The 49,562-nt window shown below is 71.3% G+C and carries 42 protein-coding genes (1 of these 42 only partly in view); 25 read left to right on the top strand and 17 right to left on the bottom strand.

Translation table 11 applies throughout. The features are described 5' to 3' along the window. Nucleotides 1-389: 389 nt before the first annotated feature. Nucleotides 390-1,265 (bottom strand): DUF808 domain-containing protein, encoded by an 876-nt coding sequence (locus tag BIU95_RS11000; RefSeq protein WP_042537898.1) that lies wholly within the window; start codon nt 1,263-1,265, stop codon nt 390-392. A 94-nt stretch (nt 1,266-1,359) separates the two neighbouring features. Between BIU95_RS11000 and BIU95_RS10995 the strand changes: the two genes are divergently transcribed. Further along, complete coding sequence (locus BIU95_RS10995) at nt 1,360-1,629, top strand: hypothetical protein (protein WP_042537772.1); 270 nt, start codon at nt 1,360-1,362, stop codon at nt 1,627-1,629. Nucleotides 1,630-1,660: 31 nt separating this feature from the next. On the opposite strand, the gene BIU95_RS10990 is transcribed toward BIU95_RS10995, so the two are convergent. The 3 genes from BIU95_RS10990 to BIU95_RS10980 form a co-directional block, all read right to left on the bottom strand. Further along, complete coding sequence (locus BIU95_RS10990; protein ID WP_071251675.1) at nt 1,661-2,077, bottom strand: VOC family protein; 417 nt, start codon at nt 2,075-2,077, stop codon at nt 1,661-1,663. 348 nt (nt 2,078-2,425) lie between these two features. Next, nucleotides 2,426-3,013: a TetR/AcrR family transcriptional regulator gene (locus tag BIU95_RS10985; RefSeq protein WP_056072745.1), complete on the bottom strand. Its 588-nt coding sequence runs from the start codon at nt 3,011-3,013 to the stop codon at nt 2,426-2,428. Nucleotides 3,014-3,089: 76 nt separating this feature from the next. Next, nucleotides 3,090-5,279, bottom strand: coding sequence for an MDR family MFS transporter (locus BIU95_RS10980; RefSeq protein ID WP_071251674.1), 2,190 nt, complete (start codon nt 5,277-5,279; stop codon nt 3,090-3,092). Between the two features lie 96 nt (nt 5,280-5,375). On the opposite strand from BIU95_RS10980, the gene BIU95_RS18715 reads away from it, so the two are divergent. From BIU95_RS18715 to BIU95_RS10965, 3 genes are all read left to right on the top strand, one after another. Continuing rightward, nucleotides 5,376-5,840 carry a MarR family winged helix-turn-helix transcriptional regulator gene (locus BIU95_RS18715; RefSeq protein WP_042537769.1) on the top strand — a complete coding sequence of 155 codons (465 nt, stop codon included), beginning with the start codon at nt 5,376-5,378 and terminating at the stop codon, nt 5,838-5,840. Nucleotides 5,841-5,931: 91 nt separating this feature from the next. After that, nucleotides 5,932-7,740, top strand: coding sequence for a DEAD/DEAH box helicase (locus BIU95_RS10970; protein ID WP_017886812.1), 1,809 nt, complete (start codon nt 5,932-5,934; stop codon nt 7,738-7,740). Nucleotides 7,741-8,056: 316 nt separating this feature from the next. Then, a complete protein-coding gene (locus BIU95_RS10965) occupies nt 8,057-9,394 on the top strand; it encodes a fibronectin type III domain-containing protein (RefSeq protein ID WP_071251673.1) in 1,338 nt (445 codons plus the stop codon). Between the two features lie 70 nt (nt 9,395-9,464). Here the strand turns inward: BIU95_RS10965 and BIU95_RS10960 are convergent, their stop codons facing one another. Beyond that, entirely contained in the window at nt 9,465-10,388 is a 924-nt protein-coding gene (locus BIU95_RS10960) for an NAD-dependent epimerase/dehydratase family protein (RefSeq protein ID WP_071251685.1), read from the bottom strand. A 125-nt stretch (nt 10,389-10,513) separates the two neighbouring features. On the opposite strand from BIU95_RS10960, the gene BIU95_RS10955 reads away from it, so the two are divergent. The 4 genes from BIU95_RS10955 (at nt 10,514) to opgC (ending at nt 16,468) form a co-directional block, all read left to right on the top strand. Continuing rightward, nucleotides 10,514-11,299 carry a TetR/AcrR family transcriptional regulator gene (locus BIU95_RS10955; RefSeq protein WP_071251672.1) on the top strand — a complete coding sequence of 262 codons (786 nt, stop codon included), beginning with the start codon at nt 10,514-10,516 and terminating at the stop codon, nt 11,297-11,299. Between the two features lie 185 nt (nt 11,300-11,484). Beyond that, nucleotides 11,485-13,557 (top strand): glycosyltransferase, encoded by a 2,073-nt coding sequence (locus tag BIU95_RS10950; RefSeq protein ID WP_017886808.1) that lies wholly within the window; start codon nt 11,485-11,487, stop codon nt 13,555-13,557. Then, nucleotides 13,554-13,964: an ATP-binding protein gene (locus BIU95_RS10945; RefSeq protein WP_017886807.1), complete on the top strand. Its 411-nt coding sequence runs from the start codon at nt 13,554-13,556 to the stop codon at nt 13,962-13,964. Before BIU95_RS10950 ends, BIU95_RS10945 begins: the two co-directional genes overlap by 4 nt. Beyond that, entirely contained in the window at nt 13,961-16,468 is a 2,508-nt protein-coding gene (gene opgC, locus BIU95_RS10940) for an OpgC domain-containing protein (protein ID WP_139179751.1), read from the top strand. The genes BIU95_RS10945 and opgC overlap by 4 nt, the downstream gene beginning before the upstream one ends. Nucleotides 16,469-16,540: 72 nt before the next feature. On the opposite strand, the gene BIU95_RS10935 is transcribed toward opgC, so the two are convergent. The 5 genes from BIU95_RS10935 to BIU95_RS10915 form a co-directional block, all read right to left on the bottom strand. Further along, complete coding sequence (locus BIU95_RS10935) at nt 16,541-17,635, bottom strand: Gfo/Idh/MocA family protein (protein ID WP_071251671.1); 1,095 nt, start codon at nt 17,633-17,635, stop codon at nt 16,541-16,543. Between the two features lie 5 nt (nt 17,636-17,640). Further along, nucleotides 17,641-18,504: a ThuA domain-containing protein gene (locus BIU95_RS10930; protein ID WP_017886804.1), complete on the bottom strand. Its 864-nt coding sequence runs from the start codon at nt 18,502-18,504 to the stop codon at nt 17,641-17,643. Between the two features lie 49 nt (nt 18,505-18,553). Further along, complete coding sequence (locus BIU95_RS10925) at nt 18,554-19,306, bottom strand: carbohydrate ABC transporter permease (protein ID WP_228499620.1); 753 nt, start codon at nt 19,304-19,306, stop codon at nt 18,554-18,556. Between the two features lie 131 nt (nt 19,307-19,437). Then, entirely contained in the window at nt 19,438-20,298 is an 861-nt protein-coding gene (locus BIU95_RS10920; protein ID WP_017886802.1) for a carbohydrate ABC transporter permease, read from the bottom strand. Nucleotides 20,299-20,446: 148 nt separating this feature from the next. Beyond that, on the bottom strand, nt 20,447-21,679 hold the full coding sequence (locus BIU95_RS10915; protein WP_042537758.1) for a sugar ABC transporter substrate-binding protein: 1,233 nt from the start codon (nt 21,677-21,679) through the stop codon (nt 20,447-20,449). 153 nt (nt 21,680-21,832) lie between these two features. On the opposite strand from BIU95_RS10915, the gene BIU95_RS10910 reads away from it, so the two are divergent. The 4 genes from BIU95_RS10910 (at nt 21,833) to BIU95_RS10895 (ending at nt 26,149) form a co-directional block, all read left to right on the top strand. Then, complete coding sequence (locus BIU95_RS10910; RefSeq protein WP_175470758.1) at nt 21,833-22,849, top strand: LacI family DNA-binding transcriptional regulator; 1,017 nt, start codon at nt 21,833-21,835, stop codon at nt 22,847-22,849. Nucleotides 22,850-23,016: 167 nt separating this feature from the next. Then, entirely contained in the window at nt 23,017-24,336 is a 1,320-nt protein-coding gene (locus BIU95_RS10905; protein WP_017886799.1) for an ABC transporter substrate-binding protein, read from the top strand. Continuing rightward, nucleotides 24,333-25,301: a carbohydrate ABC transporter permease gene (locus BIU95_RS10900; protein ID WP_175470757.1), complete on the top strand. Its 969-nt coding sequence runs from the start codon at nt 24,333-24,335 to the stop codon at nt 25,299-25,301. Before BIU95_RS10905 ends, BIU95_RS10900 begins: the two co-directional genes overlap by 4 nt. Continuing rightward, complete coding sequence (locus tag BIU95_RS10895) at nt 25,301-26,149, top strand: carbohydrate ABC transporter permease (protein WP_027464448.1); 849 nt, start codon at nt 25,301-25,303, stop codon at nt 26,147-26,149. Before BIU95_RS10900 ends, BIU95_RS10895 begins: the two co-directional genes overlap by 1 nt. 95 nt (nt 26,150-26,244) lie before the next feature. On the opposite strand, the gene BIU95_RS10890 is transcribed toward BIU95_RS10895, so the two are convergent. Further along, nucleotides 26,245-26,691 (bottom strand): MarR family winged helix-turn-helix transcriptional regulator, encoded by a 447-nt coding sequence (locus BIU95_RS10890; RefSeq protein ID WP_017886796.1) that lies wholly within the window; start codon nt 26,689-26,691, stop codon nt 26,245-26,247. Nucleotides 26,692-26,812: 121 nt separating this feature from the next. Here BIU95_RS10890 and BIU95_RS10885 point away from each other — a divergent pair, with 121 nt between their 5' ends. After that, entirely contained in the window at nt 26,813-27,796 is a 984-nt protein-coding gene (locus BIU95_RS10885) for a helix-turn-helix domain-containing protein (RefSeq protein WP_071251670.1), read from the top strand. A gap of 13 nt (nt 27,797-27,809) precedes the next feature. Here the strand turns inward: BIU95_RS10885 and BIU95_RS10880 are convergent, their stop codons facing one another. Beyond that, a complete protein-coding gene (locus BIU95_RS10880; RefSeq protein WP_031259519.1) occupies nt 27,810-28,853 on the bottom strand; it encodes a LacI family DNA-binding transcriptional regulator in 1,044 nt (347 codons plus the stop codon). A gap of 147 nt (nt 28,854-29,000) precedes the next feature. Between BIU95_RS10880 and BIU95_RS10875 the strand changes: the two genes are divergently transcribed. From BIU95_RS10875 to BIU95_RS10860, 4 genes are all read left to right on the top strand, one after another. Further along, the gene (locus BIU95_RS10875) at nt 29,001-30,296 is read left to right on the top strand and encodes an ABC transporter substrate-binding protein (protein WP_017886793.1); all 1,296 of its coding nucleotides are present in this window, start codon (nt 29,001-29,003) and stop codon (nt 30,294-30,296) included. A 2-nt stretch (nt 30,297-30,298) separates the two neighbouring features. Next, nucleotides 30,299-31,321, top strand: a complete 1,023-nt coding sequence (locus BIU95_RS10870; protein WP_017886792.1) for a carbohydrate ABC transporter permease — start codon at nt 30,299-30,301, stop codon at nt 31,319-31,321. Then, entirely contained in the window at nt 31,321-32,202 is an 882-nt protein-coding gene (locus tag BIU95_RS10865) for a carbohydrate ABC transporter permease (RefSeq protein WP_017886791.1), read from the top strand. The genes BIU95_RS10870 and BIU95_RS10865 overlap by 1 nt, the downstream gene beginning before the upstream one ends. Before the next feature lie 137 nt (nt 32,203-32,339). Further along, a complete protein-coding gene (locus BIU95_RS10860) occupies nt 32,340-34,715 on the top strand; it encodes a glycoside hydrolase family 3 N-terminal domain-containing protein (RefSeq protein WP_071251682.1) in 2,376 nt (791 codons plus the stop codon). A gap of 97 nt (nt 34,716-34,812) precedes the next feature. On the opposite strand, the gene BIU95_RS10855 is transcribed toward BIU95_RS10860, so the two are convergent. Both BIU95_RS10855 and BIU95_RS10850 read right to left on the bottom strand, forming a co-directional pair. Continuing rightward, a complete protein-coding gene (locus tag BIU95_RS10855) occupies nt 34,813-35,838 on the bottom strand; it encodes a glycosyl hydrolase family 18 protein (protein WP_071251681.1) in 1,026 nt (341 codons plus the stop codon). Further along, entirely contained in the window at nt 35,835-36,590 is a 756-nt protein-coding gene (locus BIU95_RS10850) for an AraC family transcriptional regulator (protein ID WP_071251669.1), read from the bottom strand. Before BIU95_RS10850 ends, BIU95_RS10855 begins: the two co-directional genes overlap by 4 nt. A gap of 197 nt (nt 36,591-36,787) precedes the next feature. Between BIU95_RS10850 and BIU95_RS18710 the strand changes: the two genes are divergently transcribed. After that, the gene (locus BIU95_RS18710) at nt 36,788-36,961 is read left to right on the top strand and encodes a hypothetical protein (RefSeq protein WP_175470755.1); all 174 of its coding nucleotides are present in this window, start codon (nt 36,788-36,790) and stop codon (nt 36,959-36,961) included. 27 nt (nt 36,962-36,988) lie between these two features. Here the strand turns inward: BIU95_RS18710 and BIU95_RS10845 are convergent, their stop codons facing one another. The 3 genes from BIU95_RS10845 to xylA form a co-directional block, all read right to left on the bottom strand. After that, complete coding sequence (locus BIU95_RS10845; RefSeq protein ID WP_071251668.1) at nt 36,989-37,978, bottom strand: acetylxylan esterase; 990 nt, start codon at nt 37,976-37,978, stop codon at nt 36,989-36,991. Between the two features lie 69 nt (nt 37,979-38,047). Beyond that, nucleotides 38,048-39,511 carry a xylulokinase gene (gene xylB, locus BIU95_RS10840; protein WP_071251667.1) on the bottom strand — a complete coding sequence of 488 codons (1,464 nt, stop codon included), beginning with the start codon at nt 39,509-39,511 and terminating at the stop codon, nt 38,048-38,050. A 61-nt stretch (nt 39,512-39,572) separates the two neighbouring features. After that, on the bottom strand, nt 39,573-40,766 hold the full coding sequence (xylA, locus tag BIU95_RS10835; RefSeq protein WP_031259514.1) for a xylose isomerase: 1,194 nt from the start codon (nt 40,764-40,766) through the stop codon (nt 39,573-39,575). Between the two features lie 97 nt (nt 40,767-40,863). Here xylA and BIU95_RS10830 point away from each other — a divergent pair, with 97 nt between their 5' ends. From BIU95_RS10830 to BIU95_RS10800, 7 genes are all read left to right on the top strand, one after another. After that, a complete protein-coding gene (locus tag BIU95_RS10830; protein WP_071251666.1) occupies nt 40,864-42,045 on the top strand; it encodes a Gfo/Idh/MocA family protein in 1,182 nt (393 codons plus the stop codon). Beyond that, the gene (locus tag BIU95_RS10825; RefSeq protein WP_071251665.1) at nt 42,042-42,749 is read left to right on the top strand and encodes a ThuA domain-containing protein; all 708 of its coding nucleotides are present in this window, start codon (nt 42,042-42,044) and stop codon (nt 42,747-42,749) included. The genes BIU95_RS10830 and BIU95_RS10825 overlap by 4 nt, the downstream gene beginning before the upstream one ends. Then, nucleotides 42,734-43,846, top strand: a complete 1,113-nt coding sequence (locus BIU95_RS10820; RefSeq protein WP_083389338.1) for a Gfo/Idh/MocA family protein — start codon at nt 42,734-42,736, stop codon at nt 43,844-43,846. The genes BIU95_RS10825 and BIU95_RS10820 overlap by 16 nt, the downstream gene beginning before the upstream one ends. Nucleotides 43,847-43,880: 34 nt before the next feature. Next, nucleotides 43,881-44,930 (top strand): sugar phosphate isomerase/epimerase, encoded by a 1,050-nt coding sequence (locus BIU95_RS10815; RefSeq protein ID WP_042537748.1) that lies wholly within the window; start codon nt 43,881-43,883, stop codon nt 44,928-44,930. A gap of 213 nt (nt 44,931-45,143) precedes the next feature. After that, nucleotides 45,144-46,433: an ROK family transcriptional regulator gene (locus BIU95_RS10810; RefSeq protein ID WP_071251664.1), complete on the top strand. Its 1,290-nt coding sequence runs from the start codon at nt 45,144-45,146 to the stop codon at nt 46,431-46,433. Then, entirely contained in the window at nt 46,430-47,461 is a 1,032-nt protein-coding gene (locus BIU95_RS10805; RefSeq protein WP_071251663.1) for an NAD(P)-dependent alcohol dehydrogenase, read from the top strand. The genes BIU95_RS10810 and BIU95_RS10805 overlap by 4 nt, the downstream gene beginning before the upstream one ends. A gap of 967 nt (nt 47,462-48,428) precedes the next feature. Next, nucleotides 48,429-49,562 carry the 5' portion of an MFS transporter gene (locus tag BIU95_RS10800; protein WP_071251662.1) on the top strand. The gene runs 246 nt beyond the window's last position, so only the first 1,134 of its 1,380 coding nucleotides appear in the window; the start codon lies at nt 48,429-48,431; its stop codon lies beyond the right edge, outside the window.

Genomic DNA, 49,562 nt, shown 5'->3' with positions numbered 1-49,562 from the left:
TGGATCGCGGGGGTCGCGGCCTGGGCGGAGGAGATGCCGAACGCGGCACCGCCCAGGACGAGGGCGCCGGTGGTGGCGAGGGTGATGGAGGTCTTGAGGCTCTTGCGCATCGTGATCAGTCCTTTGCTGTTGTCGCGCTCGGCGCGGCTGCTGTGTGCGCGCCGAACACACCCTGGTGCAGGGTGGAGAACCAGCGGTGTGCGGCTGGTGAGCGCTCCGGGTGGTTCCCGGTCGTTGCAGGTGATTCGGCACCCTCTGGCGAAGGGTTTGGACGGATCTGACGTCGTTACCGCTCTGTGACCTTTCGGCTGCTGCGGGTCAGGACGCCTTACCGGACGGGAGGCGCGGTGCCAGGCCGCCACGGGCCTCCCGTCCGTCGCGCAGTCGCGTCAGTGCTGCCCGCCGCGCAGGCGGCCGATGCCGAGCACGATGCCGACGACGACCATGCCGAGCACGAGGCCGGCCACGGCCGACACGGCCGTGTCGGCGATCCAGACGACGACGGGGCCGGCGGCATCGAGCGCGTGCTCGATCCCGTGCAGCAGGTCGTACGGTCCGTGCCAGATCGTCTCGGCCAGGTTCGCGATGACCAGGTGTCCGCCGACCCAGAGCATCGCGACGGTGCCGATGACGCTGATGACCCGGAAGACCATCGGCATCGCGCGGACGATCCTGGCACCGATCCGGCGGGTGCGGCGGACCGAGTTCTTCATCATCTGCAGGCCGATGTCGTCGACCTTGACGAGCAGCGCCACGGCGCCGTAGACGACCGCCGTCATGACCAGGCCGATCACGATCAGGGCGCCGAGCGTCGGCCAGAGCCCGAGGTCGGGGTCGAGGCCCGCCAGCGCGATGAGCATGATCTCGGTGCTCAGGATGAGGTCGGTGCGGATGGCGCCGAAGACGAGCTTCGGTTCGGTGACGGCCTCGTCGGACCCGCCCTCGTGGTGGACACCGAACCACTCGGTCACCTTCTCGGCACCTTCGAAGCACAGGTAGGTGCCGCCGAGCAGCAGCAGCCAGGGCAGCACCCCGGGGGCGAACGCCGTCAGCAGCAGGGCCAGCGGGATGATGATGACGAACTTGTTGAACAGGCTGCCGAGGGCGATGCGCCCGACGACCGGCAGTTCGCGGGCGGGCTCCAGGCCCTGCACGTACTGGGGTGTGACGGCGGCGTCGTCGATGACGACCCCCGCGGTCTTCGCGCTGGCCTTGAGGGCTGCGGAGAGGATGTCGTCCACCACGGCGAGCAATCCGACTGACAATGCGTTCTCCACTCGTCTGACCTGTGACGGTGCACAGCGTAGTGGCCGCGGAGCATCCTGAACGCCAGCCGCGGGGCGTCCGTAGGCTCGCGACATGGCTGACTTCACCGCATCCCAGGCCGCCGTCGTCCGGATCGAGCGTTCCGAGCAGGGCCGCTGGGACCTCTCCGTGATCAGCGACGCCGGTGTCGCGATGGGCCACGGCGTCTACTTGTTCGACGCAGCGCACGACGACGCCGAGGACGAGCGGGCCGCGGCACTCGACTTCGTGCGCGAGTACGGCTTCCGGTTCGAGCCGGACGCCGTGCAGGCCGACGGCCCCGACGCCTTCTGGGCGCCGCTGCTGCCGTCCGACCAGCAGTAGGCGCTGCTGCGCGCGGGAGTCAGCGCGGGACTCAGCGCGCCGAGTCCTCGAACCCGATCAGCCAGGCGACCCCGAAGGCGTCACGGACGGTGCCGTCCCAGTCGCCCCACGGTCGCTGCTGCAGTGGGTCGACGACCGTGCCGCCCTCGGCGAGCTGGTCGAACCACCGGCGCAGGACGTCCGGTTCCGCGGCGCCGAGCAGTGAGAAGAGCAGCCCCGTCGCCGAGAACGGGGTGTCGCCCTCGCCCTCGCTCGCGTCCGCGGCGAACAGCTGCAGCTCGCCGGTGAGCTGGCCGTGCGCGACGGCGTCGGCCGGGCCGTCCGTGCGGGAGCAGTCCGCGTAGGTCGCGATCTGCACCTGGCCACCGAACACCCGCTGCCAGTGCTCGAGGGCCTGCCTGGCGGTGCCGGCGAACTGGAAGTACGGCGCGGGTCCGGTCGTGTGCATGCCCGGCAAGGTACTCCGGAGTGCGGACTGGGCGTTCGTCAGCCGAGCAGTGCCAGTGCGCGACGGCTGGGAGACGCCGTCGTCACGCCGAGACGCCTCCGGAAACGGTGGCGTCTCGACGACTTCCCGGCGTCGGGCGGACACGACGGCGTGTCAGCCACCCGGCCACGATGCGGACGGGAGGCCCGTGGGGACGCCGCCACGGGCCTCCCGTCCGGCACCGGGGCACGCGCACGGCGCGACGTTCCTTCCCATTGCGCCTGCGCTGGAAAGCGGAAACGGGCGTACCTGGCGGGAAGTTCCTGCCAGGTACGCCCGATTCGACCAGGTACGCCCTGCGCCCCCGGCTCAGGACGCGAGCGCGGCCATCTCGCGCACGACCGCACGGAGCCGGTCGGCGAGCTCGTCGTTGCTCCGCACGGTCTCGCGGTGCGCGACCTCGCTGAGCGCCGACATCACCAGGGTCACGGCGGTGCGGGCGGTCTGCGCATCCGTGCGAGTGCCGACGACGCTGAGCAGGGACTGGCGCGACTCGGCCATCCACTGCATCACCATCGACGACATCTCCGGCCGGAGCACGAGCAGCTCCTTCATGCGCCTGCGGTCCTGCGAGAGCGGCACGGTCGCCGCGACCAGGGTGCACAGGTCGGCGACCAGGGCGCCGTCGGCCTCGGCGAACCAGGCCGCTGCGCGCTCCGGCACCTCGACCGAGTCGAGCCCGAGTGCCGCGTGCGCCTTCGACGAGAAGTAGTTGAAGAAGGTGCGGGGCGAGACGTCGGCGTCGGCGCAGATCTGCTCGACCGTCACGCCGTCGAGCCCGTGCGCGGACACGAGCGTCAGTGCCGCGTCGTGCAGCGCCTGCCGGGTCTGCTGCTTCTTCCGTTCACGCAGCGTGCACGGCTCCGTTGCCGCAGCCGCTGCCGGGGTGGTGATCACGTGGACTCCTGGTGGATCGATGTGGGTGGGAGGGGCGCCCGCCCGGAAAGGGGGCACGGGCGGACGCCCCGGTCGGTCACCGACGGTGCGTCGGCGCGGATCCGGTCGAACCCGAGCCGGTCGGCACGGACCCGGTCATCGGGCCCGTGAACGAGCCGGCCTCGGCGGCGGCGGCGCCCGCCTCGGCCTCGAGCTGCGCCTCGGCGGACATGTCGGCCTGCTCCTGCAGCGCGGAACGCTGGCGCAGCGGCGGCACCCGGAAGAACCAGGTCAGCACGAACGCGAGCAGGATGACGCCGAGACCGACCCAGTAGATCGTCACGGACGAGGCGTTGAAGCCCGCCATGAACGGCCGGGTCAGGCGGCTGTCGGCACCGGTCAGGAACGAGGTGTCGTTCGTGCTGGTGGCGCTGTCGCTCGTGGTGTTGCCGTCGTCGATCTTCTTCGCGAGCTCCGGGGTGAGCTCGTCGACCCAGTAGGAGCGCTGCGCAGCGTTCGACCAGTCGACGGACACCGTGCCGTCCTGCACGCTGGCGTGCGCCTGGTCGGCGACCTGCTCGAGGGCGGACTGCTCGGCGGCCGGCGTGGCCGCGGCGACCTGCTGGTCGATCACGGTCTGCGCTGCCGCTGCGGGCACGGCACCCGCGGCGACCTGCTGCTGCACGGCCGCGGTGACCTGCTCGGTGACCGCGGCGTCGGCGGCCTGCTTCGCCTTGGCCGAGGCGGCGTCGAGCTGTGACTGCACGGTCTTCGTCAGCGGGGTGACGACGGGCGTCCAGATCTTGTCCATGGCGCCCTGGTTCGCCTTCGCGCTGGCGACGGTCGGGTTGAGCGCGGCGTCGAGTGCCGGACCGAGGTCCTTCTGGTTCGCGGTCGCGGTCAGGATGTTCGCCGGCATCACCGAGAACAGGATGGACAGCAGCACGGCGGTGCCGAGCGTGCCGCCGATCTGGCGGAAGAACGTGGCGGACGACGTGGCGACGCCCATGTCACGGGCCTCCACCGAGCCCTGCGACGCCAGGGTCAGCGACTGCATGACCGATCCGAGGCCGAGACCGATGAGGAACATGCCGATCATCAGGAACCAGAGCGGCTTGTCGATCGACATGAACGTCAGGACGACGTAGCCGGCGGAGACGAGCGCGGTGCCGATGACCGGGAAGATCCGGTAGCGGCCGACGCGGGCGACGATCTGACCCGAGGTGATCGAGGCGATCATCAGCCCACCGACGAGCGGCAGGGTCGCGAAGCCGGACTCGGTCGGGGTGAGCCCCACGACGATCTGCAGGTAGAGCGGGATCGTGAGCATCGCACCGAACATCGCGAAGCCGACCAGGAACCCGATGACGGTCGCCATCGAGAACGTGCCCGAGCGGAACAGCTTGAGCGGGATGATCGCCGCGTCGCCCATCTTCGACTCGATGAGCAGCAGACCGATCAGCCCGACGACACCGACGACGTAGCAGGCGATGGCGGCGGGGGAGCCCCAGCCCCAGATGCGGCCCTGTTCGGCGACGAGCAGGAGCGGCACGAGGGTGACGATGACGGCGGTCGCGCCCCACCAGTCGACCTTCGGCTTCGCGTCGCCGGCGCCGTGCACCTTCGGCAGGTGCAGGAACACGATGACCATGAGCAGCGCCGCGACACCGATCGGCACGTTGATCAACAGGACCCAGCGCCAGCCGGTGATCCACAGGATCTCGGAGGAACCGGCGAGCAGACCACCGATGAGCGGGCCGATGACGGACGAGATGCCGAAGACGGCGAGGAAGTACCCCTGGTACTTGGCGCGCTCACGCGGGGCGAGGATGTCGCCCATGATCGCCAGCGGCAGCGACATCAGCGCACCGGCACCGATGCCCTGCACCGCGCGGAAGGCGGCGAGCATGAGCATCGAGGTGGACATCGACGACAGGACGGCGCCGAGGATGAAGACGACGATGCCGAAGATGTAGAGGGGACGGCGGCCGAAGATGTCGGAGAGCTTGCCGTAGATCGGCGTCGCGATCGTCGAGGTGATGAGGTACGCGGTGGTCACCCAGGCCTGCTGGTCGAGCCCGTGCAGGTCGTCGCCGATCGTGCGGATCGCCGTGCCGAACACCGTCTGGCCGAGCGAGGACAGGAACATGCCCGCCATCAGGCCGTAGATCACCAGGAGGATCTGACGGTGGGTCATCAGCGGCTGCTGGCCGGCGCTTCCGGAGGCCGCGGGGGCCTCGGCGGTGTGCCGACCGTGCTGCACCGAGACGGGTGCGGTGGCGGTCATCGAACTCCTTTTTCTGGCTGTGAAACTTTGCAGACCGCGCAACGATACATCTGTTGCTTCCGGCAAGCAACTAAATGTGCCCGCTACGCTGGGCGCGTGACCGACGACCGGCGTGCCGCAGAGCGACTCCTGCGATCCCAGCTCGACCGGCTGTGGGTCCGGCAGACCCTGCGCTCCTCGCTCATCGAGTCGCGCGGTGGGCTCGACCCGACCGCCCGCGTGATCCTGCGTGCCGTGGCCGGCCACGGCCCCGTCCGGGCGACCGCCATCGCCGACGCGACGGGGTTGTCCCGCCCGGTGATCAGCCGGCGGGTGGCCTCGCTGATCGAGGCCGAGCACCTGATCGGGTCACCCGATCCCGCGGACGGCCGCGCCACGCTCGTCACGCTCGCCCCCGCAGGACGGCGACTGCTCGACGAGCTGGACGCCGCCGGCGCCGAGGTCTTCGACGACCTGACGGGGGAGTTCGCCTCGGACGAGCTGCGCGCGCTCGCCGAGATGCTGACGCGGCTGAACGACCGTGCCGACACGGTCCTGGGGATCGGCACCACGCGCTCCTGACGTGACCGAGGGGACGGACAGGAGGCCCGTGGCGGCGCCGCCACGGGCCTCCCGTCCCTGCGGAGCGCGCATTCGAGATACCGTTGGTGGTATGAGCACGGACACCACCCCCACCACTGAGACCCTCGACGACGGGCCCGTGGTGACGTTCGCCGATCTCGGCCTGAGCGACGCTGTGCTCAAGGCCGTCAAGGACATCGGCTACGAGACCCCTTCCGCCATCCAGGAAGCCACCATCCCCACCCTCCTCGCCGGGCGCGACGTCGTCGGCCTGGCGCAGACCGGAACCGGCAAGACCGCCGCCTTCGCGCTGCCGATCCTGTCCCGCATGGAGTCCGGCAGCAAGAAGCCCCAGGCGCTCGTGCTGTCCCCGACGCGCGAGCTCGCCCTGCAGGTGTGCGAAGCGTTCGAGCAGTTCGCGTCCCACATGAAGAACGTCCACGTCCTGCCCGTCTACGGCGGCCAGGCCTACGGCGTGCAGCTCTCCGCCCTGCGCCGTGGCGTCGACGTCATCGTCGGCACCCCCGGCCGCATCATGGACCACCTGGCGAAGGGCACGCTCGACCTGTCCGAGCTGAAGTACCTGGTCCTCGACGAGGCCGACGAGATGCTCAAGATGGGCTTCGCCGAGGACGTCGAGACGATCCTCGCCGACACCCCGGACGACAAGCAGGTCGCGCTCTTCTCGGCGACGATGCCCGCGCAGATCCGCCGCATCTCGCAGCAGTACCTGACCGACCCGGCCGAGATCACCGTCAAGACCAAGACGAAGACCGCCGCGAACATCACGCAGCGCTACCTGATGGTCTCGTACCCGCAGAAGGTCGATGCGCTCACCCGCATCCTCGAGGTCGAGGACTTCGAGGGCATGATCATCTTCGTCCGCACCAAGAGCGAGACCGAGACCCTGGCCGAGAAGCTCCGTGCCCGCGGGTACGCCGCCGCCGCGATCAGCGGTGACGTCGCCCAGGCCCAGCGTGAGCGCACGGTCAACCAGCTGAAGTCGGGCAAGCTCGACATCCTGGTCGCCACCGACGTCGCCGCCCGTGGTCTCGACGTCGACCGCATCACGCACGTCGTGAACTTCGACATCCCCGTCGACATCGAGTCCTACGTGCACCGCATCGGTCGTACCGGTCGTGCCGGCCGCTCGGGTGACTCGATCAGCTTCGTCACCCCGCGTGAGCGTCGCCTGCTCGCCGCGATCGAGCGCCACACCAAGCAGCCGCTCACGCAGATGCAGCTGCCGACCATCGACGACGTCAACGAGACGCGCCTGACCCGCTTCGACGACGCGATCACCGCGGCGCTCGAGGACCAGGGCCGGATCGCCGCGTTCCGCGACGTCATCGCGCACTACGTCGAGCACCACGACGTCCCGTCGGACGACGTCGCTGCCGCCCTGGCGGTCGTGGCGCAGGGTGACTCGCCGCTGCTGCTCACCGCAGCCGACGACGCGCTCCGCTCGCAGATGGAGCGTGACGCCCGCCGCAGCGAGCGCGACGACCGTGGTGCCCGCGACGACCGCGGCGGCCGCAACGACCGTGGTGCCCGCGACGACCGTGGCGGCGACCGCGACCGTGGCGACCGCGCCCCGCGTCGTTCGCAGCCGATGTCCCCGTACCGCATCGAGGTCGGCCGTCGTCACCGCGTCGAGCCGCGCCAGATCGTCGGTGCGCTGGCCAACGAAGGCGGCCTGCGCCGCGACGACTTCGGTGCGATCCAGATCCGTCCGGACTTCTCGATCGTCGAGCTGCCGGCCGACATGGACCCCGGTGTGCTCGACCGCCTGACCGACACCCGGATCAGCGGCAAGCTCATCGAGATCCGTGCGGATCGCCGTGGTGGCGGACGCCGTGACGACCGCGACGAGCGTCCGGAGCGCAAGCCGCGCTACTGAGACGCGCCGCGTCCGAGACGCGACCCCTGTGGACGGGAGGCACAGTGCCAGCTGGCACCGTGCCTCCCGTCCGTCGTCGGTGCGCGTTCCGGGCCCGCGAGACGCCGTCGTGTCGCTTCCACGCCGCCGAGTCGGCGAGACGCCCCCGGATTCCGCGGCGTCTCGGGAACACGACGGCGTGTGCGGGGGTACCGGGCGGCATCTTGCGGTGCGGGGAACCGCACATCCCGCCCGCAACCGTTCCCCTGCGGTCGGCACGGTGCTGTGATACCCGGAGCCGTGACGCAGGGAGCCGCGGAGAAGGCAGGGGAACATCGTGTACCGAGCACTCATCACCGCGGTCGCCGCCGCGGCGCTCGTCTTCGGAGGTGTGGCGCCTGCGACGGCGCACACCTCCTGGTCGTCGGTGCCGGGAGCGCCGACCGCCGTCCGCGTCACCGGCGACGCGGACAGCGCCACGCTGACGTGGCGTGGCCCGAAGCACGGCGCGAAGGTGACGGGCTGGAAGGTCGCGGTCGCCGCCGTCGCGAACCGGCACGACCGTCAGGTCGACCGACTCCACCCGCGCGCCCGCTCCGACCGCTTCGACGAGCTCTCGCCCGCGACCACGTACCGGTTCTCGCTCCGTGCCCTCGGACACCGGGGGACCGGCCGCACGATCACGCTGCGCTGGACGGCACCACCCGCACCCGAGCCGGAGACGACGCAGTCGCTGTTCGGGCTCGACGGCAACGGTGACGTCGTGCGGTTCGCGGACTCCGGCAGCGGTGCGAAGACCGTCGTCGCGAGGGACGTCGAGGGCTTCGCCGCGAATGCCGACGGTGACGTGTTCACCCCGACGGCGGACGGCACTTCGATCCTGCTGCACCCGGCCGACGGCGGCGGGATCTCGATCATCGCGTCCGGCCTGCACCTGACCCCGGACCTGCGCTCCGATGCCGAGGGCAACCTGTACTGGGTGGACTCGGTGACCGGTGCGGTACAGAAGCTGTCCGTCGGCACCTCGACCCCGAAGGTCGTGCTCGACCTGGGTGGCAAAGCCGTCGGGAGTGATCAGCGTTTCTGGACGGTCACCCCGGACGGCAAGGTCGTCGTGCTCGGCGGAACGGTCAGCCAGCCGTACGTCAAGGGCACCGGCATCGCACCCCGCACGTTCACCGGGCCGAGCGGCATGATCGTCGGCTACCCCGCCGGTGTGCTCGCGGACTCGCAGGGCAACGTCTACGTCGACATCCGATCGACCGGTGCCGCCGGGTCGTGGATCTGGTACCAGCTCAAGCCCGGGGCGACCGAACTGACGAAGATCGAACCGCGGTACGCGTTCGACTACGCCGCCGCGAACGCCGATGGCTTCTCGCTCCTGCAGTCGGCGCAGTTCTGCCCCGCCCCGTCGGAGTACCGGCCGGGCGGGTGCACGATCGACCGCGGCATCCCGGACAAGCTCGTGGTGGGCAGCGGCGGGACGTCGACCGTGCCGGTGACCGGGCTGACCGCCGGGTCGCGTGGCGAGCACCTGGGTGCCGCCTCCGCCGACGGGGACGTGTTCGTCTCGATCGAGAGCGGCCCCTCGGTCGGGCTGTGGAAGGTCCCCGCCGCGGGTGGAGCTGCGCAGCAGCTCGACGTGGCGCAGTACTCGAGGCTGCTGGTGATCTGACCGGCGGTGCGAGGCGGAAGGGGGTGGGACGCAATGGAGCGTCCTACCCCCTTCCGTGTGTGGCTCGCGGTCAGGCCACGCCGGCGGCCGTGCGGCGGCACACCTCGTCCCACGGGGTCGGCTCGATGCCGAAGCGGGTGCGGCTCTCGGCGTCGTCGACCACGTACGGCGCGGTCCACTGGTAGGTCAGGTCGGCCAGCTCGCGCATCATCGGCGACACGAGCCCGCCGACCCGGAACAGGGCCGCGGGCATCCGGCGTACCGGCACCGCGGGCTTTCCCGTCGCCGCGAGGACGTCGGTGAGGGCCTGGCGCTGCGTTCGCGGTGCGTTGCTCGGCACCATCCACGTGCGGCCGTGGGCGCTCTCGTCCTCGGCGGCGGCCACGAGGGTCCGGGCGACGTCGAGCACGTCGGTGAAGGTGTGCGGCAGGTCTGTGCGGCCGACCATCCACACCGCCCGGCCCCGCAGTGCCGCCGGCAGCACGCGCGTGACGTGCCCGTTCGCGCCGATCCCGGGCCCCAGGTAGTCCGAGGCGCGGACCTCGACGGCGCGGATCCGGCCCGCGTCGTGCGCGGCGAGGGCGTCGGCCCACATCCGCGCCCGGAGCACGCCCTTGCGGTCCGTGGCGGCGTCCGGCAGTCCCTCGTGCATCGGCCCGTCGACCGGGCCGTACGGGTACAGGTTCCCGGTGATGGCGTACGTCGCACCGGTCCGTTCGGCCGCGGTGAGCAGCGCTGCGGCGAGCGGGGGCCAGGTGCGTTCCCACTGCGTGTAGTCGCCGGGGTTCGCGCAGTTGTACAGGACGGCCGCTCCCTCGGCGGCGCGGGTGAGCGCGTCGGCGTCGGAGGCGTCGAGCGCGAGGTGCTCGACCCCGGCGACGCCGGTGCTGCGCCCGGAGCGGGAGACGACGGTGACGCGGTCGCCCCGGGCGTTCACGAGTCCGGCGACGTGGCGGCCGACCGGGCCGGCGCCGATCACGATGTGGTGGGACATGGTCTCCTGCTTCCTGGTCGATGCGAGAGCAGTGCTCTCGGAAGCGAGCATGACCGCTCCTGCGCGGAAAAGCAAGAGCACTGCTCTCCTTTGTGTGCGCTGCTCTCTCGTGCCAGGATCGACGGATGGCACCCACCGCCCGAGCGCTCGCACGGCAGACGGTCACCGCCGACATCCTGGCCGCGGCACGCACCCGTCTGACCGACGAAGGTCCGGCGGCCCTGAGCCTGCGTGCCGTCGCCCGTGACGTCGGGATGGTCTCGTCGGCCGTGTACCGGTACTTCCCGAGCCGCGACGACCTGCTGACCGCCCTGCTCATCACCGACTACGGCGAGCTCGGTGCCGCGGTCGAGGCCGCCGGTGCGGCAGCCGGACCCGATGCCGGGGCGCGCTGGGTCGCGATGTGCCGGGCGATCCGTGACTGGTCGATCGCGCACCCGGGGGACTTCGCGTTGCTCTTCGGCTCGCCGGTACCGGGCTACGCCGCGCCGCGCGAGACGGTCGCACCCGCGACACGGACGACGCTCGCCCTGGTGCGCGTGGTCGCGGACGCCGTCGGCTCCGGTGCGCCCGGTGCGTCGGGTGCGTCGGGCGGATCGGGTACGTCGGGCTCGCCCGTCACGTCGACGCCGGGGACGGCCGGGAGGCCCGGATCACCCACCGCGCCCACGGCGGCTCCCGGGGTGGCCGGTCCCGCCGTCGCGGACGGGGTCGCCACCCTGCGCTCGTTCGGCATCTCCCTGCCCGACGAGGTCCTGGTCCGGACGCTGATGGCCTGGACGACGGTGTTCGGGACGATCTCGTTCGAGCTCTTCGGGCACTTCGTGGGGTCCGTGTCCGACGGTGCGGCGTACTTCGACCAGGTCATCGCACGCCTGGCCGACGACCTGGGGTTCACCGCCGTCTTCTGAGACGCCGTGTCCCCAGATCGGGTGAGCAACCTGACAGACTCCCCACCCGTGCGGTAGACAGGTCGTCACGCCCAGGTCGTGCCCGACGACCGAAGCGGACGACCGGCACGGTGGCCCCCGGGTCAGCTGCCGGACGGAACCACTCTCGGGCGTGCGCTGCGGCCGGGGCCCGCGGATCAGGAGGCATGCTTGCGACGCAGCACGTGCGACGGCACCACGGTCGGGGCGACCCGGTGACCGCGCTCGACGTCAGCCGACAGGACCGCCGCCGACTCACCACCGGAACGGCCCGCCGGCGCCTGGTCACCGTGCGGACCGTGGCGCTCCTGGCGTCCCTCGCCGGGGTGAACTACATCGTGTGGCGCTGGGCGGCCTCGGTGAACTGGCACTCGTGGTGGATCGCGGTGCCGCTGATCCTCGCCGAGACCTACAGCGTCATCGACTCGCTGCTCTTCGCGCTCGGGGCCTGGCGGCTCCGGGAGCGCGGCGAACCGCCGGCGAAGCCGTCCACCGACGTCACCGTCGACGTCTTCATCACGACCTACAACGAGCCGGTCGACCTGGTGGAGCGCACCGCCCGCGCGGCGAAGGCGATCACGCACCCGCACACCACCTGGATCCTCGACGACGGCAACCGCCCCGAGATGCGCGCGGCGGCCGAAGCGCTCGGCATCGGCGTCATCACGCGCGGCGCCGACTGGGTGGACCGGCCACGGCACGCGAAGGCCGGCAACCTCAACAACGCCCTGCTCGCGACCCAGGGCGAGTTCCTGCTCATCCTCGACGCCGACCAGGTGCCGGACCCGGCGATTCTCGACCGCACCCTCGGCTACTTCAAGGACCCGCAGATGGCGCTCGTGCAGACGCCGCAGTGGTTCGAGAACGTCCCCGCTGCCGACCCCCTCGGTAGCCAGGCGCCGCTCTTCTACGGCCCGATCCAGCAGTCGAAGGACGGCTGGAACGCCGCGTTCTTCTGCGGGTCGAACGCGATCCTGCGGCGTGAGGCACTCATGCAGCTCGGCATCTCGCGCTACGTGGCCGAGGTCGAGGCGTCCGTGCAGCGCACCCTCGCCACCTCGCGCAAGCTCCTCGCCCGTTCCCGCGAGACCGAGACCGACCCGCGCGTGCTCGATGCCCTCGACGACGCCGAGGGCGTGGTCGACCGCGCACGCGAGCAGGTCCGGTCCGGCGAACCCCTGGGCGACGTGACCTACGCGTTCCAGCGGGGGATCGACGCCATCGCGTTCCGGTTCGCCGCCGCCGACCTCGAATCGGTGCGGAACGACCTGCAGGAGCTCGCGGCGATGTCCACCGACGCGAACACCTTCGCCGGACTCGACGACGCCGCCCTCGACGTGCTCGGGCGGCGTGAGGCCTCGCCGGTCGCCGCCATCGAGTCGATCGCCGTGCTCGCCCGTGCCCTCGACGTCAACCGTGACGACGAGGCCCAGCCGATCATGCCGCTGGCGACGATCTCGGTGACCGAGGACATGGCCACCGCGATGCGCCTGCACGGCCTCGGCTGGAAGTCGGCGTACCACGACGAGATCCTGGCGACGGGCCTGGCCCCCGAGGACCTGCCGACGATGCTCGTGCAGCGACTGCGCTGGGCGCAGGGCACCATGCAGGTGTTCTTCCGTGAGAACCCCCTGGTGCAGAAGGGGCTGTCGTGGGGGCAGCGGCTCATGTACTTCTCGACGATGTGGAGCTACCTGTCGGGGTTCGCCGCGATCGTCTACATCGCGGCGCCGGTGCTCTGCCTGTCGTTCGGGGTCGTGCCCGTGCAGGCCTACAGCGTCGACTTCTTCGCCCGGCTCATCCCGTTCCTGGTGTGCAACCAGCTGCTGTTCTGGGTGGTGGCCGCCGGCAGACCGACCTGGCGCGGGCAGCAGTACTCGCTCGCCCTGTTCCCGATCTGGATCGAGTCGGTGACCAGCGCGTTCCAGAACGTCTTCCGGGGCAAGCCGCTCGGGTTCCGCGTCACCCCGAAGGTGCGCGACGAGACCGAGCAGAAGCCGCGGTGGGACCTGGTCAAGCCGCAGCTCTGGGCGATGGGTGCCCTGGTCGCCGCCCTGGTGATGATCGTCATCCGGTACCTGACCGGTCAGGCCGAGGGGATCGCGCCGCTCGTCAACACCGCGTGGGTCGTCTTCGACCTGTTCATCTTCAGCATCGTGATCCGCGCGGTCCGGTACCGCGGTCCGGCCACCCCCGCACAGTCCGAACACGAGTCGAGCACCGCCGGAGGGCCCCTGTGAGCACCGAGACCACGTTCGAGGTCGCCGCGACGCCCGACTCCCTCAACGAGGTGCAGGACCGCTTCGCCGCGTGGTGGGACGGGCTCGGCATCGACGACGTGCGGCTCCGCTTCGCACTCGAGACCGCCCTGGCCGAGGTCGCCGCGAACATCGTCGAGCACACCGTCCGCGCCGACCGGGGGACCGGGCGCCGGTACTCCGTGCGCCTCCAGGCCACCGACCAGGCCCTGACCGCGGTGCTGACCGACAACGGGATGCCCGTCGACATCGACCTGAGCGCCGTCACCATGGCCGACGTCGAGCAGGAGAGCGGGCGTGGGCTGGCGCTCGCGATCGCCGCGCTCGACCGGCTCGAGCACCGGCACGAGTCCGGCCACAACGTCTGGATCCTCGCGTGCGACCGGTGAAGCAGCAGGTGGCCCGCGCTCTCGCCCTCCTCGTCACGATCGCCACGCTCCTGCTCGGTGGTGCGCTGCCCGCGTCCGCGGCGTCCGCGGCGTCGGCGGCACCCGTGCAGCGGGCCGCCGCCGTCGAGCCGGCGGGGGGCTCGACGTGGTTCGGCCCCGACCTCGACTGGGCGAGTGACTCACCCGAGGGCTACGAGGGACGGCTCGGCGCGACGCCGTCGATGTACGGCGTCTCCGTCGACTACCCGCTCGACGGCCCGGCCAAGCAGGAACTCCTCCGGTCGGCGCGCGCGGCGGCGACCCAGGGTGCGGTGCTCGTCGTGAGCCTCGAACCCGACCGCAGGCTGCGGTCGCTCGACGCCGGGGACGCACGCGCCGTCAACTCCGTGTTCGAGGACCTGCACGACCAGTACGACACCCAGGTGCTCGTCCGGTTCGCACCGCAGATGAACGGCACGTGGGTCCGGTGGGGGCAGCAGCCGACCGAGTTCGTCCGGGCGTTCCGGGCGCTCGCCACGACCGTGCACGCGGGCGCGTCGGACGCGCTCATGGTGTGGTCCCCGGGGTACGGTGCCGGCTACCCGTTCGGCGAGTCCGCCGGGCGGCTGCGGGACCTGTCGGTGATCGACGTCGCGAAGGCGGACACCAACGGCGACGGACAGCTCACCGGTGCCGACGACCCGTACGGCCCCTACTGGCCGGGGGCCGAGGCCGTCGACTGGGTCGGGCTGTCGATGTTCTCGTACGGCAAGGGCGACCCGACCGAGGCCACCGGTCGTGCCGTGCCACTCACCCGCAGCGGTGAGGTCGAGTCGCGGTTCGACGAGGACTGGGGCTACGACCAACCCCAGTCGGAGACGTTCTACGACCGGTTCGCGGTGGCCGACGACCGCCCGATGCTGCTCGACACCGGAGCCCTGTACAACCGGGAGCTGCAGGGCGACGCCGAGCTCCAGGTCAAGCGGAGCTGGTGGCGGCAGGTGCTCGCCGCCGTGCAGGAGCGTCCGCTGATCCGGGGCATGACCGTGCTCGAGGCGGAGCGCCGCGAGCCCGAAGCCGGCAACCGCGTGGCCGACTGGCGACTCACCGCCGACCCGGACGTCGCGAAGGCCTTCCGCGCCGACCTCGAGCGGTCCGGGGACTTCGCCTTCGGACCGGTCACCGACCGCGTCACCGTGCAGCAGGGCAACGCCGCGATCTCGCAGGAGTACGAGACCGGCGGCGACCAGATGGCGTGGATCGTCTGGCTGGCCGCGGGCCTGGCGATCGTCTTCCTGCTGAGCGGGGTCTTCGGGCGGCTGCTGCCGAGCTGGCGCTACCCCGACGACGGCAAGCCAGGCCGTGACCTGCGCCTCGACCTGTTCCGCGGGTTCATCATCCTCGCCGTGGTGATCACCCACATCGAGATCGGCGGGCCGTACTCGTACCTGACGCTGCACGCCGTCGGGGCGATCACCGGCGCCGAGATGTTCGTGTTCCTGTCCGGCATGGTGCTCGGCATGACGTACCCGTTCGCCGTGAAGAAGTTCGGCGAGTGGGCTGCGGCGATCGGGGCGTGGAAGCGCGCACGCAAGCAGTACGTCGTCACGCTCGTGGTGATCGCCGTCGTGTTCGTGCTGAGCTTCGTGCCGTTCCTGAACACCGACGCCATCACGACCTTCACCGACCGGGGCACCGGCCTCGGCGGGGTCGACGCCGAGGGACGCGTCTACGACCTGTACCCGAACGTCATGCAGCTGCTCGCGTACCCGCCGCCCTGGTACGCGATCCGGCAGTTCCTGCTGCTCGAGATGGGGCCGTGGCCGTTCAACATCATGGGGCTGTTCGTGGTGCTGAGCCTGTTCATCCCGGCGTTCATCTGGGTGATCCGCCGCGGGTTCTGGTGGGCGCTCCTCGCCGCCAGCTGGGCGCTCTACGTGTTCCAGGCGCTCAACCCGGACTTCCGCCCGCTGAACTCGCAGTTCGAGGCGGTGTTCCCCCTGTTCACCTGGCAGGTCGTGTTCACCCACGGGCTCGTGCTCGGGTACTACCGGCGGCAGATCGTCGGCGCGCTCACCGGGCGTCTCGGCAAGGTCCTGGTCGGCATCGCGGTCGGCGGGTACGCGGCGTTCCTGGTCTACGTCTGGGCCGGTGACCACTTCGGGTTCACCCCGGTGCCGTTCCCGGCCGAGATGTACCAGTCGCTGTACAACACGGCGTACCAGCGGGTGGACCTGCAGTGGGGCCGCCTGGCGGACATCGCGTTCTTCGCGGTCGTGTCCTACGCGATCCTCACGGTGTTCTGGAAGCCCATCGCCGCCGCCATCGGCTGGCTCTGGATCCCGCTCGGGCAGGCGAGCCTGTACGTGTTCGTCTGGCAGGTGTTCTTCGCCCTGGCGATCGCGTCGATCCCCGGTGTGCCGTGGGGCGACTTCTGGATCGGGTTCGTGGTGCACACGGCGCTGATCCTGCTGGCCTGGTACATGGTCCGCAAGAAGTTCCTGTTCTCCGTCATCCCGCGCTGATCGCGCGCTCCGACGGACGGGAGGCCCGTGGCGGTGTCGCCACGGGCCTCCCGTCCGTCCTGCGGTCGCGTCTCAGGACGCGGGCAGGCGCGCACGGAGCGCGCCACGGACCGACTCCCACGCCGCCAGGCGGTCGCGGACCGCGTCGTCCTGCTCGGCGGCCAGGGCGTCCCGGTGTGCCTGCTCGAGCACCTCGTCGATGACGACCCGGCGCCCGCTGCGCGCCGACGTGATCGCGGCGTCGACCATCGTGAGGCTCATGACGTTGCCGTGCACCTCGCCGTCCGGCACCTCGCCGGAGCGGACGGCCCGGACGAAGGACGCCAGCGACCCGGCGATCTCGTGTCCCACCGACGGTGCCGTGACCGGGGACCCCGGTGTGCCGTCGAGGTCGCTCGACGGGTCGTGGTCGCCGTCCCAGAGTGCCGTGCCGGCGGCTCCGGAGGCGCGCCAGTCGCCGTTCCACGAGGTCTCCGCACCCGGCGCACACCAGGAGCCGTCGTAGACGTAGCGGACGTCGTCCTCGAACGTGAAGACGGCGGCGGCGGCCGCGTCGCCCCGGTACCAGGACCACGACGGGTTCCACGACTCGCAGTACACCGACACCGGGTCGCGCTCGAGCACGTACCGCGCCGAGTCGAAGGCGTGGATGGCCATGTCGAGCAGCAGGACGTCGTCCATCTCCTCGCGGAAGCCACCGAAGTGCGGTGCCTTCGCGAACCGGGTGCTCAGCCCGCCCACGACACCGAGGTCGCGGACGTGCTGCCGGAACGCGACGAGCTGGTCGTTGTAGCGGCGGGACTGCGACACCATGAACAGCTGGCCGGTGGCCTCGGCGGCTGCCGCGAGCGACAGCGCCTCGGCGACGGTCTGCGCGGCGGGCTTCTCGCCGAGCACGGGGAGCCCGGCACGGAGCGCCTGCATGGTGACCGGGTGGTGCGCGACCGGCACGGTGATGTCGAGCACGGCCTCGGCCCCGGTCTCGGCGGCCAGCGTGGTCAGGTCCGTGCCGACCGGGATCGACGGGTCGCCGGCGTGTGCGGCGCCGGCACGCGCGGCGTCGAGGTCGAGGTCGACGATGCCGACCAGCTCGACCTCGGGGTCGGCGGCGACGGTGGCGAGCCAGGCCCGCCCCATCCCGCCGGCGCCGATCTGCAGGACGCGCAAGGGGCTCACGCCTGCGCCCCGTCGCGCTCGGCAGCGGGCGCACTGGCTGCCGGCTCGGTGACCGCGGGCTCGGCGGCCGCCGGGGCGGCCGTCTCCGGCTCGGCGTCGTCGAACGGGCCGCGGTAGTGCTGCCCGTCGAAGTACTCGCCCAGGTCGTAGCGGCGGAGCGTCGGCATCTCGCGCTCGCGCTCCGGCCGTGCCCACTCGGCGCCGTTCGCGATCACCCGGCGGACGTCCGGGTGGTGGTAGACGGGGAAGTCCTGGTCACCGGGGGAGAAGTAGAAGATCTTCCCCAGGCCGCGGCGGTACGTCATGCCGCTCCGGAACACCTCGCCGCCCGTGAAGCCCGAGATGAACACGAGCTCGTCGGGCGTCGGGACGTCGAAGTACTCGCCGTACATCTCCTGCTCGGGGATGACGATCGGGTTCGGCACCCCGCGGGTGATCGGGTGCTGGGGGTTGACGGTCCAGACGAGCTCCTGGTCGTGCTCGCTGCGCCACCGCAGGGTGCAGGTGGTGCCCATGAGCTTGCCGAAGATCTTCGACCAGTGGCCGGAGTGCAGCACGAGCAGCCCCATGCCGGAGAGCACGTGCCGGTGCACCCGGTCGACCACGGCGTCGTCGACGTCCTGGTGTGCGGCGTGCCCCCACCAGGTGAGCACGTCGGTGTCCGCCAGGACCTCGTCGGTGAGGCCGTGCTCCGGTTCCTGCATGGTGGCGGTCCGGACGACGGCCTCGGGCAGGTGCTCGCGGATGCCGTCCGCGATCGCGCCGTGCATGCCGTCGGGGTACCGCTCGGCGACGTGCTGCTCGACCTGCTCGTGGACGTTCTCGCCCCAGACGGTGATGCGGAGCGGGGTGGTGGTCATGGTGTGTGCCTTTCTGGCTGGGATGCGTGGCGGCTGCGGTCCGGTGCCGTCACTTGACGGCACCGCCGAGGGCACCGGCGGAGATGTACTTCTGCGCGAAGATCAGCAGGACGGCAGCGGGCAGGGACGCCAGCACCGAGGTCGCCATGACGGGACCCCAGTCCGTGACGTTCGAGCCGATGTAGTTGTAGATGCCGAGCGTGATCGGTCGGACCGCGGTCGTCGACGTCAGGGTCAGTGCGATGAGGAAGTCGCCCCACGCGCCGAGGAACGTGAAGAGCGCCGCGGTGACGATGGCGTTCCGGCTGATCGGCACGACGATCGACACGAACGCCCGGAAGTCGCTGGCGCCGTCGACGAGTGCCGCCTCGACCAGGCTCGGTGGGATCGACTCCATGAACGCCCGCATGAGCAGGATGGCGAAGGGCACCTGGACCGCGCTGTCGGCCAGGATCAGCCCGACGTAGCTGTTGAGCAGCCCGATGTTGTTGAACAGCGTGTACAGCGCGTTCGCGATGACGATCGCCGGGATCATCTGCGTGATCAGCAGCACGAGCAGGAACACCCGGCCGCCGCGCATCCGGAACCGTGCGAGCCCGTACGCGGCCGGTGTCGCGATGGCGAGCGTCAGCAGGACGGTGCCGAGTCCGATGATCATGCTCGAGACGAAGTTCTGCCCCTGCTGGGCGAACGCGGCCTGGTAGCCGGCGAAGGTGGGGGAGAACGGGAACCACGTGGCCGTGGCGGCCCCGGACGTCGCCTGCAGGCTGGTGTTCACCATCCAGTAGACGGGGAACACCATGATCGCGAGGAACACGCAGCCGAGGATCGTGAACGGGATCCCCTTCGCCGAACCGCGTGGCCGGGGGGCACGGGCGCTCTTGGTGGTGATCGCGCGGGTGGCGGTGACGGTCTGGTTCGCGAGTCCGACGCTCATTCGTCGACCGCCTTCCGTGAGATCGCGATGTAGACCATCGCGAAGACGAACGAGACGACGATGAGCACGTTGCTGACCGCGGCTCCGATGCCGAACTGGAAGTTGATGAACGACTGGTGGTAGGCGTTCGTGGCCAGGGTCTGGGTCGAGTTGGCCGGGCCGCCGCCGGTCAAGCCGAGGATGATGTCCACGACCTTCAACGTGTAGACGACCCCGAGCACGATCACGACGCTGACCACCGACCGGATGCTCGGCCAGGTGATGTACCAGAACGCCTTGAACCCGGTGGCGCCGTCGAGCGAGCCGGCCTCGTAGAGTTCCGGCGGCACGGACTGCAGACCGCTGTACAGGATCGTCGTGTTGAACGGGATGCCGAGCCAGACGTTGACGCCGATCACGGCGATGAGCGCCAGGCTCGGGCTGACCAGCCACGGCACGGGGGCGATGCCGACCACACCGAGGAGCTGGTTGAGCGCGCCGCTGTCCTGGTCGAGCAGCCACTTCCACACCGCGCTGGACGCGATGAGCGGCAGCAGCCACGGCAGGAGCAGCAGTCCCCGCAGGAAGCCCGACAGCGGGAAGTGCCGGCGGAAGAACAGCGCCAGGCTCAGCCCGATGACGAACTGCAGGATGATCGAGCCCGCCGTGAACAGCGCGGTGTTCACGAGGCTCGTCGTGAACACCGAGCTCTGGAACACCGAGATGTAGTTGGCGAGTCCCACCCAGGGGGCCTCGCCGGTGAAGAAGGTCGCCGTCGTGTAGTCCTGGAAGGACATGACGATGTTCTTCACCACCGGGTAGCCGAAGAAGACGGCCACGAAGACCGCCGCTGGCACCACGAAGAGCCATCGGGTCACGCCGGATCGGAACCGGGCTCGTCGTTGCCCGGGTCGGGGTGTCGTCACGGGCGGGATCGTCCGTGGTCGTGTCTGTGTCGAGGCGCTCACGCCGGGGTCCTTTCCTCGTCGCCGGAGGGAGCCGACCGGTCGGCCGGCTCCCCGTGGACTACTGCTCTTGGGACTGCGCCTGCTTGAGCGCTGCCTCGGGGCTGGCCTTGCCGGTGAGGGCGAGCTGGACGGCGGTGTAGATCTTCGTGGCGGCCTTGGGCCAGTCGGGTCCGAGCTCACCGGTGCGAGCGCGAGCGGTCTGCACCGTGGTCACGAAGGACGCGACCTGCGGGTGGTCCTTCGCCCACGCGGCGCCGGCCTCGAGGTTCGTCGGCACGTTGCCGCTCACCTCGGACAGGGCCTTCTGCATCTTCTGCGTGTGCAGGCAGCCGACGAACTTGCCGGCGAGCTGCATCTTGTCCTTGTCACCGGTCTGCGGGACGGTGAACGCCTCGCCGCCGAGCGGTGCGACCGTGGCCTCGCCGGTGCGTGTCGGGATCGGGACGCTGTCGAACTCGAGGCTCTTCTTCTCGTTGAGCGCCGGGAGCTGCCAGGGGCCGTTGATCATCATCGCGGCCTTGCCGGCCAGGAACTGGTTGTTGACGTCCGCCTGGGCCCAGTTGATCGAGCTCTTGGACATCGAGCCGTCGTCCTGCAGGTCCTCGACGAGCTGCAGGGCCTGGGTGGCGTCCGCGGTGGCGATGTTCTTCTCGTCACCACCGTTCGACCAGAAGAACGGCAGGAACTGCCAGGTGCCCTCGTACGTGTTGATGTTGCTCATCGCGAAGCCGTAGGTCGAGCCCTTGGTGAGCTGCTTCGCGGCGGCCTTGAGCTCGTCCCACGTCTTGGGTGGCTGGACACCGGCGTCCGCCAGCAGCTTCTTGTTGTAGTAGAGCGCGATGGAGTTCGTGTTCGACTGCAGGCCGTAGAGCTTGCCCTTGTAGGTGCTCGCCGCCTTCACGCCGGGGACGTCGCCGTCGGCGTCGAGCCCGTAGGCCGACAGGTCGGACAGCGCACCAGACGACGCGATCTGCTGCACGTCGGGGTTGTCGAGCATGAGGACGTCGGGCAGCGTCTTCGACGACGCCTGCTGCAGCACCTTCGAGATCAGGCCGGCGCCGGCGACGTGGTTGATCGTGACCGTCGCGCCGACTTCCTTGGCGCACTGCTTGTAGACCGGGTTGTAGTTCGCGTCGTAGTAGTCCTCGATCGTCAGGGCCTTGCTGCCGCCCGACGAGGCCGATCCGGAGCCGGAGCACCCGGACAGGACCAGGGGGACCGTGGCAAGCACGGCGACGGCGCCGACGAGGGCGCGGGTCCGGCGCGACTGGGAGGGGAATCTTTGCTTCATTGCAGAGCTCTTCTCTTGACGGATGCTGGGACAGGCACGCATCGACGAGGCCGCTGACGTCATCGTCGCTGTGCTCCTGGGGCGAGAAGCTAACAGATAAGCGCTTCACCTGTAAAGCGCTTTTCTGACACGGCGAGCGCTAGGATCAGCGGCATGGCCACGATGCAGCAGGTCGCCGATCGGGCGGGGGTCTCGATCGCCACCGTGTCCTTCGTGGTGAACGGGACGAAGTACGTGACCCCCGGAACCACGGCGCGGGTGCGGACCGCGATGCGCGAGCTGAAGTTCCGTGGCAACGTCGTCGCCCGTGCGCTCGCGAGCCGACGCACCCGGATCATCGCGCTGCTGTTCCCGACCACCGGCAACCGCTTCAGCCCGACCACCTCGCAGTTCTTCATGAGCGCGGCGGAGCGTGCGTCCGAGCGGGGGTACCACCTCGTGCTCTGGCCCGTGGACCCTGCCGGCGACGACCTGGACGACCTCGTGTCGGGCGGACTCGTGGACGGCGTCATCCTGATGGAGGTGCGGATGGACGACCCCCGCGTCGCCGTCCTCACCGACCTCGACGTGCCGTTCACCCTGATCGGCCGGACCCGCGACAGCAGCGGGCTGCCCTTCGTCGACATCGACTTCGAGACGACGATCGAGGACAGCCTCGACCACCTCCAGGCCCTCGGGCACCGGCGGTTCGGGCTCGTCCTCGAGGACCTCGAGGGCACCCCGATGGCCGGCTACGCACCGCACCTGCGCGTCGAGTCGACGTTCCGGCAGGCGATGGTCGAGCGCGGACTGACCGGGACGATCGTCACGGCGGGGCCCGGCAGTGACGGCGGCCGGCAGGCCGCGAGTGACCTGCTCGCGGCGGACCCCGACGTCACCGCCGTGCTCGTGATGAAGGACGACTCGTCCGCCGGCGTCCTGGTCGGGCTGTACACCGCCGGGCGGCGGGTCCCCGAGGACGTCTCGGTGCTCAGCATCGCGTCGTCCGAGGCGAACGCGGACCAGCACTACCCGCGGCTGTCGACGATGGTCGCCCCCGGCCCGGAGCTCGGCGTGCGGGCCGCCGACGCCCTCATCGAGCAGCTCGACGGCACCTCGGAGGACCTGCCGCACTTCCTGCTGCCGTGCACGCTGCGGATCGCCGAGTCCACGGCCCCCGCCCCGGCCTGACCACCCGCCGGTCCGGAGGCGCGGGTCGTCCCTGCCACGCGCCTCCAGGCCGTCGCCCCCGGCCCCACGGAGCCACCAGCGAAAGCGACAGATCCCTGCGGACAGCCCAGGCTCCGCCTGGTTGTGTGGATGCACAGGTTCGCAGCACCACACGTCGAGGAGGACGGATGGCCATCGACCGGAGGACGTTCATGCTCGGGGGAGCGGGGGTGCTGCTGCTCGCCGGCTGCTCCACCCGACCCGAGCGCACGCGGGTTGAGGACTGGCCCACCGAACCGCCCGAGGGCGAGGCGACGATCAGCTGGTGGGCCGGCCAGGTCGCCTCGAAGGACGGGGGTGACCTGCGCCGTCGGCTCATCGCGGAGTTCCAGAAGGAGCACCCGAACATCCGGGTCCGGATCGTCAGTGCCCCGAGCGACACCGACACGAACCGCACCAGCCTGACGACCCAGATCGCGGCGGGCAGCAGCACGCCGGACGTCTACCTGGGTGACGTCGCGTGGCCCGGGCAGTTCGCGAAGAACAAGCTCGCGACCCCGGTGAACCAGCTCGTCGGTGAGGACTTCTTCGACCAGTTCCCCGAGGGGCTCCGGCTCGCGGCGAGCGTCGACGGCACGTACTACATGTTCCCGCTGTACATCGACGAGTCGTTCTTCCTGTACCGGAAGGACCTGCTCGCGAAGCACTCCCTGCAGGTGCCGGCGTCGTGGGAGGAAGTGCGCGAGACCGCCGCGAAGCTCGTCGACACCGGTGACGTCAGCTACGGGTTCGCGTTCCAGGGCGACGTGTACGAGGGGCTGACCTGCAACGTCACCGAGTTCGTCGCGGATGCTGGTGGGTCGTTGCTCAACGACGACCTGACCAAGCCCGAGACGACGAGCTCCGAGACCAAGCGCGCCTTCGAGTTCATGCGCTCGCTGATCACCGAGGGGGCGTCGCCGCGGGCCACCCTGACGTACCAGGAGCAGGACACCAACGACGCGTTCTCCGGCGGCCGTGCGGCGTTCCTCCGCAACTGGTCGTACGCGTGGGGGATCGCGAACGGTCCGGACAGCCGGGTCGCCGGCAAGGTGGGTCTGGCCGCCCGGCCGACGTTCGACGGCATGGACGAGCACCACTCGACGATCGGCGGGTGGGGGAACTACATCAACCCGCACACGCAGGAGCCCGCGGCGGCACTGACCTTCGCGCGCTGGATGTCGAGCGAGACCGCGCAGCAGTTCCTGACCCGCGAGGGCGGCGTCCTGCCGGCGCGGAGCGCCTCACTCGTCAGCGAGGACGCGAAGCGCCAGGAGCGTCCCACCTACGACACGGCGGCGGGCATCACGCTCGTGCCCCGCCCGACCTCGACCGCCTACTACCCGAAGGTGTCGCAGGGCATCTACCAGAACGGCAACAGCATCCTCGGTGGGCAGGCGTCCGTCGACGGCGGCACCAGCGCGATGGCCTCCGCCATCTCGCTGGCACTGCAGGGAGCAGCGCTGTGAGCGCCGGCACCGCGACACGGCCGGCACGGCCTGGAGGCACGGGGCGCGTCGATCCGCCGCCCCGGCCGACGGGGCGGTCGCGTCTCGACCGCATCCGCTCGCGGGGTGCGTGGGGCTTCGCGGCCCCGGCGCTCCTGGTGGTCGCCGCGGTCACGATCTTCCCGGTCGTGTACTCGGTCGTCCTGAGCTTCGCGGACGTCGAGGTCGGCTACGAGGGCTTCACCATCCAGTCGTTCGGGTTCGACAACTACGCGGCCCTGCTGCAGAGTGCCGACTGGTACCGGGCGCTCGGGTTCACGGTGCTCTACACGGTGGTGACGGTCTCGGTCGAGCTCGTGCTCGGCATGCTCGTCGCGCTGGTGCTCGAGCGGCTCGGGGCCACCCGCGGCTGGATGCTCGCGCTCATGCTCATCCCGTGGTCGCTCGTCACCATCGTCAACGCGCAGCTGTGGAAGTACATCTACGACAGCACCTACGGCGTCGCGACGTGGTTCTTCGGTCTGTTCGGGGACGCCCCGGTGATCCTCGGTGAACCGGTGCCCGCGATCACCGGGCTGATGGTCGCGGACATCTGGAAGACGACGCCGTTCGTCGCGATCATCCTGCTCGCCGGGCTGGTGCAGATCTCCGAGGACCACTACGAGGCCGCCGAGCTCGACGGGGCGAGCACCTGGCAGACGTTCTGGCGTGTGGTGCTGCCGCAGCTCACCCCGACCCTGACTATCGCGGTGCTGTTCCGCATCCTGCAGGCGTTCGGCGTCTTCGACCTGCCGTTCGTGCTGACGAACGGCGGACCGGGCACCGCCACCCAGTCGCTCGCGATCATGGGCTACAAGGTGCTCTTCCAGGACATCAACATCGGTCCGGGCGCCGCGATCGCGACCTCGACCGCGATCATCGTCGCGGCCGGGTGTCTGCTGTTCCTCCGGGCGTTCCGGAACCAGGCGAAGGGAGGGGACGACTGATGCCCCGTCAACGTGTGCGCAAGGGCTGGCGGAAGTGGGTCAACACCGTGAACGTCAGCGGTGTCGTCATCGCGGTGCTCACGGCGCTGCCGCTGTACTGGCTCGTCACGACGTCGCTCAAGCCGGCGTCCGAGATCGGGCAGTCGCCGCCCACCGTGTGGCCGCAGTCGTTCACCTTCGACAACTTCGTGGTGGCCTTCCGTGACAACGCGCTCGGCCAGTACATGGTGAACAGCGTCATCGTGTCGGTGTCGACCACGGTGATCGTGCTCGCGCTGGCGTTCCTGGCCGGGTACGCGCTGGCCGGCCGGTTCATCCGGGGCCGAACGGCGATCATGACCTCGTTGCTCATGCTGTCGGTGTTCCCGGCGATCGCGGTGCTGACGCCGCTGTACCTGCTCGAGCGCAACCTCGGGCTGCTCAACTCGTACCCGGGTCTGATCGTGCCGTACGTCGCGTTCAACCTGCCGTTCGCCATCTGGATCATGCGGAACTACCTGCAGGGGATCCCGTCGACGATCGAGGAGGCGTCCGAGATCGACGGGGCCGGGGCGTGGCGCACCGTGCTGAGCGTGATCCTGCCGATGGCCAAGCCGGGCCTGTTCACGGTCGGCGTCTTCACCTTCACGGCATCGTGGAGCGAGTTCCTGATGGCGCTGACCTTCAACAGCGAGAACTCGTTCCGGACGATCCCGGTCGGCATCGCGCTCTTCGGGACGCAGTTCACGGTGCCGTTCGCGCAGATCTTCGCCGCGAGCGTGGCCGCCACGGTGCCGATCGTGATCCTGGTGCTCGTGTTCCGCCGCTCGATCGTGTCCGGTCTGACCTCCGGCGCCGTCAAGGGGTGACGGGTGTCCGGCATACGGAGATAGGTAGAGAACTTACCTAGCTGCGTATGCTGGACATTCGTCCGAGCGTCGCGCTGACCGCCCGTACCCTGCCGTCAGGGGCTCGGTGCGCCGAGATCGACGGCTGCGACGATGCGGTCGATGATCCGCACGAACCTGGCCCGCTCCCGTTCCGAGAAGGAGGCCATCAGGTCGTGCAGGTGCTTGTTCGTGCCGTCCATCGCGCGCGTGTAGTCGCGGCGGGCGGCATCGGTCAGCTCGATGTACCGGCTCCGGCCGTCGTCGGGGTTCGGGACGCGACTGAGGTGTCCGCTGTGCTCGAGTCGGTCCACCATGCCGGTGACCGCCGGGCCGGTGAGTCCCAGGTGCTTCGACAGGTCCTTCACGCGCACGGTCCGGCCCGCTGCTTCGGCGCGGGACACGAACTGCAGCAGCGTCAGGTCGCCGCCGGAGACGCCGAGTTCGTCGCGCAGCCGCCCGCGGAGTTCGGAGACCGCGGCCTCGAGCCGGGTCAGCGCTGCGTCGAGGTCGACATCGCTCACGACAGCGCCCCCTCTGCACGGGTCTCGTCCGGGTCACGATACGCCGCAGTCACCACCCCAGCGTATCCACATAGCGCGGTTCGTGGAACGGTCCGGGTGGCGGCGTCGGGAGCAGGGCGCCGTGGCTGACCCCGTCCCGGACCCGCAGGGTGCCGACCGGGCCGGCGAACCGGTGCGGTTCGAGGTCGCCGGCGGGGACCCCTACGCCGCCGAGCGCGACCTCGCCGCCGTCCACGGTGCCGATCGGTGGTCCGTCCGGCGCATCGACGACGACTTCTCGTACCGGTACACGGCCGTCGGCGACTCCGAGGTGAGCATCCGGCGTTCGCGGCTCCGCGGTGCCGTGCGTGGCTCGGTGCCCGTCGGGGCGGACTACGTCGTGACCTGGATCACGAGCGGCACCGCGTCGCTCGACTCCGGGCGTGCGCGGATGCAGCTGCGCCGCGACGTCCCCGTGCTCCTGCCGCCCGAGGACGACTTCGTGTTCACGGCCGAGGACCACGACCAGCGGCTGGTGCACTTCGGGCGTGACTACGTGCACCGCGTCGCGTACGAGCACCTGGAGGTCGAGACGGCGCCGCTGCGGTTCGACCCGACCCGGGTACCGGAGCCCGACACCGCGGAGCGCTGGCAGGAGGCGCTCGTGGCGCTGTCGCGTGCCCTGCGAGCCGAGGGGCCCGACTCCGACGCGTGGCACGAGGCCAAGCGGTCGGCCGCCACCGCGTTCCTGGACACGTTCCCGCCGCAGGCCGACGACCTGCCCGCGGTGCTCGATCTCCCCCGGAATGCCCGGCTGCGGGCCGCGGTGGAGTACATCCACGCCCACGCCGCCGAGCCGGTCACCGTCCAGGAGCTGTCCGAGGTCGCCGGCCTGAGCGTGCGGTCGGTGCAGGAGTCGTTCCGCCGGGTCTTCGACGTGTCGCCGCTGACCTACCTGCGCGAGGTCCGGCTCGACCGGGTCCACGGCGAACTGCTCGAGCTCGACCCACAGGCCGGGGTCGTCGGTGACGTCGCCCGACGGTGGGGGTTCGCCCACCTCGGCCGGTTCTCGGCGGCGTACGCGGCCCGGTTCGGCGAGTACCCGAAGCAGACCCTGCGCCGCTGACGACGACGGGTGCTCAGCGGCCGGCCGTGGGTCGCGGCGCCGGGCCGGTGCTCGCCCGCACCCGCAGGGTCGTGGGGAGCCGGACGTGGTCCGTGGTCGGCTCGCCACGGAGCATGGTCAGGAGCATCTGCACGGCGTGCGACCCGAGCTCGTCGAGCGGCTGCGACACCGTGGTGAGCGGCGGGGTCGTGGTGGAGGCCTGCGGCACGTCGTCGAAGCCCACGACGGACAGGTCCTGGGGAACGCGGAGCCCGACCTCGGCCGCGGCGCGGAGCACACCGATCGCCGACGAGTCGTTCGCCGCGAACACCGCGGTGGGGCGGTCGTCGAGGGCCAGGAGATCCCGGGTGACGGCCGCGGACTGGTCCTCCTGGTAGCCGCCGTCGCGCAGCAGGCACTCGTCGACGGTGATGCCGGCGGCGGTCAGGGCGGAACGGTAGCCGGCGGCCCGGAGCTGGGCGGACGCCAGGTCGGCGCGACCCTGCAGGTGCGCGATGCGGGTGTGCCCGAGCGCGAGCAGGTGCTCGACGGCCTGGACGGCTCCGGCTTCGTTGTCGGCGTCGACGGTGGCGTGACCCTCGGGCCCGGTGTGCGGGTCGATCGCCACGACGGGGATCGAGGAGCTCGACAGGGCCGTGGTCGGGGTGACCACGATCGCGCCGTCGATCAGGGTGCCGGACAGTCGTGACAGCGACCGGCGTTCCCAGCCGGGTCGGTCGGCGCCGGTCATCAGGCCGGCGTAGGCGAGCAGTTCGTAGCCGGTGCCGGTGGCCGCCCGCGAGATCCCGCGGAGCAGCTCGGTCGAGAACGGCTCGAACTCGGGCACCAGGATGCCGACGACCCCGGTCCGCGAACTGCGCAGGCTCCGGGCGACCAGCGAGGTCTCGTACCCCAGGTCCTCGACCACCTGCTGCACGCGGAGCATGGTGGCGGCGGCGACACCGTCGCGCTGGTTGATCACCTTGGAGACCGTCGGGATCGAGACCCCGGCCGCTCGTGCCACGTCGCCGATCGTCACCCGGCCGGCACCGGGACGCGCGCCGAGTGCCGAGTCCATGTGCACACCGTACCGCTGCGACACCCTGCGATCGGTTAAGAAAACGTTATCGATATCGATTGACACCGCCCCCGAGCAGCAGGCATGCTCTCCGCAGCGGCAGTCGATGTCGCGCCATGTCAACGACGACACTTCAGGAGTTCCACGATGACGAGGAAGATCCGTGCCGCGGCAGCCATCGCGCTGATCGGGGCGACCGCACTGGTGGCCAGCGGGTGCTCGGCGGGCAGCGATGCCTCCGAGGACGGCGGGAAGGTCACGATGACCTTCTGGCACAACTCGACGACCGGACCGGGCAAGGCCTACTGGGCCTCGACGGTCAAGGCGTTCGAGGAGAAGTACCCGAACGTCACCATCAAGACCCAGGCGATCCAGAACGAGGACCTGGACGGCAAGCTCCAGACCGCTCTCAACTCCGGCGACGCCCCCGACGTGTTCCTGCAGCGTGGCGGCGGCAAGATGGACGCGATGATCGCCGCCGGGCAGCTCATGGACATCTCCGACTCCATCAGCGCCGACGCGAAGAAGTCCATCAGCGCGGGCACGTTCGCCGGCTACGAGAAGGACGGCAAGACCTACGCCATGCCCGGCGCGGTGCTCCCCGAGGGCATCTGGTACTCGAAGGACCTGTTCAAGGAAGCCGGCATCGAGGGCACGCCCACGACCATGGACGAGCTGAACGACGCGATCACGAAGCTCAAGGCCAAGGACATCGACCCGGTCGCCGTCGGCGCGAAGGACGCCTGGCCGGCCGCCCACTGGTACTACAACTTCGCACTCCGCGAGTGCAGCCAGAAGACGCTCGAGGACGCGGCGAAGTCCCTGAAGTTCGACAACGCCTGCTGGACGAAGGCCGGCGAGCAGCTCGAGGACTTCAACGCCACCAAGCCCTTCAACAACGGCTTCCTGACCACCGCGGCACAGCAGGGTGCCGGCAGCTCCGCCGGTCTCCTCGCCAACCACAAGGCGGCCATGGAGCTCATGGGTGCGTGGGACCCGGGCGTGATCGCATCGCTGACGCCGGACGCCAAGCCGCTGCCCGACCTCGGCTGGTTCCCGTTCCCCGCGACCGACGGTGGCAAGGGTGACCCGAAGTCGATGATGGGTGGTGTCGACGGCAACTCCTGCTCCGCACAGGCCCCGAAGAAGGCGTGCACCGACTTCCTGAACTTCATCGTGCAGAAGGACAACCAGGAGGCGTACTACAAGGCCTTCAACGCCATCCCGGTGAACAAGGACGCCCAGTCGGTCGTCGACTCGGACTACCTGAAGTCGGCCCTGGCCGCCTACCAGGACGCCCCGTTCGTCTCGCAGTACCTGGACACCCTGTACGGCCAGAACGTCGGCAACGCGCTGAACACCAGCGTCGTCGACCTGCTCGCCGGCAAGGGTGACGCGAAGGACATCGTCGAGACCACCAACCAGGCTGCGGCCAAGGGCTGAGCATGGCCCTCGACACCTCGCTCGGTACGACTCCGGCCACCGGGTCGGACACGGCCGCGGGGACGTCCCCGGCGGGGAGCGGTTCGCCGCTCCCCGCCGGTCGGCGGACCACGCGCCGCATCGCGGACTGGCGGAAGCGCGTCGAGATCGCGGTCCTCGCCGGACCCGCGGTCATCGTCTTCGTCACGTTCGTGATCCTGCCCGTGGGCCTCGCCGCCTACTACGGGTTCTTCAAGTGGCAGGGCTACGGCCCGCCCACCGACTTCGTCGGGCTGCAGAACTACCTGATCATCTTCCAGGACAAGGCGTTCCACGCGGTCCTGATGCACAACGGCTTCATCGTCGTGCTCTCGCTGGTGTTGCAGGGGCCGATCGCGATCGTGCTCGCCCTGCTGCTCAACCAGAAGATGCACGGCCGCGGGCTCGTCCGCGTGCTCGTCTTCGTGCCGTACGTCATCTCCGAGGTGATCGTCGGCACCGGGTGGAGCCTCATGCTCCAGTCGAACGGCGCCGTGAACGACCTGTTCCAGAGCATCGGCCTGGGCGGACTCCGTGCGGACTGGCTGTCGAACCCCGACATCGCCATCTGGACGCTGCTCGTGATCATCTCGTGGAAGTACATCGGCTTCGCGGTGATCCTGTTCCTCGCCGGCCTGCAGAGCATCCCCGAGGAACTGTTCGAGGCCGCCGCCATCGACGGTGCCGGCTACTGGCAGATCCAGCGGCGCATCACCCTGCCGCTCCTCGGACCGACCATCCGCATCTGGGCGTTCCTGTCGATCATCGGCTCGCTGCAGCTGTTCGACCTCGTCTACATCATCTGGGGCCAGTACATCGCCTCGACCGCGGGTACCTCGACGATGGCGACGTACATGGTCGCCAACGGCCGGACCTCGGGCAACTTCGGCTTCGGCAGCGCCGTCGCGGTCGTGATGTTCGTGATCTCGCTCGTGGTCGCCCTGATCTACCAGCGCTTCGTGCTCCGCCGTGACACCGCGGGTGCACTCACCGAGAGGAAGAACTGATGGCCACCACGAGCATCGTCGCCCCCGGGCGCCGGGCCGTGCGGGAGCGCCGGTCCAGTGCCGCGATCGGACGCGCCAACCCGCTGACCTACGTCGTCGCGATCCTGTTCGTCGCCGCCAACCTGGCACCCGTGCTCTACATCGTGCTGGGCGGCTTCCGGACCAACTCACAGATCACCACGAGCCCCGCCGGGCTGCCTGCACCGTTCGAGTTCGGCAACTACGGCTCCGTGCTGTCGAGCGGCATCTTCTGGCAGCAGCTCGGCAACTCGACGATCAGCGCCGTCACGACCACCCTCGGGGTCGTCGTGCTCGGGCTGATGGTGAGCTTCGTGCTCGCCCGCTACCGGTTCGCCGGCCGCGGGGCGCTGTACGCCCTGTTCGCCGCGGGGCTGATGTTCCCGATCACCGTCGCGATCACCCCGCTGTACCTGCTCGTCAAGGACCTCGGTCTGACGAACAGCCTGGCCGGCGTGATCCTGCCGCAGATCGCGTTCGCGCTGCCGACCACCGTGATCATCCTGGTGCCGTTCCTGCGCGCCATCCCCGACGAGCTCGAGGAGGCCGCGTCGATCGACGGGGCGAGCCGTCTCGGGTTCTTCTTCCGGATGGTCGTGCCGCTGTCGCTGCCCGGCGTCGTCACGGTCGGCATCCTGGCGTTCATCGCCAGCTGGAACAGCTACATCCTGCCGCTGTTCATCCTGAACAACGAGGCCGCCTACACGCTGCCGCTCGGGGTCCAGTCGTTCTCGTCGCAGTACTCCGTCGACACCGCCAAGGTGCTCGCGTTCACCTCGATGTCGATGATCCCGGCGCTGGTGTTCTTCACGATCTTCCAGCGCCGCATCGTCGGCGGCCTGACCGGGGCGGTGAAGGGGTGACCGCGACCGACGCGACGCGGACCGCCGGACGCGACCCGCGCCTCCAGGCCGACAGCGCGACGGACGCGACCGCGACGACCGCGACCGCGACCGCGACGGACGCGACCGCGACCCCCGCCGGCCCCCGCGCCGACGCCCTGCTCGCCGAGATGACCCTCGACGAGAAGGTCGCCCAGCTCGTCGGCTACTGGCTCGACCAGAACGGCGTCGTCGCCCCCATGCAGGGCGAGATGGCGGCCGTGCAGCAGGGCGGCACCCTGGCGGACATCACCCGCGACGGCATCGGGCAGTTCACCCGCGTTTACGGCACCCGCCCCGTCGAACCCGACGAGCGTGCCGCCTGGCTCTGGGCGGAACAGCGCCGCCTGCAGTGCGAGACCCGGCTCGGGATCCCGGCGCTCGTCCACGAGGAGTGCCTGACCGGCCTCGCCGCGTGGAAGGCCGCGACGTTCCCGACGCCGCTGGCGTGGGGCGCGTCGTTCGACCCGGAGCTCGTCGAGCAGGTCGGCGCCGCGATCGGTGCGTCGATGCGGCAGCTCGGCGTCCACCAGGGCCTCGCGCCGGTCCTCGACGTCATCCGCGACCCGCGTTGGGGGCGGGTCGACGAGTGCATCGCCGAGGACCCCTACCTGGTCGGCACGGTCGGCACCGCGTACGTGCGCGGGTTGCAGTCGGCCGGGGTCGACGCGACCCTGAAGCACTTCCTCGGGTACTCGGCGTCGCAGGCGGGGCGGAACCACGCCCCCGTGCACGCCGGGGCCCGTGAGGTCGCGGACGTGTACCTGCCGCCGTTCGAGATGGCGCTGCGCGACGGGGGCGCCCGGAGCGTCATGAACTCGTACGCCGAGATCGACGGCGTGCCCGTCGCGGCGAACGGCGAGCTGCTGACCGGCCTGCTCCGCGACCGGCTCGGTTTCGACGGCACGGTCGTCGCGGACTACTTCTCGGTGGCGTTCCTCGAGGTCATGCACGGCATCGCCGCCGACCGTGGCGAGGCCGCGGCGCTGGCGCTCGAGGCCGGCATCGACGTCGAGCTCCCGACCGGTGACGCGTACCTCGCACCGCTCGTCGAGCGGGTCCGCAGCGGGCAGGTGGACGAGGCTCTCGTCGACCGTGCCGTGCTCCGGGTGCTCCGGCAGAAGGAGCGGCTCGGCCTGCTCGAACCGGACGCCTTCGCCGAGGACGCCCCCACCGGGATCGACCTCGACACCCCGCTGCACCAGGCGCTCGCGAAGCGGCTGGCAGCCGAGTCGCTCGTGCTGCTGTCGAACGAGGGCGGCAGCGCCAGCGTCGACAGCGGCACCGCCGACGGCACCACCCCCGTCCTCCCGCTCGCACCGGGGGCCTCGGTCGCCGTCATCGGCCCGAACGCCGACCGCGCCGAGGCGCTGCAGGGCTGCTACTCGTTCGCCAACCACGTGCTCGCCTCGCACCCCGACCTGCCGCTCGGCTTCGCGATCCCGACCGTCCGCGAAGCCGTCGCCCAGGCGCTCGGTCCGGCAGCGGTCCGCTTCGCCACGGGCTGCGCCGTGACGGGGAACGACCGGGCCGGCTTCGCCGAAGCCGTTGCGGTCGCATCCGCCTCGGACGTCGCGGTGGTCGTCGTCGGCGACCAGGCGGGCCTGTTCGGCCGGGGCACGGTCGGCGAGGGCAACGACACCGAGTCGCTCGACCTGCCCGGCGTGCAGCGCGAGCTGGTCGAGGCCGTCGTCGCGACCGGCACCCCCACCGTGATGGTGCTGCTCACCGGCCGGCCGTACGCGATCGGCTGGGCGCTCGACGGCGACCAGCCGCGCCCGGCCGCGGTCGTGCAGGCGTTCTTCCCGGGCGAGGGCGGCGGGCTGGCGATCGCCGACCTGCTGACCGGCGTGGCCTCGCCCTCGGGCCGGCTGCCGCTGTCCCTGCCCCGGTCCGCCGGCGCGCAGCCGTTCACGTACCTGCACCCGCGGCTCGGCGGTCCGTCCGACGTCACCGCCGCGGACTCGACGCCGGTGCGACCGTTCGGTTTCGGCCTCGGCTACACCGACTTCGCGTACGACGAGCTCGTCGTCGACCCGGACGTCCGGTCCGACGGCGTCTTCACCGTGTCGGTGACGGTCCGGAACACCGGGGTGCGCGACGGCGAGGACGTCGTGCAGCTCTACGGGCACGACGTGCACGGCAGCGTCACCCGGCCCGAGGTGCAGCTCCTCGGCTACGCGCGCGTCGCGGTCGCAGCGGGGGAGTCCGTGCGGGTCCGCTTCCGTGTCCCGGTGCAGCGCTTCGCGTTCACCGACCGTCGGATGCGCAGGGTGGTCGAGCCCGGCGACGTGCAGGTCTGGGTGGCGTCGCACGCGGCGGCGTCGCGGCCGTCAGGCTCGGTGGCAGCGGGTGGGATCGTCGCCTCGGGCGACGGTCCGGTCCGACACCCCGTCCCCGGCACCGCCACCCAGCGCGCCACCGTCGCGGTCACGGGCGCGGTGCACGAGGTCACCCCGGGCGACCCCCGCCTGGTGGCGTGGTCGCTCGTCTGACCCGGTGACGGACCACGTGCCCTGGGCGTGACCGGGTGACGAACAGGAGGCGCGGTGCGGGCTCGCACCGCGCCTCCCGTCCGTCAGCGGGTCCTGATCACCCGAGCGGGTCGAGCCGGTCGGACAGGTCCAGTGACCAGACGGCGACGCCCGTCAGACCGAGCCGCTCCGCCAGCGCGACCCGCGCACGCAGTGAGCGTGCGTCGGACCACCAGAGCACCTCGCCGCTCGGCAGGGTCGCGGTCCACTCGCCGACCGTCGCGTCCCAGCGGGCGGTCGCGCCCGCCTTCCGGACCCGCAGTCGTGCCTGGGCGTCGGAGAGCTGACCGGCCGGACGCTTCCCCTTCCAGTGGTAGCCGTACCCGGCGACACCGAGCACGATCTGGTCGCGGGGAGCGAGGCTCACGAGTGCACGGGCGGCCTTCGACGACCACGCGAGCGAACCGACCGGACCGGGTGCGTCCGGCTCCCAGGGGCCGTGCTGGTCGTAGGCCATGAGCGTCAGGTGGTCGAGCGGGGCACGGAGGGCGCGCACGTCGTAGCCGAGGCGGGCGTACCCGGCCGCGGTGGTCGACGCGGACAGGGCGATGTCGAGCCGGACGTCGTCGCCGACGGCGGCCCGGAGCTCGCGGGCGAAGGCCGTGAGGCCGGGCTTCTCGGCCGGGGTCAGCGCCTCGAGGTCGATCATGACCGAGTCCCAGCCGCCCGTGGCCACGTCGGCGGCGAGTGATCGGACGACCCGGGCGCGGTTCGCGGGCGAGGTGAGCAGCCTGCGGGCGATCGGCTCGCTGAAGTCCCCGTCGGCCTCGGAGTAGTTGCTGACGAGCAGCTGCGCGGTGAGCCCGTTGGCGTGTGCCCGGTTGCGCTGGGCCTTGGCGGCGCGCGACGGTGCGGTGACCTTCGACCCCGTGCGGTTCAGCAGCAACCCGTCGACGCCGACCACGTCCATCGCGGCGGCGTTCGCGTCCACCAGGGCGGTGTCGGCGTTCTCGGGCTGGAAGCCGGTCACGTCGAACCCATCAGCGTGGGCGGCGGTCGGGGCCGTGCAGCCGGCGAGTGCGAGTCCTGCGGTGAGCGCGGCGGCGAGCAGTGCGGAGCGGCGTCGACGCGGGGTGCCGGTCATGCGGTGGGTCCGTCCGGTCGTCCGGGGTGGCCGGGTGCCGACCACGGCGGGAGCTCGGCCGACGGGTACCCGCCGTGCTGGTCGGGCGCCCGCAGCATCGGGTTGACGGCACGCAGTCGGATGCCGGAGGTGTCACCGGCGACCCCGCGGACGGCGCTCGCCAGCAGGAACGCGACGACGTCAGCGGTGCTGCCGTCCGGGTCGTAGCCGTGCCAGGGGTGGTCGTCGCCCTGGGCGCGGCGCAGGGCGCTGGCGAACGTCGCGTCGGCGTCCTCGATCTCCACCTCGCAGTCGAGCACGACGCGGAAGCGCGAGCCCTCGCCCGGGGGGACACCGAGGTCCGTCGTGGCGCGGGGGTCCGGGTCCGCCGGGTCGAACGACCGGAGCGCCGCCGACGGTGCGGTGCCGAACGCGGCGCGGTACTCGGCCGCCATCCGCCCGGCGTTGCTGAAGTGCCAGTGCTTCGCGACGTCCGCGATGGTGCGACGGTCCGCCGGTGTCATGGAGAGCAGGTCGCGGCGGACGCCCTCGAGCCGGACCCCGCGCAGGTACGACGCTGGCGAGGTCTGCAGCTCCCGCCGGAACGCGCTCTGCAGGCCTCGGGTCGACCGGTTCGCGGCGGCGGCGATGTCCGGTACCGAGATCGCTTCGCGGGCGTGTGCGTGCACGAACCGCAGCGCCTCGTGCACGGTGCGGGACAGCCGTGCTCCGCCGTGCTCGGGACCACTCGCCGTGGTCGGTGCCTGGTCCATACGTGGGAGCGTACGAGGCGCTCGTGTGGATCGGCCTCCGACGCCACGACGCCGTCGGTATCCGAGGTGCGCGGATGTGACCCGCACCCGTTCGGGGGGCATTGTGGACGCCGCGCGAGGCGTTTACCGTCCAAGAGGTACTCAAACTGTCCTCCTCCGAACAGGGTCGGAGGCTCGGGGACAGATCGGAGGATCTGATGAGTGGTTACGAGCGTGCACCGAGGGTCGCCCCGGTCCACATCACCTCCTACCGGGCGCGGGCGCGGGCACGGGCTGCCAGACGCGGCTGGATCGTGCAGTCCGAGGACGACGTCGACCGCGAGCGCTTCACCTTCGGGGACCTCCGCGCGCAGCGTGGACCGAACCCGTGAGCAGCGACCGGTGACGCGCGACGTCCGTCAGCGCAGGCGGTCCGCCAGGAACGCCGCCTGACGCTCCCAATGCCGGAAGCCGCCGCCCTCGTGCCCGTTGTACGGGTACACGGCGATCTCGCGGTCGGTGGAGCCCAGGGCGTTGAACGCGGCGAAGGTCGTGCGCGGCGGGACGACGTCGTCCATCAGCGCGACCGAGAACAGCGCCGGTGCGGTGATGCCGGCGGCGTGGTTCACCCCGTCGAAGTACGCGGCGGTCTCCCACACGCCCTCGGCCGCGTCGCGGTGCACGGCGAGGTACTGCGCGAGCTCCAGGTACGGACCGCCCACCGCGACGTCGGTGCCGTTCCGCCAGTCGGCCAGGAACGCCACGTCGGGCAGCACCGCGGTGATCGGTCCGACGTGTGCCTCGACCAGGGCCGCTGCGGCGATGGCGATCCCGCCGCCCTGGCTCCCGCCGGTCAGCGCGATGCGATCGGGGTCGACGCCGGGCAGCGTGCGGACGGCGTCGACCAGGCGGACCGCGTCGGTGTACACGCGGCGGTAGTAGTGGTCGGCAGGGGAGCCGATGCCGTTCGTCATCCACCCGCTGGCGTGCGGTGCGGAGCCGTGCGGGTCCGGGGTGTCGCCGCCGGCCCACCCGGAGCCCTGGCCGCGGGTGTCCATCACCACGTGCACGTACCCGGCGAGGGCCCAGTGCACGCGCTCACCCGGGCGACCGCGGCCACCGCCGTAGCCGAGGAACTCGACGACGACCGGCAGTGCGCCCGGGTCGTCGGTCACGGGACGGTTGACCCACGCCCGCACCGGGTCACCGGCGAACCCGGGGAACGTCAGGTCTTCGACGACGAGACCGGTGACCGGGGTCTCGGCGGGCACGAGGGCCGGCTCGACCCCCTCGCCCGCGGTCCGGGCGAGGGCGATCGTGTCCGCCCAGAAGGCGTCGAAGTCATCTGGGCGCCGGACGTCGGAGCGGTGGGCGCGGAGCGCGTCGAGGGGCAGGTCGGTCAGTGGCATGGTGTGTCCTCCGGGACGATCGTGCCCCCGGCACCGTCGAGGACGGCGCCGGGGGCACGGAGTGTCGGTTCAGCGCGCCGCCGCGCGGTACTGCTCGAGCACCTCCGGGTGCGGGTCGGACGGCACGGTGGTCGTCGCGGTGTCCCACGTCGGCAGGGCTCCGGTGAGCGCCCACGCGGCCTGCTTCGCAGCCCCCGCGGCGACGTACTCGCCGGGCTCCGGCACCAGGACGTCACGGCCGAACACCTGCGCGGCGACGGCGCGGACCGCCGGGTTCCGCGCAGCGCCCCCGATGAGCAGCAGCCGCTCGACGGTCACGCCGGTGTCCTGCACCGCGGCCAGTCCGTCGGCGAGGGCGCAGAGCATCCCCTCGAAGGCCGCCCGGGCCAGGTGCGCCCGGTCGGTGGTCGCCGGCGTCATGCCGAGCAGCGAGGCGGTCGCGTCCGGCCGGTTCGGCGTGCGCTCGCCGACGAAGTACGGCACCAGGACGAGGCCGTCGGCCCCGGCCGGCGCCTGCAGCGCCAGCTCGCCGAGCGCGTCGTGGTCGACGCCGAGCAGGCCGCCGATCACCTCGAGCACGCGGGCCGCGTTGAGCGTCGTGACGATCGGGAGGCGCGACCCGGTCCCGTCGGCGAAGCCCGCCACGGTCCCGCTCGGGTCACGCACCTCGGCGTCGCTGACCCCGAAGACCGTGCCGCTCGTGCCGAGGGACACCGCGACGTCGCCCGGGCCGAGACCCAGGCCGAGCGCTGCCCCGGCGTTGTCACCGAGTCCGGCGCCGACGACGAGGCCGGAGGGCGCGACCGCGCCGCCGGGCAGCTCGACGTCGGTGGACAGGGTGCCCATCGCCTCGTCGGGAGCAACCACGCGGGGCACGACCACGGCGTCGTCGTCACCCATCGACGCCGGCCGCATCGGCCGCCCGAGTGCGAGCTCGAACAGTTCCGGGTCGTACTCGCGGCGCACCGGGTCCCAGTACGCCGTGCCGCTGGCGTCGGACGCGTCCGTCGCCAGGGCCTCCAGGTCGGGGCCGAGCGGACTCTCGTCCGCCGGACCGTACCCGCGGAGCCGCCATGACAGCCAGTCGTGGGGGAGCGCCACGGCCGCGACGCGGGCCGCGTTCTCGGGCTCGGCGTCGCGGAGCCACCGCAGCTTGGTCCCGGTGAACGACGCGACCGGCACCAGCCCCGTCCGGGCGACCCACGCCTCCTGGCCGAGCTCGTCGACCATCTGCGCGGCCGCGTCCGCACTGCGGACGTCGTTCCAGAGCAGGGCGTCGCGGACGACGCGGCCCTCGGAGTCGAGCGCGACCATGCCGTGCTGCTGCCCGGCGACGGCGACGGCACCGACGTCGTCGAGGCCGCCGGCGTCCGCGACGGCGGCACCGAGGGCGTCCCACCAGTGGCAGGGGTCGACGGAGGTGCCGTCCGGGTGGGAAGCGCGGCCCTCGCGGACGACCGCACCGGTCGCGGCGTCACGGATGGTGACCTTGCAGGACTGGGTCGAGGAGTCGACGCCGGCGACGAGTGCCATCAGTTCTCCTCGGCGGCAGGCCGCCTCGGCGCGCGGAATGCGGCCGCTGGCGCGTCCGCGTTCAATTCCGCGCGCCCATGAGGTGCTCCATCGCGAGCTGCTGCAGGCGGACGAAGCCGAAGCCCTTGCCGCCGAAGTAGGCGTCGGTGTCGAAGTCCTCGTAGGCGGAGCGGTCGGCGAGGAACGTGTCGTACGACTCGCCGTCGTTCAGCGTCGGCGTCGACAGCTCGCCGACCTTCGACGCCTCGAGTGCCGCCTGCACCTCGGGGTCGGCGCGGAACGCCTGCGCACGCTCCTTGAGGAGCAGGTACATGCGCATGTTGGCCGACGCGGAGTCCCAGACACCGCTGATGTCCTCGGTGCGGCTGGGCTTGTAGTCGAAGTGGCGCGGGCCGTCGTACGCCGGGCCGCCCTGCGGGGCACCGTGCTCGAGCAGGTCGACGAGCGAGAACGCGTTCTGCAGGTCGCCGTGGCCGAACACCAGGTCCTGGTCGTACTTGATGCCGCGCTGACCGTTGAGGTCGATGTGGAAGAGCTTGCCCTGGTAGAGCGCCTGGGCGATGCCGGCGGTGAAGTTCAGGCCCGCCATCTGCTCGTGGCCGACCTCGGGGTTGATGCCGAACAGCTCCGGGCGCTCGAGCGTCTCGGTGAAGGCGATCGCGTGGCCGAGGGTCGGCAGGAGGATGTCGCCGCGGGGCTCGTTCGGCTTCGGCTCGATGGCGAACCGGATGCCGTAGCCCTTGTCGGTGACGTACTGGGCGAGCAGGTTGACGGCCTCGCGGTACCGCTCGAGCGCGGCCTGCACGTCCTTGGCGCTGTCGTACTCGGAGCCTTCGCGGCCACCCCACATCACGAACGTCGAGGCGCCGAGCTCGGCGGCGAGGTCGATGTTGCGCAGGACCTTGCGGAGCGCGAAGCGGCGGACCTGCCGGTCGTTCGAGGTGAAGCCGCCGTCCTTGAAGACCGGGGCGGAGAACAGGTTCGTTGTGACCATCGGCACGACGATCCCCGTCGACTCGAGGGCGCCCTTGAGGCGGTCGATCTGGGTCTGGCGCTCGGCGTCGGTGGAACCGAACGCGAACAGGTCGTCGTCGTGGAAGGTCAGGCCGTAGGCCCCGAGCTCGTCGAGCTTCTCGACCGCCTCGACCACGTCGAGGGCGGGGCGGGTCGGCCCGCCGAAGGGGTCCGAGCCGTTGTAGCCGATGGTCCAGAGACCGAAGGAGAACTTGTCTGCACGGGTGGGCGTCGTTGCCATGGTGGTCACCGTTCGTCGTCGAAACAAAATGTTGCCGCGCCCAACATAAGCGGTAGTGTTGGCTGTGGCAAGCACGTGATCGCAAAGGAGCGAGCGGATGGCACAGGAACGACTGCGGGTCGCGATGGTGGGGCACGGCTTCATGGGAGCCGCACACTCACAGGCGTGGCGGACCGCTCCCCGGTTCTTCGACCTCGGGGCCGACCCGGAGATGGCGGTGATCGTCGGGCGTGATCCCGAACGCACCGAGGCAGCCCGGCAGCGGTACGGCTGGCAGGCGGCGTCCACCGACTGGCGTGCCGTCGTCGCCGATCCGGACATCGACGTGGTCGACGTGGTGTCCCCGGGGTCCTCGCACGTCGAGATCGCGATCGCCGCGCTCCAGGCCGGCAAGCACGTCCTGTGCGAGAAGCCGCTCGCCAACACCGTTGCCGAGGCCGAGGCGATGACCGCCGCTGCCGACGCCGCCCGCGAACGCGGCGTCCGGGCGATGGTCGGGTTCAGCTACCGCCGCGTGCCCGCGATCGCGTTCGCCCGGCAGCTGGTGCAGGACGGCCGGATCGGCACCGTGCGCCAGGTCCGCGCGCTCTACCTGCAGGACTGGTTGTCGGACGAGGACGGCCCGATGACCTGGCGGCTCGACAAGTCGCTCGCGGGGTCCGGTGCGCTCGGCGACATCGGCGCGCACGCCATCGACCTGGTCGAGCACGTCACCGGTTCGTCGCTCGCCACCGTGTCGGGCACGCTCGAGACATTCGTGACCGAGCGTCCGTTGATGGCCGAGGGGGTCGGGCTCTCCGGCACCGCGTCGAGCGAACGCGGGCAGGTCACCGTCGACGACGCCGCGTTCTTCACCGCACGGCTCAGCGGCGGCGCGGCCGACCGTGCGATCGGCACCTTCGAGGCGACGCGCTACGCGACCGGGCGGAAGAACGGCCTGACGCTCGAGATCAGCGGTTCCGACGGCGCGATCCAGTTCGACCTCGAGGCGATGAACGAGCTGCGGTTGTACGAGTCGAACGCCCCTGCGGCGGAGCAGGGCTTCCGGCGCATCCTCGTCACCGAGCCCGAGCACCCCTACATGGCCGCGTGGTGGCCGACCGGACACCTCATCGGGTACGAGCACACCTTCAGCCACCAGGTGAAGGACTTCATCGACGCCGTCGCCACCGGCACCGACCCGTCACCGTCGTTCGCCGACGGCCTGCACGTGCAGCGGGTCCTCGACGCCGTCGAACGCAGCGCCGCCGCCGGCAGCACCTGGACGGCGACCTCGTGAGCGCCGCCGAGCAGACCCGCCGGGCGCTCGTCGTCCGCGGCGGGTGGGACGGCCACCAGCCCGTCGAGACCACCGACCTGTTCATCCCGTTCCTGCAGGAGAACGGGTTCGAGGTCCGGGTGTCGGACTCGACGGCCGTCTACGCCGACGCCGCCGTCATGGACGAGGTCGACCTGATCGTGCAGGTCGTCACGATGTCGACCATCGCCGACGACGAGTTCGCCGGGCTGCAGCGCGCGGTCCTGGGCGGCGCCGGACTGGCCGGCTGGCACGGCGGCATCGCGGACGCGTTCCGGAACACCGCCGACTACCTGCACATGGTCGGCGGCCAGTTCGCCCACCACGCCGGCAAGCACCCCGACGAGCGCGTCGGGGAACAGTCGGACAACTACATCCCGTACACGGTCCACCTCACCGACCTCGGGCACGAGCACCCGATCACGCAGGGCATCGAGGACTTCGACCTCGTCACCGAGCAGTACTGGGTGCTGTCCGACGAGTACAACGACGTCCTCGCGACCACCACTCAGGACGTGCGCGACTTCGACGCCTGGAACCGACCGGTCACCGCACCGGCGATCTGGACACGGCAGTGGGGCGAGGGCCGCGTGTTCGTCTCCGCACCAGGGCACCGCCTCGAGGTCGTCGAGTCGCAGCCACTCCGCACCATCATCGAACGGGGACTCCTGTGGGCAGCACGCTGAACGAGGGAGTGCTCCGGGTCGGCGTGGTCGGCGTCGGGGTCATCAGCCAGCAGTACTTCGAGCACTTCCCGGCCCTGCCCGGACTCGAACTCGCCGCGGTCGCCGACCTCGACGTCGCCCGTGCCCAGCAGGTCGGTGCGGCACAGGGCGTGCGCGGCACCACCGTGGACGACCTGCTCGCCGCCGACGACGTCGACGTGGTGCTCAACCTGACGATCCCGGCCGCACACGCCGACATCGCCACCCGGGCACTCGCCGCCGGCAAGCACGTCTACGGCGAGAAGCCGCTCGCGATGTCCACCGCCGAGGCCGCCCCGGTGCTCGAGGCCGCCCGCACCGCCGGCCTGCGCGTCGGCAGCGCCCCGGACACCGTCCTCGGCACCGGCGTCCAGACCGCGCGCGCCGCGCTCGACGACGGTGCGATCGGCACCCCGGTCGGCGCAGCCGTCGCCTGGAGCGCCCCCGGGCACGAACGCTGGCACCCGGCGCCGGCCTTCTACTACCAGCCCGGCGGCGGACCGCTGCTCGACATGGGGCCGTACTACCTGACCAGCCTCGTCACGTTCTTCGGGCCCGTCGTCCGGGTCAGCGGCAGCGCGACCCGCTCCACCCGCGAGCGCACCGTCGCCACGGGGCCGAACGCCGGCACCCCGATCCCGGTCGACATCGACACGCACGTCGTCGCGATCCTCGAGCACGAGGGCGGCGTGGTCTCCACCGTGACCGTCTCGTTCGAGGTCTGGGCCACCCGCGCCCCGCTGTTCGAGGTGTACGGCACCGCGGGCACCCTGGGCGTCCCCGACCCGAACCGGTTCTCGGACACCGTGTCGATCGCCACCGCCGACGACCGCTCGTGGCGGGACCTGCCGGTCGCCGCCGGGTACGCCGACGCCGGTCGCGGCTACGGCCTCGCCGACATGGCCCACGCGATCGCGACGGACCGGCCGCACCGGGCCTCCGGCGACCTCGCGTTCCACGTGCTCGAGGTCATGGAGGCGGTCTCCGCCGCCGCCCGAGACCACTCGGTCGTCGATGTGCACTCGCGCGTCGAGCGACCCGCCACCGTCCCGGCCGGGTCCGCGCCCGGATCCTGGTGACGGAACCCGACCACCGCGAAGAAGGACGACGACGATGACGACGACGGACGCGAGCGACACGACGGACACGACCCGGGCCTCCCGGCCGGTCACCCTGTTCACCGGACAGTGGGCCGACCTGCCCTTCGAAGAGGTGGCCCGACTCGCCGGCGAGTGGGGCTACGACGGGCTGGAGATCGCCTGCTGGGGCGACCACCTGGACGTCCGGCGCGCTGCGACGGACCCGGAGTACGTCGCCGGGCGCAAGGCGATCCTGGAACGCAACGGGCTGCAGGTCTGGACGATCGCCAACCACCTGGTCGGCCAGGCCGTGTGCGACGACCCGATCGACCAGCGGCACGAGGACATCGTGCCGCCGCACGTGTGGGGCGACGGCGATCCCGAGGGCGTGCGGCAGCGTGCGGCCGAGGAACTGCAGTGGACCGCCCGTGCCGCCGCCGCGCTCGGGGTGGACACCGTCACCGGGTTCTCCGGCTCGTCGATCTGGAAGACCGTCGCCGGGTTCCCGCCCGTGCCGCCGGCGATGATCGACGCCGGGTACCAGGACTTCCACGACCGCTGGTCACCGATCCTCGACGTCTTCGAGGAGGTCGGGGTCCGGTTCGCGCTCGAGGTGCACCCGTCCGAGATCGCCTACGACTACTGGACCGCGAAGCGCACGCTCGAGGTGTTCCAGGACCGCCCGGCGTTCGGGTTCAACTTCGACCCGTCCCACTTCGTCTGGCAGGACCTGGACCCCGCCGCGTTCCTGCTCGACTTCGCCGACCGGGTGTACCACGTGCACTGCAAGGAGTCGGTGAAGCAGCTCGACGGTCGCAACGGCCGGCTCGGGTCGCACCTGCCGTGGGGCGACCCCCGGCGCGGGTGGGACTTCGTCACCGCCGGCCACGGGGACGTGCCGTGGGAGCGGGTGTTCCGCGTGCTGAACCACATCGGGTACGCCGGCCCGACCAGCGTCGAGTGGGAGGACGCCGGCATGGACCGCCTCGTCGGCGGGCCCGAGGCGCTGGCGTTCGTACGGCGGCTCGGCACCATCGCGCCGCCGGAGGCGTCGTTCGACGCCGCGTTCTCGCAGTCGCGCTGACCGGGCCGCCTGCGTTCGAACGCGCTCACCGCTTCCGGGCGTACCTGCTGAATCCGGGCACACCTGGTCGTTCGTTTCGACCAGGTACGCCCGATCCCGCTTTCCATCGCCGGCGTTCTGGGAAGGACCGAGCACGCGAGGATGGGCAAGCAAGCAAGCAAGCAAGCAAGCAAGCAAGCAAGCAAGTAAGCAAGGACCGACCGAGAGGACCCGATGGCACGCACAGCTGCAGCACCCGGTGTCGCGCAGACCCCGGCGCTGCGCAACGCCGCACGTGTCCTCCGCCTGGCGCACGAGGACGGTCCGATCACCCGCGCCGAGCTCACCCGCCGCACCGGACTCAACCGCTCAACCACGCTCACGCTCGTCGGCGAACTGGTCGAACTCGGGCTGGTGCACGAGGACGTGCCCGGGACCGGCAGCACGAGTGCTGGCGTCGGCCGCCCGAGCCCGGTGGTCCGTGCCTCGGCGGAGGTGGTCGCGGTCGCCGTCACGGTCGAGGTGGACGCCGTGACCGTCGCACTCGTCGGACTCGACGGCAGCGTGCGCACCCGCGCGGTGGCGGCGAGCGAGAGCGCCCCGACCGCTGCCGAGGCGGTCGAGACCATCGCCGGACTCCTGGACGAGTTGATCGCCGGGGAAGGCCCGCCCACGCGGATCGCCGGAATCGGTGTCGCGGTCCCCGGGACCGTGCGGGTCGAGGACGGCGTGGTCCGCTACGCGCCGCACCTCGGCTGGCACGACGAACCGATCGCCCGTCCCCTCGCCGAGCGCACCGGTCTGCCGGTCCGGGCCGCGAACGACGCGAACTCCGGCGCCTGGGCGGAGCGGCTGTACGGCAGTGGCCGCGGAGTCGACGACCTGATCTACCTCAACGGTGGCGCGAGCGGTATCGGCGGCGGCGTCATCAGTGCCGCTCGGCCCCTCAGCGGTGCGGACGGGTACGCCGGCGAGCTCGGTCACACCTTCGTCGCAGCGAACGGTGTCCGTTGTCACTGCGGTGCTGTCGGGTGTCTCGAGACCGAGGCGTCGCGTGATGCCCTGGTCGCTGCCGCCGGCGTCGCCTCGGACGACCCGTCAGCGCTCGCCGCGGCGCTCGCGCAGCGCCGTCCCGAGGTCGAGCGGGTGGTCGACCGCCAGGTCACGGCCCTCGCGACCGCACTCCGCAATGCCATCCACACCGTCAACCCCGAGGTGGTCGTCCTCGGTGGGTTCCTCGGAGTGCTCCTCGGCCACGTCGGGAACCGCATCGAGGCTGAGGTCCGGGCGCAGTCGATGGCTGCCGTGACCGAGCGGCTGCGCATCGCACCGGCGGCGCTCGGTGCCGATGTCCTGCTCCGAGGCGCTGCTGAACTCGGGTTCCGTGATCTGCTGCGCGACCCGACGGCATCGCGGCTCAGACCGGCCACCGCGGCGACCGCGCCCGCGGCATCCGCCGCCGCCCCCTCCACCACCCTCACGTCCGGCCGCGACGACGCGGCCGAGGAAGCGAGAACCGCATGACCTCCACCCAGCGCACCAGTGTCCTGCTCGGCACCCAGGACCTCACCGTCGAGGACCGCCCCGTCCCCGCCGTCGACGCCGGCGACGTGCTCGTCCGGGTCGCCGCCGTGGGCGTCTGCGGCTCCGACGTGCACTACTACCGCCACGGCCGCATCGGCGACTTCGTCGTCGAGGAGCCCCTCGTCCTCGGCCACGAACTCTCCGGCACGATCGAGGCGGTCGGCGAGGGCGTCGACCCGTCCCGTGTGGGGGAGCGCGTGGCCATCGAGCCGCAGCGCCCCTGCCACCGCTGCGCGCAGTGCCTGGCCGGTCGCTACAACCTCTGCCCGCACATGCGCTTCTACGCGACGCCGCCGGTCGACGGTGCCTTCACCGAGTTGGTCACGATCGAGTCCGAGTTCGCGCACGTCCTGCCCGACTCGGTGTCGTTCGAGGCCGGTGCGCTCCTCGAGCCCCTGTCGGTCGGCATCGCCGCCGTCCGCAAGGCCGGCATCGTGCCCGGTTCGTCGGTGCTCATCGCCGGTGCCGGTCCGATCGGCATCATCTGCGCGCAGGTCGCGAAGGCGTTCGGTGCGTCACGCATCGTCGTCAGCGACCTGGTCCCGGAGCGCCGTGCGCGGGCCCTGGAGTACGGCGCCACCGAGGTCGTCGACCCCACCGCCGTGTCCGTCGCGTCCGACATCGTCCCCGTCGACGCGTTCATCGACGCCAGCGGTGCGCCCCGTGCGGTCTCGGACGGCATCAAGGCGGTCGGTCCGGCGGGTGCCGCGGTGCTGGTCGGGCTCGGCAACTCCGAGATGACCCTGCCGGTCGAGCACATCCAGAACCTCGAGGTCACGGTCACCGGGATCTTCCGGTACACGAACACGTGGCCGGTGGCGATCCAGCTGGTCGCGTCCGGGCAGGTCGACCTCGACTCGCTCGTCACCGGCCGGTTCGGGCTCGACGACGTCCGCGAGGCTCTCGAGAGCGACACCGACCCGGAGTCGCTCAAGTCCGTCGTCTACCCCGGCGGCGTCCCGGCCTGAGCCGGCACGGTGCAGGCTTCGCCGGCCCGGGCCGCGTTGCGTGCCTGGTGCGGTGTTGCGGCGGGGCACGGTGCGTGGAAGTGCGCACCGGGTGACGACGTGGGCACGGTGCGGACGGGAGGCGCGGGGCCGGGCCGCGACGTGCCTCCCGTCCGGCACGGTGCAGGGTCTGTCGGACGGTGCGGTCTCGGCCGCTTGGTGCGGCGTTGCGGCCGGGCACGGTGCGTGGAAGCGCGCACCGGGTGCCGACGCGTGCACGGTGCGGGCGGGAGGCGCGGGGCCGGGCCGCGACGTGCCTCCCGTCCGGCACGGTGCAGGGTCTGTCGGACGGTGCGGTCTCGGCCGCTTGGTGCGGCGTTGCAGCCGGGCACGGTACGTGGAAGCTCGCACCGGGCGACGGCGCGCGCACGGTGCGGACGGGAGGCGCGGCGCCGGGCCGCGACGTGCCTCCCGTCCGGCACGGTGCGGGCTTCGCTGGCTCGGGCCGCGTTGCGTGCCTGGTGCGGCGTTGCAGCGGGGCACGGTGCGTGGAAGCTCGCACCGGGTGACGACGTGGGCACGGTGCGGACGGGAGGCGCGGCGCCGGGCTGCGACGTGCCTCCCGTCCGGCACGGTGCGGGGTCTGTCGGACGGTGCGGTCTCGGCCGCTTGGTGCGGCGTTGCGGCGGGGCACGGTGCGTGGAAGCTCGCACCGAGTGACGACGTGCGCACGGTGCGGACGGGAGGCGCGGCGCCGGGCTGCGACGTGCCTCCGGTCCGGCACGGTGCGGGCTTCGCTGGCTCGGGCCGCGTTGCGTGCTTGGTGCGGCATTGCGGCCGGGCACGGTGCGTGGAAGCTCGCACCGGGTGACGGCGCGCGCACGGTGCGGACGGGCGGCGCGGGGCCGGGCCACGACGTGCCTCCCGTCCCGCACGTGACCCGGAACGGGGCCACCGCCGCGTCACCGGGACGCGCTACGGTTCGCGCATGACCGCTTCACCGGCCGCCGTCGTGCCGCAGCGCACCGACCGGCGCGCGCTCGTCTCCTGGGCGCTCTGGGACTGGGGGTCGGCCGCGTTCAACGCGGTCGTCACCACCTTCGTGTTCAGCACGTACCTGGCGAGCCGGGCGTTCGTGGACCCGGCGCTCGTCGGCGACACGTCGGCGGCGGGCAAGGCGATCGTGGAGCGGGAGCTCGCGCACAACGCCGCCGTCGTGTCGACCGCACTGACCATCGCGGGGATCGTCGTCGCGCTCGTGGCGCCGGCCATGGGGCGGCTCGCGGACTCGTCCGGACACCGCCGTCGCTCCGTCCTCATCGCCACGATCGGTGTCGCGCTGTCGATCGGCGGCATGGTCTTCGTCGCGCCGAGCCAGCCGTACCTGTTCCTCGGCGCAGCCCTGCTCGGCATCGGCACCGTGGCCTACGAGATCGCGACCGTCGGGTACAACGCCATGCTCGGGCAGGTCGCCTCCGGGGAACGCACCGGCCGGGTGTCCGCCATCGGGTGGGCGGCTGGGTACTTCGGCGGGATCGTGCTGCTCGTGCTGCTGCTCGTGCTCTGCATCCAGGACTTCCGGGGCGACGGTGTCGTCGGCGGGCTCCTGCAGCTGCCGGCGACCGTCGCCACCGGGCAGTGGGACGTCCGCGTCGCGATCGGCATCGCCGCCGTCTGGCTGGCCGTCAGCTCGATCCCGCTGTTCCTCACCGTGCCCGAGGCAGTGCCGGACCGCACCCGCGGCGGTGGCGTGTTCGGCGCCTACGCGGACCTCGGTCGCGACATCGCCCGGCTCTGGCGCGAGCGGCGCAACGTCCTGGCGTTCCTGCTCGCCAGCGCGGTGTTCCGCGACGGCGTCGGTGCCGTCTTCACGTTCGGCGGGATCGTCGCCGCCCAGGTGTTCGGGTTCACGCCGTCCCAGGTCATCCTGTTCGCCATCGCCGCGAACGTCGTGGCCGGCATCGCGACGTTCGTCTCCGGACGCCTCGACGACCGGTTCGGGTCGCGTGCGCTCATCATGGTCTCGCTCGTCGGACTCGCCGTCTGCGGGGTCGGGGTCTTCGCCGCCGGCAACGAGACGCAGTGGTTCTGGGTGCTCGGGCTGACCCTCGCGGTGTTCGTC

It is taken from the genome of Curtobacterium sp. MCBA15_007 (assembly GCF_001864905.1).
Classification (GTDB): Bacteria; Actinomycetota; Actinomycetes; order Actinomycetales; family Microbacteriaceae; genus Curtobacterium; species Curtobacterium poinsettiae.
The sequence above is the reverse complement of the archived record's forward strand: the minus strand, read 5'-3'. Positions and strand labels throughout refer to the sequence as shown.

Excerpts from the sequence above, each read along its gene's own strand:
- BIU95_RS10880 (WP_031259519.1), bottom strand. The coding sequence starts at position 28,853 with ATGGACTCGGCACTCGGCGCGCGTCCCGGTGCCGGCCGGGTGACGATC.
- BIU95_RS10905 (WP_017886799.1), top strand. The coding sequence starts at position 23,017 with ATGGCCATCGACCGGAGGACGTTCATGCTCGGGGGAGCGGGGGTGCTG.
- BIU95_RS10990 (WP_071251675.1), bottom strand. The coding sequence starts at position 2,077 with ATGCACACGACCGGACCCGCGCCGTACTTCCAGTTCGCCGGCACCGCC.
- BIU95_RS10805 (WP_071251663.1), top strand. The coding sequence starts at position 46,430 with ATGACCTCCACCCAGCGCACCAGTGTCCTGCTCGGCACCCAGGACCTC.
- BIU95_RS10930 (WP_017886804.1), bottom strand. The coding sequence starts at position 18,504 with ATGACCACCACCCCGCTCCGCATCACCGTCTGGGGCGAGAACGTCCAC.
- BIU95_RS10980 (WP_071251674.1), bottom strand. The coding sequence starts at position 5,279 with ATGACCGCCACCGCACCCGTCTCGGTGCAGCACGGTCGGCACACCGCC.
- BIU95_RS10970 (WP_017886812.1), top strand. The coding sequence starts at position 5,932 with ATGAGCACGGACACCACCCCCACCACTGAGACCCTCGACGACGGGCCC.
- xylB (WP_071251667.1), bottom strand. The coding sequence starts at position 39,511 with ATGGCACTCGTCGCCGGCGTCGACTCCTCGACCCAGTCCTGCAAGGTC.
- BIU95_RS10915 (WP_042537758.1), bottom strand. The coding sequence starts at position 21,679 with ATGAAGCAAAGATTCCCCTCCCAGTCGCGCCGGACCCGCGCCCTCGTC.
- BIU95_RS10870 (WP_017886792.1), top strand. The coding sequence starts at position 30,299 with ATGGCCCTCGACACCTCGCTCGGTACGACTCCGGCCACCGGGTCGGAC.
- BIU95_RS10950 (WP_017886808.1), top strand. The coding sequence starts at position 11,485 with ATGCTTGCGACGCAGCACGTGCGACGGCACCACGGTCGGGGCGACCCG.
- BIU95_RS10855 (WP_071251681.1), bottom strand. The coding sequence starts at position 35,838 with ATGACCGGCACCCCGCGTCGACGCCGCTCCGCACTGCTCGCCGCCGCG.
- BIU95_RS10955 (WP_071251672.1), top strand. The coding sequence starts at position 10,514 with ATGGCACCCACCGCCCGAGCGCTCGCACGGCAGACGGTCACCGCCGAC.
- BIU95_RS10875 (WP_017886793.1), top strand. The coding sequence starts at position 29,001 with ATGACGAGGAAGATCCGTGCCGCGGCAGCCATCGCGCTGATCGGGGCG.
- BIU95_RS10960 (WP_071251685.1), bottom strand. The coding sequence starts at position 10,388 with ATGTCCCACCACATCGTGATCGGCGCCGGCCCGGTCGGCCGCCACGTC.
- BIU95_RS10925 (WP_228499620.1), bottom strand. The coding sequence starts at position 19,306 with ATGGTGTTCCCCGTCTACTGGATGGTGAACACCAGCCTGCAGGCGACG.
- BIU95_RS10850 (WP_071251669.1), bottom strand. The coding sequence starts at position 36,590 with ATGGACCAGGCACCGACCACGGCGAGTGGTCCCGAGCACGGCGGAGCA.
- BIU95_RS10810 (WP_071251664.1), top strand. The coding sequence starts at position 45,144 with ATGGCACGCACAGCTGCAGCACCCGGTGTCGCGCAGACCCCGGCGCTG.
- BIU95_RS10995 (WP_042537772.1), top strand. The coding sequence starts at position 1,360 with ATGGCTGACTTCACCGCATCCCAGGCCGCCGTCGTCCGGATCGAGCGT.
- BIU95_RS10815 (WP_042537748.1), top strand. The coding sequence starts at position 43,881 with ATGACGACGACGGACGCGAGCGACACGACGGACACGACCCGGGCCTCC.
- BIU95_RS10865 (WP_017886791.1), top strand. The coding sequence starts at position 31,321 with ATGGCCACCACGAGCATCGTCGCCCCCGGGCGCCGGGCCGTGCGGGAG.
- BIU95_RS18710 (WP_175470755.1), top strand. The coding sequence starts at position 36,788 with ATGAGTGGTTACGAGCGTGCACCGAGGGTCGCCCCGGTCCACATCACC.
- BIU95_RS10910 (WP_175470758.1), top strand. The coding sequence starts at position 21,833 with ATGGCCACGATGCAGCAGGTCGCCGATCGGGCGGGGGTCTCGATCGCC.
- BIU95_RS10895 (WP_027464448.1), top strand. The coding sequence starts at position 25,301 with ATGCCCCGTCAACGTGTGCGCAAGGGCTGGCGGAAGTGGGTCAACACC.
- BIU95_RS10830 (WP_071251666.1), top strand. The coding sequence starts at position 40,864 with ATGGCACAGGAACGACTGCGGGTCGCGATGGTGGGGCACGGCTTCATG.
- xylA (WP_031259514.1), bottom strand. The coding sequence starts at position 40,766 with ATGGCAACGACGCCCACCCGTGCAGACAAGTTCTCCTTCGGTCTCTGG.
- BIU95_RS10845 (WP_071251668.1), bottom strand. The coding sequence starts at position 37,978 with ATGCCACTGACCGACCTGCCCCTCGACGCGCTCCGCGCCCACCGCTCC.